This is a genomic window from Actinosynnema sp. NPDC037264 (genome assembly GCF_055603705.1).
On sequence record NZ_JBVJVK010000004.1, the window covers coordinates 113022 to 168704 of the forward strand.

Here is a 55683-nt window from a genome sequence, read left to right on the forward strand (position 1 = left end):
GCCACCACCGAGTCCACTGTGGCGCGGTGCTCGGAGGTCTCCACGAACACGGCCTTGGCCGAGGAGTCGGACAGGATCCACTCGACCTGCTCGGCCGAGGAGGTCTCGTAGATCGGGACCACGACACCGCCCGCGTGCCAGATGGCGAAGTCGAGGAGGGTCCACTCGTAGCGGGTCTTGGACATCAGGCCCACCCGCTCGCCTGGCTGCAAGCCCGCCGCGACCAACCCCTTGGCGACCGCGAGGACCTGGGCGGCGAAGTCGCGGGCGGTGACGTCCACCCACGTGCCGTCCACGCGGCGGCGGAAGCTGACGGCGTTGCCGAAGCGCTCCGCGTTCGCCCACACCATGTCGGTGAGGTTCTCCTCGGCAGCCACAGTGGCGGTGGCGGGGACGCTGAACTCGCGCACGTCGACCTCCGGACGTTGTTTGTTACCGGTGGGGAAACTTAGCCTGTGATTCCGGCGATACACCAGGCCGGCGGGTCGTTCCGTGACCGTGTCGTGGCACTCTTCCCACCCGTGCCCAGTGTCGACGTCGTTGACGAGACGTTCCTCGCAGTGCCTCCGCCGGTGGTCGCCGCCGCTTTCGCGCCGCCCGCCGCGTGGGCGGAGTTCTGGCCGGACCTGACGCTGGACGTGTACGCCGATCGGGGCACTCAGGGGTTGCGCTGGACGGTCGCGGGCGCGTTGGTCGGAACGATGGAGGTGTGGCTGGAGCCGGTCCTGGACGGCACCCTGCTGCACTACTTCCTGCGTGCCGACTTGCCGGGCGAGGCGTCCGACCAGCGGATACGCCGCGAGGTGCGGCGCCGCCAGTTGGCCGCCAAAGAGGTGTCACTCGGCCTCAAAATGATCTTGGAAGCCGGTCGGCCGCCTGGTGAGCCGCCCGTGCTGCCGTAGATTCGGGTCTTGTGCGGGTTCACGTCGTCTCGGATGTCCACGGCAACGCGGAGGCGCTCGCGCGCGCCGGCGAGGGGGCCGACGCGCTGGTCGTCCTCGGCGACCTGGTCGACTTCGTCGACTACTACGACCACGGCAAGGGCATCCTGGGCCGGGTGTTCGGCGCGGAGAAGGTCGAGGTGTTCGCCCGGCTGCGGCGCGGCCGGTTCGGCGCGGAGACGGTCCGCTACATGCGGTCGCTGTGGGAGAGCCTGGACAACGCGGCGGACGTCGTCCAAGAGGCGGTCATGGAGCAGTACGCCGCGCTGTTCGCGGTGATGAGCGCGCCCACCTACGCCACGCCGGGCAACGTCGACAGCCCCGAGCTGTGGCCGCTGTTCGCCCACGACGGCGTGCACGTGCTGGACGGGCAGGTGGCCGAGATCGGCGGGCTGCGGTTCGGCTTCGCGGGCGGCGCGCTGCTGCACCCCGGTTTCGTGCCGAGCAGGCGCGGTCCGTGGCGGCCCTACCTGCGCACCGAGGAGGAGTTCGGCGCGTGCCTCGCCGGGCTGGGCGAGGTCGACGTGCTGTGCACGCACGTGCCGCCCGCCGTGGCCGAGCTGACCTACGACGTGGTGGCCCGCCGGCCCGAGCTCGGCTCGACGTCGTTGCTGAAGGTGATCGAGCGCGACCGGCCGCGGTGGTCGGTGTTCGGGCACGTGCACCAGCCCTTGTCCCGCCGGGTCCGGGTCGGCTGGACCGAGTGCGTCAACGTCGGCCACTTCCAGCGCACCGGCACGCCCCACGTCCTGCGTTGGTGAGCCGAACCACCGGGTAGCCTCCCCGACATGGCCGACGAGTCCACCCAGTCCATCGTCATCGACGCGACGCCCGAGGAGATCGCGGCGGTCATCGCCGACTTCGACGCCTACCCGGAGTGGGCCAACGGGGTGAAGCGCGCCGAGGTGCTGGAGACCGGGGCGGACGGTCGCGCGGCGCAGGTCAAGTTCAACATCGACCAGGGCCCGATCAAGGACGAGTACGTGCTCGCCTACGACGAGTGGTCGCCGAGCCGCATCTCGTGGCACCTGGTCAAGGGCCAGATGCAGAAGTCGCAGGAGGGCAGCTACGCGCTGGCGCCCAAGGGCGGCTCGACCGAGGTCACCTACACCCTGTCGGTGCAGCTGGTCGTGCCCATGATCGGCCTGTTCCGGCGCAAGGCCGAGAAGATGATCATGGACACCGCGCTCAAGGAGCTCAAGCGCCGGGTGGAAAACCGGGTGGACGAGGCGGGATGAGCGCCCGCCTGCTGCTCTTCACCGGCAAGGGCGGGGTCGGCAAGACGACCTTGGCCGCCGCCACCGCCACCGCGCTCGCCGCCGGTGGCCGCAAGGCGCTGGTCGTGTCCACCGATCCGGCCCACTCGCTGGGCGACGCGTTCGGCGTGCCGCTGTCCGGGGACGTCGCCGAGGTCGACGGCGGCCGGTCCTTCGCGTCGCTGCACGCGGCCCAGCTCGACCCGCGCGCGTTGGTCGACGACGCGTGGCGCGACCTGCGCGGACACCTGCGGACCGTGCTCGCGGGCGCGGGCGTGGACGAGCTGGACGCCGAGGAGCTGACCGTCCTGCCCGGCGTCGAGGAGCTGCTCGCGCTCTCGGAGGTGCGGCGGCTGGCCGCGACCGGGCCGTGGGACGTGGTGGTCGTCGACTGCGGTCCGACCGCCGAGACGCTGCGCCTGCTGGCGCTGCCCGAGGCGTTCGCCTCCTACCTGGAACGGCTGTTCCCGACCCACCGCCGGGTGGTGCGCGGGCTGCTGGCCGGTGTCGCGGGCAGCGACGCGGTGGAGAAGTGGGACGCCACCGCCGACGCGCTCGGCAGGCTGGCGGAGAACCTGGAGCAGCTGCGCGGCCTGCTGACCTCGCCGACGACCAGCGTCCGGCTGGTGCTGACCCCCGAACGGGTGGTCGCGGCGGAGACCAGGCGCACCGTGACGGCGCTCGCGCTGCAGGGCATCCGGGTCGACGGCGTGGTGGCCAACCGGGTCGTGCCGGACCCCGGCGCCGAGGGCGGTCCGGCCGCCGAGTGGCTGCGCACCCGTCGCGCCGAGCAGGACGCCGTGCTCGCCGGGCTGGCCGACCTCGGGTCGGTGCGCACGGTGGAGCACCGGGCGGCCGAACCGGTCGGCACGGCCGCGTTGCTGGACGTCGCCGAAGGCCTCTACCAGGGGCGAGACCCGCTGGACGGCGCCGACGACGACCGGCAGTTGCTCACCGTGGAGCGGACCGGCGAGCTGGAGTACACGTTGCGCGTCGCGCTGCCGGTCGGCGACTCGTCGCTCGACCTGGCGCGGGTGGGCGACGACCTGGCCGTGACGGTGGACGGCAGGCGGCGGCTGGTCGCGCTGCCGTCGCTGCTCAAGCGCTGCCTGGTGACCGGCGCGGAGCTGGACGAGGCCGGGTTGGCGGTGCGGTTCGCACCCGACCCCGATCTGTGGATGCGGTGAGGCACGTGGACTCGAAGCTCGCCGAAGAGCTGCGCCTGCTGCTCGACGCCGCCGCCGAGCGGGCGCAGCCGTGGCTGCACCGGGTGGCCGCCGCCGAGGGCGAGCACGACACGAGAACGTGCGGCTGGTGCCCGCTGTGCAACGCGGTGGCGCTGGCCCGCGGCGACCGGTCCGAGCTGGCCGCCAAGGCGGCCGAGCACGTCGCCGGGCTGATCGCGGTGCTGCGGGCGGCGTTGGCCGAGCCGTCCCCGCCGGTGTCGGAGGACGAGCCGGTGCGGCCGGAGAAGCCGCGGGTCCAGCACATCCCCGTGGTGCGGCGTGACCGGGGGGCGCAGTGCTGACTGTCGGCGTCGACGTCGGCGGGACGAGCGTGCGCGCGGGGGTGGTCGACGGCGACGGCGCGGTGCTCGACACGGCGCGCGCGGCCACGCCGAGCGGCGAGGAGGCGTTGGAGGAGGCGATCGGGCAGGCCGTCGCCGAGCTGGCGGCCCGGCACCGGATCTCCGGCGTCGGCCTGGCCGTGGCCGGGTTCGTGGCCTCGGACCGGCGGACCGTGCGGTTCGCGCCGCACCTCGCGTGGCGGCAGGCCCCGGTGGCGGACCGGATCTCGCGGCGGATCGGCATGCCGGTGGTGCTGGAGCACGACGCGAACGCCGCGGCGCTGGCCGAGCACCGGTTCGGGGCGGCGCGCGGGGCGAAGATCGCCGCGCTGGTCGCGATCGGCACCGGGATCGGCGGCGCGCTGCTGATCGACGGGCAGGTGTTCCGCGGCGCGCACGGCGTGGCGCCCGAACTGGGCCACCTGCGGCTCGTGCCGGACGGCCGGCCCTGCCCGTGCGGCAAGCACGGCTGCTGGGAGCGGTACTGCAGCGGCACCGCGTTGAGCACGACGGCGGTCGAGCTGCTGGCCCGCTACCCCGGCCAGTCGACCGTGCTGGCGCGGGAGGCGTTGGGCGACTCGCGGGCCGTCACCGGGCGTCGGGTGGCGGGCGCGGCGCGTGACGGCGACCCGTTGGCGCAACGGGCGATGGCGGACCTGGCCCGGTGGCTGGGCGAGGGGTTGGCGCTGGTCGCGGACGTGTACGACCCCGAGGTCGTGGTGATCGGCGGCGGTGTGTCGGAGTCCGCGCCGCTGTTCCTGGACGACGCGCGCGAGCGGTACGCGGCCGTGGTGACCGGCGCCGGGCACCGGCCGCTGGCCCGCATCCGGACCGCGCAGCTCGGTGACGACGCCGGGATCGTCGGCGTGGCCACGCTGGCGCGTGACGTGGCGGCGAGCACGGCCCGCAACGGCAGGCACCGCTGAGCCCCGCGTTCCGCGTAGCATCGCGGAATGCGGACCGCCGTCATCAGGGGACCGCGCGACCACCACGTCCGCGAGTCCTCCGTCGACTTCGTGGTGCGCCGATGAGGTCCGGCGCGGCGAGCGGGCACGTCGGCTACTTCCACGAGACCGCGTTCTACGGCAGCGACGAGGACTACCGGTCGGTCGTCGTGCCGTTCGTCGACGAGGGCGTGGGTGCGTGCGAGCCGGTGCTGGTGGCGTGCCGCCCGGCCAACGAGCGGTTGATCCGGGAGGCGGTGGCCGACCCGTCCGGCGTCGTGTTCCTGCCCGGCGGCGACCAGTACGACCGGCCGACCGAGGCGATCATGGGCTACCGGAAGCTGTTCGCCGAGTACGCGGGCGCGGCGCAGATCCGGGTGGTGGGCGACGTGCCGCACCCCGGCGTCGGCGCGGCGTGGGACTGGTGGTCGCGCTACGAGGCGGCGGTGAACGAGGTCTTCGCGGAGTACCCGCTGTGGGGCCTGTGCCCGTACGACCTGCGGACCACCCCGGCGCGCGTGCTGGCGGACGTGGTGCGCACCCACCCGCACGTGGCCGGCACGGACGGCTCGCACCTGCCGAACCCTCGGTACCGGTCGTCGTGGACGTTGCCGCCGACCGGGCCGACGGCGTTCGAGGCGGGGCGGCCGCTGGTCGAGCTGACCGACCCGACGCCCGCGGAGGCCAGGCGTGCGGTGACCACGGCGTGCGTCGGCACCCGGCTGAGCCACGACGAGGTGGACGACATCGTGTACGCGGCGAGCGAGGCCGTGACCAACGCGCAGGCGCACGGCAGGCCGCCCGTGCGGCTGCGGGCGTGGGCGGGGCCGACGCACGTGCTGGTGGCCGTGACGGACCGGGGCGACGGGCCCGCGTCACCGCTGGCCGGCCTCGTGCCGACCGACCGGACCGCGACGGCGGGCGTTGGCCTGTGGCTGACGCACCGGACGTGCCGCGACGTGAGCATGAGCCGCGACGCCGAGGGCTTCACCATCCGCATCCTCTGCGGCACCTGACCCTCGCGCGCGTCCTACCTCCACGTCGGACACGCGCGGGGGTTCAGAGGACGGCGCCGTCGTCCCAGCCCGAGTCCGGGGGTTGGGTGTTGCGCATGCGCAGGATCAGCCAGCCGGCGCCCGAGCACATCACGATCAGCGCCAGCGGGGTGCCGATCACGCCGGTCAGGCCGAACAGGCCCGGGAAGAGCAGGACGACCACGCCCAGCGCGATCAGCAGCAGCGCCGCGATCGTGCCCGGCCGCAACGCGGGCAGCGGAGGCGGCTCCGGCGGCACGTAGTGGTCGTTCGGGTCGTCCGAGTCGGGGTCCGGGTACGCGTCGGGGTCGTCGTCCGCCGTGGCCACGGCGGGCTGGCCCTCGGGCCGCACCGACCGCGCCGGCTCGGCCTCGTCGTCCTCGTCCGGCTCGGCCTCGTCGGAGTAGGCCTGTCGGCCCACGCCCTCGCGTTCCAGACCCGCCACGATCTCGGCGAAGGTCGCGTCGACGTCCTCCGGGCCGTCGGTCGAGTCGCGTCGGGAGTTCATCGGCGTGCTCCAGCCCTCCGGGTCGTGAAGGCCAATCCTCTGCCAGGGTCCATCGTCCCACGAGCCCGTTGTGTCGCGGATTACGGCAGCCGGTGGCACTTGGGACCGTACCGCCTCCGCGCGGGTGTTCGTTGTGTGTTTCGGCGCCGGCTCCGTAGGCTGGCGCCGGGGATCAAGCACGTCGAGGAGGCGCTGGCAGCGGTGCTCTACTGGTTGATGAAACACATCTTTCTCGGGCCGCTCCTGAAGCTGTTCTTCCGACCCCGGATCATCGAGGGCGCGGAGAACATCCCCAAGGACGGCGGCGCCATCCTGGCGAGCAACCACCTCGCGGTCTCCGACTCGTTCTTCCTCCCGCTGAAGCTGTCACGCCGGGTCACGTTCCCGGCCAAGATCGAGTACTTCACCGGCAAGGGGCTCAAGGGCCGGTTCCAGCGCTGGTTCTTCTACGGCGTCGGTCAGGTGCCGATCGACCGCTCCAGCGCGTCGGCCGCCCAGGGCGCGCTCGACACCGGCGTGCGGATCGTGCGCGAGGGCAAGCTGCTCGGCATCTACCCCGAGGGCACGCGGTCGCCCGACGGCCGGCTGTACAAGGGCAAGGTCGGCGTGGCGTGGATCGCGCTGGAGTCCGGCGCGCCGGTCATCCCGGTCGCGATGTTCGGCACCGACAAGGCCAACCCCATCGGCTCGCGCATGTGGCGGCCGTACCCGATCCGGATCAAGATCGGCAAGCCGCTGGACTTCTCCCGCTACGAGGGACTGTCCGGCGACCGGTTCGTGCTGCGGTCCATCACCGACGAGATCATGTACGCCCTGATGGAGCTGTCCGGCCAGGAGTACGTCGACGTGTACGCGGCCAAGGCCAAGGAGGGGCAGGGCGACGAGAAGCCCGCGAAAGCGGTCGATCGGCTGCCCGAGGCGAAGGCGGGCTGATCGGCACCCCTAGGCTGGCGGGGTGCGGTTCTTCTACGACTGTGAGTTCATCGAGGACGGGGTCACCATCGACCTCGTCTCCATCGGAGTGGTCGACGAGGAAGGCCGCGAGTTCTACGCCGTGTCGACCGAGTTCGACCCGGCCAAGGCCGGACCGTGGGTGCGCGCCAACGTGCTCAACCAGCTGCCGTCGCCCGCCGACCGGGCGTGGCGCAGCCGGGAGCGGATCCGGGCGGACCTCCTCGACTTCCTCGGCGGGCCCAAGGCCAACCGGGACGACATCGAGCTGTGGGCGTGGTTCGCCGCCTACGACCACGTGGCGCTGGCGCAGCTCTGGGGCCCGATGCCGGCCTTGCCGCGCTGCCTGCCCCGGTTCACCCGCGACCTGCGCCAACGCTGGGAGGACGTGGGCAAACCGCACCTCCCGCCGGCGCCCGCGGACGCGCACGACGCCCTGGCCGACGCGCGGCACAACCTCGCGCGCTGGAAGGTGATCGAGTCCGAACGGCTGCGGAAGGGTTTCTCGGTCCGGTAGGTGGACCCTCGCTTGCTGCACCGATCCAGCACGTGTCAGGCTTGGGTGACCAACGCCACGAGAAGAGATTGGCTAAGCAAATGCGCATTGGTGTGCTCACCGGCGGTGGCGACTGCCCCGGCCTCAACGCGGTCATCCGCGGCGTGGTCCGCAAGGGCATCGAGGCCCACGGCTGGGACGTCCTGGGGTTCCGCAACGGGTGGCAGGGCCCCGTGGAGAACCTGACCAAGCCGATCGGGCTCGATGACGTCGAGGACATCCTCACCAGGGGCGGCACCATCCTCGGCTCGTCGCGCACCAACCCGTACAAGATCGACGGCGGGGTCGACCGCATCCGCGAGACCCTCGCGGCGAACAAGGTCGACGCGCTGATCGCCATCGGCGGCGAGGACACCCTCGGCGTCGCGAAGCGGCTCACCGACGACGGCATCGGCGTCGTGGGCGTGCCGAAGACCATCGACAACGACCTGGGCGCGACCGACTACACGTTCGGCTTCGACACCGCCGTGCACATCGCCACCGAGGCGATCGACCGGCTGCGCACGACGGCCGAGTCGCACCACCGGGCGCTCGTGGTCGAGGTCATGGGCCGCCACGCGGGCTGGATCGCGCTGCACTCGGGCCTGGCCGGCGGCGCGAACGTGATCCTGGTGCCGGAGAAGCAGTTCAGCGTCGACAAGGTGGTCGAGTGGGTGGAGCGGCGCTTCGAGCGCCAGTTCGCCCCGATCATCGTGGTCGCCGAGGGCGCGATGCCCGAGGGCGGCGCCGAGGTGCTGCACTCCGGTGAGAAGGACGCGTTCGGCCACGTCCGGCTGGGCGGCGTCGGCACCTGGCTGGCCGAGGAGATCGCCGAGCGGACCGGCAAGGAGTCCCGCGCGGTCGTGCTGGGCCACGTCCAGCGCGGCGGCATCCCCACCGCCTACGACCGCGTGCTCGCCACCCGGTTCGGCCTGCACGCGGTGGACGCGGTCGCCGAGGGCGACTTCGGCGTCATGGTCGCGCTGCGCGGCACGGAGATCGTCCGGGTGAAGCTGGCGGAGGCGACGGCGGAGCTGAAGACCGTTCCGGTGCACCGCTACGCCGAGGCCGAGGTCTTCTTCGGCTGAGCCGATCGACGACGACGAGCGCCCTCGGACTCCGCGTCCGAGGGCGCTCTCGGTTTCCCGCGCCCCTCACTTCTTCGCGTAGTCGCGCAGACCCGTGAAGTCGACCATCACGCACGGCTCGTCGCCGACGACCCACGCGTCGTGGCCGGGCTCGACCATGACCGCGTCGCCCGGCCCGGCCTCGCCTTCGGCGCCGTCGTCCATGACGACGTGGATCCGACCGGACAGGACGTACCCGGTGTGGGCGGCCTGGCACGAGGCGGTGCCCGCGATGGGGCTCACGTCCCGCGACCACTTCCAACCCGGCTCGAACTCGGCTCTGCCGACCGTCGTGTCACCGACGGTGACCAGGTCGACGTGACCGTGCGGGAACTCCCGCACCTCTTCCGGCTCCGTGAAGCTCTTCGACGCCAACACAGACATCTTCGTCACCTCTCGTCGTTTCTCAGCCCTGGACAACGGGGTAGATCTCGTCCGCCACCAAGCCGTGCGCCTCGCGGTGGACCCGGTGCGCCGTCTCCGCGTCCGGCGCGTCGACCAGGCAGAAGACCTTCCCGTCCTGCTCGTCGACCCAGTAGTTGAGGTACCGGACGCCGTACTGGTCCTGGGTGCGGAGGTCGGCGGCGTGCGCCTCGGCCACGTCCTGGGGACCGGCGCCTTCGGGCAGGTGGTTGTGCACGTCCATGAACAACATGGGGTCCTCCAGACTCGGAGTGGATCGGGACACGCTAGGCGTCGCGGCGTTCCCAAACCGTTCCCACGGCGGTCCCGCCGGGCCGGACGTAGGGTGCCGCCATGCCGTCCACCTGCCAGGTGCGCGTGCTGGGCAGGTTCGCCGTCACCGTCGACGGCAGGCCCGTCCCCGGTGACGTGTGGCGCAACCGGCGCGCGGCCGACGTGGTGAAGCTGCTGGCCGTGGCGCCCGACCACCGGCTGCACCGCGAGCAGGTGATGGACCGGCTGTGGCCCGACCTGCCGGCCGACGCGGCCGGGGCGAACCTGCGCAAGGCGGTGTACTACGCGCGGCGCGCGCTGGGACGTGCCGACGCCGTCCGCTGCGAGGGACGGCTGCTGACGTTGTGGCCCGGTGGTGTCGTGGACGTGGACCTCGACCGGTTCGAACGGGCCGCCGACGCCGCGCTGGCCTCGGGGGACGCCGGCCGGTGCGCGCTCGTCGCCGCCGAGTACCACGGCGGCCTGCTCGTCGACGACCGCTACGAGGGCTGGGTCGCGGAGCCGCACGAGAAGGTCGAGGGCCGGTACGTCGCGCTGCTGAGGGCCGCCGGCGCCTGGGAACGGCTGCTCGAGCTGGACGAGACCGACGAGCAGGCGCACCGCGCGGTGATGCGCCGCCACCTGGCCGCCGGTCGCCGCGGTGAGGCGTTGCGCCAGTTCGACCGGCTGCGCCGCACGCTGCGCGAGCGGATCGGGGTCGGGCCGGACGCGGAGACCGTCGCGCTGTACGAGTCGGCGCTCACCCTGGACGCCGCCGAGCCGCCGTCACCCGCGCAGCGCGCGGCGGTCGCGCTGGCCAACGGCCTGGTGGCGTTCGGGAGACGTCACCTCGCCGAAGCCGAACGGCTGGCCAGGCAGGCGCGGGTGCTGGCGCTGGACGCCGACCTCGGGCACGAGCTGGGCGAGGCCTCGACCCTGCTGGCCCTCGTCGCGCACGCCCGCGGCACGTGGCACCGGCTGTTCCGGGAGGAGTTCGCCGACGCGGTGCGGCAGCCGCCCCGTCCCGAGGTCTACGACGCGCACCTGTGCTTGCAGGAGTTCTACCTGTACGGGCCGGAGGGGCACGACGGCGCGGAGTCGTTCGGCCGCGACCTGCTCGCCATCGCGTCACGGGCGGGTTCCGCGGGAGGCAAGGCGCTGGCGCACCTGCTGCTGGGCGAGTTCGCGCTGCTGTCCGGGCGCCTCGACGACGCGGTGGCCGCGCTGGGCGAGTCCCTGGCCGAGGCCGAGCGCGCGGGCTGCGTGTCCGCCCAGTGCCTCGCGCTGGAACGGCGGGCCGAGGCCGAGGCCCGGCGCGGCGACCGCGCGGCGGCCCGCGCCGACCTCGACCGGGCACTGCCGCTGGCCCGCTCGTCACGCATACCGTCGCACCTGGTCATCCGGGTGCACGGGGTCCGCGTGCTCGCCGCGGGCACCCTCGGCGGCGCGCTCGGTGCGATCCGCGAGGCGGAGCGGTGGCTCGGCGAGGCGCCGCACGTGTGCGACCCGTGCTCGATCGGCTTCCGGATCGCGGCGGCCACGGCGTGCGCGAACGCGGGCAGCCCGAGCCGGGCCGGGCCGCACCTGGCCGAGGCGGAGCGGATCAGCGGCCTCTGGCAGGGCGGCCCGTGGACGGCGGCGCTGTGGGAGGTGCGCGCCGAGCTCCGGCGCGCCCAAGGGCACCGCACGCAGGCGTCGGCGTTGTTCCTGGAGGCGGCCGAGCGGTTCGCGGCGATGCGCCGACCGCTGGAAGAGCGCCGGTGCCGGGACGCCGCCGCGTCCCTCAGCGATTCGTGAACGCGCCGACGTCCAGGTAGGCGGCGAACGTGCCCAGCCAGTGCTCGGCGTAGTAGCCGTGCCCGAACACCAGCCGCAGGCCGGTCTCCCGGTGCGCCTCGGCCGCCGTGCGGGCCAGGTCGGCGTACCGGTGCTCCGGCGGCAGCGCGTCGGCGACGGCCCGCCACTGCCACGCCCGCGACAGCGCCAGCCCGACCAGGTGCGAGCCGTACGGGTCACCGGGGTCGTCCACGGGCACGGGCTCGCGCAGCACCTTCCAGCGCGAGTCCTCCAGGTGCGGCAGGAACGCCTCGAACCACGCGGTGAACCCGTCGGCCGGCAGCACCCGCCGCATCAGGTCCGCCTCGGTCAGCGCGGGCGAGAGGAAGTCGGCCGCGTCCGGCTCGAACCCGCCGTACCCGACGTCCTCGCGGTGCCACCGCAACGCCGCCTCCGCGCACGCCGAGGCCAACTCCTCGTCACCGACCGCGCGTGCCGCGTCCAGCACGAGCCCGGTCGCGAACGCCGTGTTGCCGTGCGTGCCGGTCCGCACGGGCAGCCGCGCGTTGGCCACTTTGGCGAGATACCGGTCACGCAGTACCTCGCTCAACGGCCGCAGCGCCGTCGCCAGCGGCGAGCCCCAGGTGCGGAGTTCGGCGTCGAGCACGAGCAGCCACGCCCACCCGTAGGGGCGCTCCCAGAACCCGCCGCTCGGCCCGTCGAAGAACGCCGCCTCGACCTCCGCGTGCTCCACCGTGATCAACGAGTCCAGCACCCGACGGGCCTGTGCCGCACCCTCGACCTCGGGCCGCAACCGCAGCAGGCGGACCGCCAACCAGGTCTGATGCACGCACGAGTGCCAGTCGAACGAACCGGCGAAGATCGGGTGCAGCACCCGCTGGGGCACCAGGTCGCCGTCGCCGCTCACCACGTGCGACCAGTGCGTCGGGTAGTCCCGCTGGAGGTTCTCCACCGCGGTCGCCAGCAGCCTCGCCGCCGTGTTGTCATCCGATCGGGTGTCCGACATGGTCCACATAATGCACAGGTCGGACCCGCGTCCGTCTCTCGATGTGGACAGCTATCTTTAACGTGTGAACTGGACCGTGGACGTGCCCGTGGACACGCTTCCCGAGCTTCCGCCCCTCCCGCCCGAGCTGCGCGACCGGCTCGACGACGCCCTGGGCCGCCCCGCCGCCCAGCAACCGGAGTGGCCGGACGCCGAGCAGGTGCGCCGGGTGCGCGCCGTGCTGGAGAGCGTGCCGCCGATCACCGTGCCGGCCGAGATCGACCGGCTGCGCGACAACCTGGCCGAGGTCGCCCGCGGCGAGGCGTTCCTGCTGCAGGGCGGCGACTGCGCGGAGACGTTCGCGGACAACACCGAGCCGCACATCCGCGCGAACGTCCGGACCCTGCTCCAGATGGCCGTCGTGCTCACCTACGGGGCGAGCCTGCCGGTGGTGAAGATCGGCCGCATCGCGGGCCAGTACGCCAAGCCGCGCTCGTCGGGCATCGACGCGCTCGGCCTGCCGTCCTACCGCGGTGACATCGTGAACTCGCTGGTCGCCACGCCCGAGGCGCGCGTGCCGGACCCGTCCCGGATGATCCGCGCCTACGCCAACGCGGGCGCGGCGATGAACCTGCTGCGCGCCATGACCACCGCGGGCATGGCCGACCTGCACCGGCTGCACGACTGGAACAAGGACTTCGTCCGCCAGTCGCCCGCCGGCGAGCGGTACGAGGCGCTGGCCGGCGAGATCGACCGCGGCCTGCGGTTCATGTCGGCGTGCGGCGTGAACGACTCCTCGCTGCACACCACCGAGATCTTCGCCTCGCACGAGGCGCTGCTGCTGGACTACGAGCGGGCGCTGCTGCGCCTGGACACCAACGGCGAGCAGCCCAGGCTGTACGACCTGTCGTCGCACTTCCTGTGGATCGGCGAGCGGACCAGGCAGCTGGACGGCGCGCACATCGCGTTCGCCGAGCTGCTGTCCAACCCGATCGGGTTGAAGATCGGCCCGACGACCACGCCGGAGATGGCCGTCGAGTACGTCGAGCGGCTTGACCCGCACAACCAGCCCGGCCGGCTGACCCTGATCAGCCGCATGGGCAACGGCAAGGTGCGCGACGTGCTCGGCCCGATCGTCGAGAAGGTCACCGCCTCCGGCCACCAGGTCATCTGGCAGTGCGACCCGATGCACGGCAACACGCACGAGGCGTCCACCGGCTACAAGACCCGGCACTTCGACCGGATCGTCGACGAGGTGCAGGGCTTCTTCGAGGTGCACCGGCGCCTGGGCACCCACCCCGGCGGCATCCACATCGAGCTGACCGGCGAGGACGTCACCGAGTGCCTCGGCGGCGCGCAGGAGATCTCCGACCTGGACCTGGCCGGCCGCTACGAGACCGCCTGCGACCCGCGGCTGAACACGCAGCAGTCGCTGGAGCTGGCCTTCCTGGTCGCCGAAATGCTGCGGAGTTGAATTGCCGCTGCTCCGCAGACGGCGGCTCGGTCGCCTGGAAGTCGACCGCTCGCGCCTCGTTTTCCGACGATCGAAAAGCGTGATCGCCGGAAAAGGAGGCGCGAACGATCGACGCGACCTCGCGTGGTGGTCGAGTCCGCCGACGGGACAGCGCAGACCATGAAACGCCCGGTGGCCCCCGACTCCACGAGTCGGGGGCCACCGGGCGTTCAGGGGTCGCGACGCCGGAGGCGGCGCAGCCTACACAGCGATGATCGTGACCTTCGTGTCCTTCGGGACGCGCTCACCGGCCCGCACCGACTGGTTGACCACGCGTGCCCGGTCCCGGTCGTTGAACTGGACGTCGACCTTCAGGCCCGCCTCTTCCAGGATCTTCTTCGCTTCCTTGACCGACTTGCCCTCGACCTGGGGCACGGTCACCGAGTCCGCGGACACCACCACGGTCACCCGCCGGTTGCCCGGTGGCAGGTTCGTGCCCGCCGGCGGGTCGGTGCGGATCACCTTGCCGCCGTCGACCTTGTCGGAGAACTCCGTCGGGCCTTCGACCGGCTCGAACCCGGCCGCGCTCAGCTCGGCGAACGCCTCGTCCTTGGTCTTGCCCGTGACGCTCGGCACCGGCTTGGGCTCCGAGCCCTTGCTCAGCACGATCGTCACCGTCGAGCCGATCGGCACCGGCGTGCCCGGCGCCGGCTTCAACGTCACGACCTTGCCCTTGGGCACGCGGTCGCTGAACTCGTCCTCGGCGGGGTTGAGCTGCGCTTTCAGTCCGACCGACGTGATCTCCCGCTCGGCCGCGGCGACCTCGACGCCCCCGTTGACCTGCGGCACCACCGGCTTGCCCGCGGACACCACGAGCCGCACCAGGTCGCCCTGGTTGGCCTTCGTCCCGGCGGGCGGGTCGGTGCTGATCACCTGCCCGCTCGGCACGGTGTCGCTGTTCTCCCGGCGCACCGTCTTCTTCAGCGACGCCTCGTCCAGCAGCGCGGTGGCGACGGTCTCGTCCTGGCCGACCAGGTCCGGCACGGTCGCGACCCGGCCGATGGCCAGCCACCAGATCGTGACGCCGATCAGGATCGCGGCCACCACGACGACGCTGAGCCACGTGATGAACTGCCGCTTGCCGCGCGCCCGCATCTCCTCGTAGAGCTGCTCGGGCGTCTTCTTCTTCGGCGGTCTCTTGGGCCGCGGGCGGGCCGGGGGAGTCGGGCCGGCCGGCTTGGGCTCGGGCGGCGCGAGCAGCTCGGCCCGGGAGATCGCCCTGGTGCCCTGCGGACCGCTCGCCGGCGGCACGAGCGGGTTCGGCCGGTGCACCGGCACGGTCGGCTCGGCGAACGGCGCGCCCACGCCCACCCGCACCGGTTCCACCCGCAACGTCTGCTCGGCCGTGCTCACCGGCGCCGGCACGTGCTCGGTGGCCTCGTCCGCGACCGCCGCCGCGACGGGCACCGGCACGTCCACGGCGGCGATGCCGAGCTTCGCCCGCGCGGTCTCCACCTCGGACAGGAACGACTCGGCGTCCGCGGGCCGCAGGAACGGCTCCTTGCGGGTCGCCCGTCGCACCAGCTCCGCCACCTCGGCGGGCACGTCCGGCACCGGCGGCACCTCGTCGTTCACGTGCCGGTAGGCCACCGAGATGGCGTTGTCGCCCACGTACGGCGGCGCCCCGGTCAGCATCTCGTACAGCAGCACGCCCGCCGAGTACACGTCGCTGCGCGCGTCCGTGGTGCCCGTGGTGACCTGTTCGGGTGACAGGTAGGCGACTGTGCCCAGGATCATGGTGTCGCTGGTCACGCCCGCCGTCGACACGGCGCGCACGAGGCCGAAATCGGCGACCTTCACCGTGCCGCCGGGCCCGATCAGCACGTTCTCCGGCTTCACGTCCCGGTGCACGAGGTCCGCGCGGTGGGCGGCGGCCAGCGGCGAGAGGATCTTCTCGATGACGGTGAGCGCCAGCGGCACGTCCAGCTTGCCGCGCGCGGTGAGCAGGTCGCGCAGCGTGCCGCCGTCGACCAGCTCCATGACCAGGTAGACCCGGTCCTCGTCCACGCCCTGGTCGTGCACCTGCACCACGCCGGGGTGGTGCAACTTCGCCGCGGACCGCGCCTCGCGCTCGAACCTCGCCACGAACTGCGGGTCGGCGGAGAACCGGGGATCCATGACCTTGATGGCCACGGTCCGCTCCAAGCGCGTGTCCACACCTCGGTAGACGGTGGACATGCCGCCCCGCGCGACCAGGGCGCCTACCCGGTAGCGCTGTTCGAGCAGCCCGCCGATCACGTTCGTCGCCGACCTTTCCACAGCCGTGGATCGTACGGTGGGTGGTGCCGACCGAGTGCTGTGCGCTGGAGCATCCCACGCGCGCTTGTGGGATCCGTGTCAAAGTCGGGTGAAACAGGGGGTAGCCGCAACCCGACCCGCGGGTGTACCGCCACCACCCGGTTGGCGCAGGGCGTCGTTCACGTCGTTGTGGCATCGTGACGCACGTGAGTGCGATTCCTGCCGCTGCGGATGTGCTGGCTCCCGACCTGGAGGTCCTGCCCCTCCCCGAGGTCGCCGAGCGTCTTGACCTGCCCATCAACCGAGTCCACCAGTTGCTGCGCGACGGTCAGCTGATCGCCGAGCGGCGCAACGGCGTCCTCGTCGTCCCCGCGCAGTTCCTCGCCGCCGGAGGCGTGGTGAAGGGCCTGCCCGGCACCATCACGGTGCTGCGGGACTCCGGCTTCTCCCCGGAGGAGATCCTCCGGTGGCTGTTCACCGAGGACGAGACCCTGCCCGGCACGCCCGTCGAGGCGTTGCGCGGCGACCGCGGCCGTGAGGTGAAGCGGCGGGCACAGGCCTTGGCCTTCTGACGAGCACCGCACCACCCCCAGACGACCGTCCGCGTCCGGGCGGCTGCCCAGCCGCCCGGACGCCGTGCCCCCCCGCCTAGCGCCCGGTGGCCCTGGCCACCAGCGCCCGCGCGAACCCGGGCACGGCCACCGCCAGCCGCCGCGGGGTCGGCACCACCACCCGCCGGTCCAGCACCTGGTAGTCGGCCGCCGCGATCTCGTCCAGGATCTCCCGGTACAGCGTGAGCGCGGTCCGCACGCACGGCCGCGACACGGGCCGCAGCATCGGCACACCCGCCTCGGCCTCCCGGTACTCGGCCAGCGTGCGCGCGACCAGGTGCCCCGTCACCCGCCGCACCCGCTGGTCGGCCTTCCCGGTCCGCCGGCACCACACCAGCAGCTCCCGGTCGACGCCGTACGCCGTCAGCACGTCCTGCGGCAGGTACAGCCGGCCCCGGTCGAGGTCCTCGCCGACGTCGCGCAGGAAGTTCGTCAGCTGGAACGCGCGGCCCAGCGCGGCGGCGGACGGCTCGGCCTCCGCGCGCGGCACGACCGTCCCGAACACCGGCAGCAGCTGCAGCCCGATCACCGCCGCCGAGCCGTGCACGTAGCGCTCCAGCGCCGGGAAGTCCGGGTAGGACGTGACGGTCAGGTCCATCCGCATGGACGTCAGGAACGCGGTGAACAGCGCGGGGTCGATCGAGTAGCGGCGCACGGTGTCCACCAGCGCGGCGAGCACCGGGTGGCCGGTCCGACGTCCCGCCAGCTCGTCGGCCAACTGGGCGTCCAGCAGCGCGAGGTCACCGGCCGGGTCGGCCGAGTCGCCGCTGTCCACGATCTCGTCGGCCCACCGGGCGAAGCCGTACAGGGCGTGCACGGCGGGCCGCTGCGCGGGCGTGAGCAGGCGGGTGGCGAGGAAGAACGTGCGGCCGTGCCGGGCGTTCAGCTCGCGGCAGCGGGCGTACGCCGCGGCCAGGTCGGTCACCGCCGGTCCGCCGCCCGGGTAGCCGACGACCGCACCGGCTCGACAAGTGCGGCGCTCGATCGGGGGAGGGACGTGGTCGCGGCCATCGCGGCGACATCGTCGCACAACGCCACACGTGGCGGCCTCGTCACCCGCGCGCTCAGCGCCGGGTCTGCGCCCGCCTCGCCGCCGCGGGGCGCCGCGACCTCGCCCCCGTCGTCCCCGTGATCCGCTGGGCGGCCAGCTTGCCGGAGATCAGCACCGGCGGCACGCCCACGCCCGGCGTGGTGCCGCAGCCGGCCAGCACCGCGTTGTCCAGGACCAGGTTGCGCGGCCGGAACGGCCCGGTCTGCGCGAACGTGTGCGCGGCCGAGAACGGGGTGCCCGCGGCCAGGCCCATGGCGGCCCAGTCCGCCGGCGTGACCAGGTGCTCGACCTCGATCGCGTCGCCGAACCCGGTGAGCCCGCGCGCCTCCAGCACGCCGACCAGCTCGTCGCGGTAGGCCGGGCCGACGCGGTCCCAGTCGACCGGGCCGACGCGCAGGTTCGGCGCGGGCGCCAGCACGAACATCCCCTGCCCGGGCGGCGCCGTGACCAGCAACGACGGGTCGCTCATCAACGTGCCGCGGCGGGTCAGCTCGTCGAACGTCCGGTCCCACTCGCGGCCGAAGAACAGCGTGTGGTGCGCCAGCTCCGGCCACGTCCGGTCCACGCCCGCGTGCAGCACGACCGCCGACGGCGACCACGTGATCGGCACGGGACGGCGCGGCCGGTGGCCGAGCAGGCGGTACGCCATGGGCAGGTCCGGCGTGAGCACGACCGCGTCGCACGGGATGCGCTCGCCGTGCGTGGTGCGCACCGCGGTGACCCGGCCGCCGATGCGCTCCAGCCACGCCACCGGCGTCTGGAACCGCAGGTCCGCGCCCGCGTCCCGGGCCGCCGCCGCCAACGCGTCCGGCAACGCCCGCATCCCGCCCTCGGGGTAGTGCACGCCCGCGATGGTGTCCATGTACGCGATGACGGCGTACGCGGCGAGGGCCTTGCGCGGCGGCACGCCCGCGTACAGCGACTGGAACGAGAACACCCGCTGCAACCGCTCGTCGTGCAGGAACCGCGCCACCGACGGCCCGAGCCTGCCGAACCCGCGCAGCGCGGCCAGCCTCGCCAACTGGGGCGTGAGCAGGGACAGCGGCGAGTCGAAGTTCGCGCCGATGAACTGCTCGCACTCCACCCGGTACAGCTCGGTCAGCCAGCGGCGCAGCGCCCGGTACCCCGCGGCCTCGCGGGGACCGGCGAACCGGCGCACCTCGGCCTCCATCGCCTCGCCGTCGGAGTGCACGTCCAGCGTGCTGCCGTCGGCGAAGCGGGCCCGGTAGGCGGGGTGCACGGGCCGCAGGTCCAGCCGGTCGGCGAGCGAGTCGCCGACCGCGTCGAGCGCCTCGTCCACCAGCTCCGGCATGGTCAGCACGGTCGGCCCGGTGTCGAACCGGTAGCCGCCCAGGTCCAGCCGACCGGCCCGACCGCCGGGCACGGCGTCGCGCTCGACCACGGTGACCCGGCGACCGGCGCCGAGCAGGTGCAGCGCGGCGGACAGCCCCGCCAGCCCCGCGCCGACCACGACGACGTGGTCCGTGCGGCCGGTGACCGTGCGCATCGTCAGGAGGTCCGCTTCGTGGCGCTGATCGCCAGCTCCGCCAGCCGCTCACCCGCCGGTTCGGCGATCGGCGCCCGGTCGAGCGCCCGCAGAGCCGACTCGGTCAGCTCGGCGATCCGCTCCTCGACCGCGTCCACCGCGCCGACCTCGCGCAGCCGCGCGCGCACCTCGTCCACCGTGGCCACGTCCAGGTCGGGCTTGCCCAGCGCCTCGTGCAGCACGTCCGCGCCGAACTCCATGCCCAGCGCGACCAGCAGCGTCCGCTTGCCCTCGCGCAGGTCGTCGCCCGCGGGCTTGCCGGTGACCGTCGGGTCGCCGAACACGCCGAGCAGGTCGTCGCGCAGCTGGAACGCCACGCCGATGTCCGTGCCGAACGAGCGCAGGCCGTCCACCAGCTCCGGTGACGCCCCGCCGATCGCCGCGCCCATGTGCAGCGGCCGTTCCACGGTGTAGGCGGCGGTCTTGAGCCGGTCGATGCGCAGCGCCGCGGCCGGCGAGCTGTCGCCGCGCGCCTGCGTGAGCACGTCGAGGTACTGGCCGGCCAGCATCTCGGTGCGCATGTCCCGCCACGGCAGGCTCAGCCGCTGCAACGCGTCGGTCGGCAGGCCGGCGGCGAACAGCATGTCGTCCGCCCAGGCCAGCGCCACGTCCCCGATCAGCACGGACGCGGCCAGCCCGAACCGCTCCGGCTCGCCGAGCCAGCCCTCGTCGCGGTGCCTGCGGGCGAACCGGACGTGCACGGTCGGCATGCCGCGGCGGGTCTCGGAGGCGTCCATCAGGTCGTCGTGCACCAGCGCGCAGGCCTGGATCAGCTCCAGCGAGCTGACCGCCGTGAGCACGGCGTCGGCCAGCTCGCCCTCCGGGTCGCCACCCGCGGCGCGCCAACCCCACCAGGCGAACGTGGGCCGGATCCGCTTGCCGCCGCCGAGGACGAAGTCGGCCAGCGCGTCGACCGCGCTCGTGAAGTTCTCCTCCATGCGCGCACCCAGTGCCCGGCGGTCGGCCAGGTAAGCGGCCAACGCTTCGTCGACGTGCTTGGGCAGTTCGAGGTCCAACGGGTGGGGCGGCACCCGTCTATGGTCACCTCTGCGACTTCGGGGTGCCCAACCGGGGGGCTCGTCCCATCCAGTGACAGCCTGCTTCCACGCCTCGGGCGAACCTCTAGGCTGTGCGGCATGACGTCGGTGGTCGAACGCCTGCACCGGGGATCCCCCGTGTTCTCCGTCGAGTTCTTCCCCCCGCGCGACGAGTCCGAGGAGACCATCCTCTGGCGGGCGATCCGCGAGCTGGAGGCGTTCGACCCGGCTTTCGTGTCCATCACCTACGGCGCGGGCGGCTCGCAGCGCGACCGGACGATCCGCACCACCAGCCGGGTGGCGCAGGAGACGACCCTGCTGCCGATGGCCCACCTCACGCTGGTCGACCACTCGGTGGCCGAGCTGCGCAACGTCATCGGCTGGTACGCGGCCGTCGGCGTGCGCAACATCCTCGCCGTGCGCGGCGACCCCCCTGGCGACCCGAACGGCGAGTGGGTGGCGCACCCGGAGGGCCTGACCTACGCCGAGGAGCTCGTCCGGCTGTGCCGTGAGCTGGGCGACTTCTGCGTCGGCGTGGCGGCGTCGCCGTACGGCCACCCCCGGTCGACGGACCTCGACTCCGACACCGAGTACCTGGTGCGCAAGCTGCGCGCCGGCGCCGACTTCGCCATCGCGCAGCTGTTCTTCGAGCCCGAGGACTTCCTGCGCCTGCGCGACCGCGTCGCCGCGCGCGGCTGCGACACCGTGCTGATCCCCGGCATCATGCCGCTGACGACGCCTCGGACCCTGGCCAAGACGGTGGAGCTGTCGGGCGCGTCCGTCCCGGACTCGGTGGCGCGCCGCCTCGACCCGTACGCCGACGACCCGGCGGGCTTCCGCGCGGCGGGCATCGACCTGGTGACCGAGGTGGGGGAGCGGCTGATCGCCGAGGGCGTGCCGTGCCTGCACTTCTACACCTTCAACCGGTCGAAGGCGACCAGGGAGATCGTCGGCCGCCTGGGCCTTGTCCCGGCCCGCGCTCTGTAGAATTGCGCCGCCTCCGGCGTCGCGGGCGAGGTCGCCGGGAAGTCGACCGTTCGCGCCCTGATTCTCCGACGATCGAAAAGCGTGATCGCCGGAGAATGAGGACGCGAACGATCGACGCGACCTCGCGGGGGTGTGAACGATGACGGCCCCAGGCGACGTCGGGGCGTAGCCGAAGACCGGATCCCGACCCCCGACCTTGGCCTCAGGCGACCTGACGGGCCCGGCGCGTCGGAACGGACGTGACCGGTCTCAGTCGATCTGGCGGGCAGGCGTCGGAACCGAATTGGTGTTTCAGGCGACTTGGTGGCGGCGGTGGGCGACGATCGCGAGGATCACCACGATGAGCGCGGCCCCGCCGGTCAGCCCGGCCACCAGCATGGTCCAGCCGAGGTACGACACCGAGTTGGCGCCCGCGTAGCGCACCGTGGCGCTCAACATCGACGCCTGGCCGGGCTTCGGGGACCACGCGATGGTCGCGTTGTCCTCCTCCTGCCCGTTCGTGTCGATGATTTCACCCGGAAAGCTGATCTTCACCTGGATGTCGGCGCGCTCCGGCGGCACCTGCGTCAAGTCGACCGACCCCGACAGCGTCACCAGGTCGCCGGAGCGCCGGAACGCCAGCTGGTAGCGGCTCGACGACGCGCTCGTCGCCACCGACAGCGCCCGCACCTCGTCGAACGACAGCCCGTTGAACGACAGCTGCGTGCCGACGTAGTCGTCCACCTTGTACGGCTTGGTGCTGACCCGGCTGGCCAGCTCGTTCGGCACCTTCAACTGCGGGCCGGGGTCGTTGTCCTTGGTCGGCGGGGTGGCGGCGGTGATCTCGCCGGACACGCGGTCGTCGGTGGACAACGCCATGGCGGCGTGCAGCCGGACGCACCCCGTCAGCGCGAACAGCGCGAGGAGGAGAACCGGCAGGAGGAGCGCGGAGGCCCTGGGCACCAGGCCATCCTGCCGGCCACGGTCAAAAGTTGACCGACTACACCCGATCGTGAGCGTGGCTAATTACCTGTTGGAGGGACACGGGCCGGAGGTAACGTGCGGCGCATGGCAACCTCCTCCGCCGGCGTGCACGGCATCAGCAACCAGTTCGTAGCCGATTACGCGGCCGCGGACCCGTTGACCGCGACGTTCATCGGCAAGCCCGGCCACGACGACCGGCTCACCGACTACTCGCCGGAGGGGCACGCCGCCCGCAAGGAGCTGTCGCAGAAGGCGCTCGCCGCGATCACCGCCGCCGAGCCCGCCGACAAGTCGGAGGCCGACGCGAAGGCCGTGTTCCTGGAGCGGGTCGGCCTCGACGTCGAGCTGCACGAGGCCGGCCAGATGGAGGGCCACCTCAACGTCATCGCGAGCCCGGTGCAGTCGCTGCGCGAGGTGTTCGACCAGATGCCCACCGAGACCGCCGACGACTGGGCCGTGATCGCCAAGCGGCTCACCGCCCTGCCGGACGCGGTGGCGAACCTGCGCGCGGGTCTCGCCTACGCCGCCGACAAGGGCCACGTCTCGGCGTTGCGGCAGGTCAGCAAGGTCGCCGAGCAGTGCGACACCTGGGCGGGTCGCGCCGGCGGCAAGTCGTTCTTCGCCAACCTGATCGCCGACGCCCCCGTGGACGGCGCGCTGCGCACCGAGCTCGAAGCGGGCGCCAGGGCCGCCGCGGAGTCCTACGGCGACCTGGCCGCGTTCCTGCGCGACGACCTCGCGCCCAAGGCGCCGAAGAAGGACGCCGTCGGCGAGGAGGTCTACCGGCTCCAGTCCCGCTACTTCACCGGGTCCCGCCTCGACCTGGCCGAGGCCTACGAGTGGGGCTGGGAGGAGTTCACCCGCCTCGAGACCGAGATGAAGCAGGTCGCGAACCGGATCAAGCCGGGCGCCACCCTCGCCGAGGCCGCCGCCGCGCTGGACGCCGACTCCCGCTACCTGGTGCACGGCAAGGACGGCCTGCGCTCGTGGATGCAGGAGCTGTCGGACAAGGCGTTGCAGGACGTGCGCGGCGTGCACTTCGACCTGCCGGACGAGCTGATGAAGCTGGAGTGCCGCATCGCGCCGCCCGGCGGTGGCGTCGGCGCGTACTACAGCGGCCCCACGCCGGACTTCTCCCGTCCCGGCCGCATGTGGTGGTCCGTGCCGGACGACAAGGAGACCTTCTCCACCTGGCGCGAGGTCACGACCGTCTACCACGAGGGCGTGCCCGGCCACCACCTCCAGGTCGCCACGGCCGTCTACCAGGCGGGCAAGCTGAACGAGTTCCAGAGCCTCATGTGCTGGGTGTCGGGCCACGGCGAGGGCTGGGCGCTGTACGCGGAGCGGCTGATGCGCGAGCTCGGCTACCTCGGGGACGACGGCGACCTGCTCGGCATGCTCGACGCGCACCTGTTCCGCGCGGCCCGCGTGATCATCGACATCGGCATGCACCTGGAGCTGGAGATCCCCAAGGGCACCGGCTTCCACGAGGGCGAGCGGTGGACCCCGGACCTCGGTCTGGAGTTCATGCTGACCCGCACCATCACCGACCCGGCGCACGTGCACGACGAGATCGACCGCTACCTGGGCTGGCCGGGCCAGGCCCCGTCCTACAAGCTGGGTGAGCGGCTGTGGCTGGCGGCCCGCGACGACGCCCGCGCCCGGCACGGTGACGCGTTCGACCTCAAGGCGTTCCACCGGCAGGCCTTGGAGATGGGGGCCATGGGGTTGGACACTCTTCGTGAACGGCTCACGGAACTCTGACCCGACCCGGTGACCTCGGTTTCACGCCGAGGTCACCGGATCAGGTGTTTGATGTTGTGGGCGAACGACCGTAGGGGGACCTGATGACCGGACGTGCGATGCGTGCCGCACTCGGCGTGGTACTGGCCGGCACGTTGCTGGTCGCCGGGTCACCAGCCCTCGGTCAAGCCCAACCGCTGGGCGACCAGGCCGAGTGGCGCGTCCGGCAGGACATCGTCGACAACGCCCTGCGCCAGGTCGGCCAACGCGAGGGCAACGGCAACTACTACCCGCCGCAGTACCAGGTGGCGGGCCAGGGCGTGCTGCGCCCGGCCGAGTGGTGCGGCGTCTTCGTGAACTGGGCCTGGACCACCGCCGGCGTGCCGGACCGGCCGTCGATGCGCCCCGCACCCGGCGCCTCCGTCCTGGACCAGGGCCACTGGGCGACCTACTGGCAGAAGTGGGGCAAGGCCACCGGCCGCTGGAAGGACATCTCCGAGCGCGACGTGGCACCCGGCGACGCCGTCGTCTACGGCAACTACCCGGACATGCACGCCCACGTGGGCGTCGTCGTAGAGGTCAAGTACGACCGGACGGGCCGCAAGGCCACCCACGTCCGCACCGTCGAGGGCAACTTCGGCGAACGGGTCGTCTACTCGAAGCTGCGCAAGATCGAAGGCCTGAACGCCGGCAAGTACCTCCAAGCCTCCGGCTTCGTCTCCCCCTTCTAACTCCCGCCCCAACCCCCGCCCTAAATCCCGCTCAACCCCCCCGCGCCCTACCCCCACCCTCACCTCGTGCACTGACACGCCCTTGCCCACACACCCTTCCCCAAAGGAAGGGCTTCGTGTCATCCCGCCGACCTGGCTCCGCCCTACCGCGCGTGTCAAGGGGGCCTGTTCACCGATACCTCGCGGCATTCACCTATACCTGCCCCCTTGATACGTGTGGTAGCCCGTAGGGAGGTCGGTGGGATGACACGAAACCCGCACCACAACGGACCCGGCGCAGAACCACCCAAAGAGCCGTCATCCTGCTGATCTGCCCGTCCGGCGAGGACTCTTTCAATCTTTTGATCTTCTAACCCACCACCCAGGGCTCCCCCCACCCTCACCCGAGCGGCAAAACCCTCCCCAACACCGCAAACGGCCTCGGATCGCCGGTGAACTGGTAGTGCCGCAGCACGTCCACGAACCCCACCCGCCGGTACAACCGCCACGCCTTGCTGGGCCCCTCCGGCGTGGACAACAGCACCCGCGAGCTGGGCACACCCTCCACCAGGTTCCGCAGCAACTGCTCGCCGACCCCGCGCCCCTGCGCCCGCGGCAGCACGTGCAGCTCGGTCAGCTCGAAGTAGTCGTGCATCCACTCCTCGACCGCCCTCGGCCCGGACACCATCGTCAACCCGTGCCGCACCTGCTCGTGCCACCACTGGCCGACCGAACCCCGGTACCCGTACCCGATCCCGATCAGCTCGTCCTGCTCGCCCAGCGCCACCACGCACCGCCACCCGTCGCGCAGCATGTGCGCCAACCACATGGGTGCGCGCTGCTCGGCCGTGCCGGGCGGGTACTCCATCGCGCTGACGTAGAGCGCGAGCGCCTCGTCCAGCCGGGAGCTCAACTCCCGCGCGGACAGCGCGACGACCCGCTGGGACGGCGCGGCGGTCACTGCGCGACCTCCGCGGATGTGCCGCCGGTCAGGTCGAGCAGGCCCGCGTACGTCGTGGGGTACACCGCGTGGGGGTGCCCGGCCGCTGCCCACACCACCTCGTACTGCTCCAACGCGACGTCCACGAACGTCGTGATCGGCGCCGGGTGCCCCACGGGGGAGACGCCGCCGATCACCTGCCCCGTGTGCTCGCGCACGAACGCGGGCGTGGCCCGTTCGATCGCGTCCGCGCCCGCCAACACGGCGAGCTTCGCGGTGTCCGCGCGGTGCGCGCCGGAGGTGAGCACGAGCAACGGCGTGGCGACCCCGTCGCGGACCGCGGCGAAGATCAGGCTGTTGGCGATCGCGCCGACCGGCACGCCCACCGCCTCGGCCGCCGCGGCGGCGGTGCGGACGGCGTCGGCCAACACGCGGATCCCGTTCGCCGCATCATGATGGCCCGCCTCGGACAGTGCGGCGGCCACCTTGCGGATGCCGGGGTGGTCGAGTGCGCTCACCTGTTCATAAGACCACGGGCGGTCGGCTTGAGGAGTTCCGGGCCGGCAGGATAGTCTGGTCCTGCTCGAACGTTTGTTCGAGCAATGCCTTGGTGGTGGGGGGGGGGAAGCGCCCCACCACCAAGTGCCGCCGTCTCCCCGCGGCGGTCGTCGCTGTCCCGACGCCGCGAGGAGGCCGCGAGATGACTCAGACCTTCCCCCGCCGCATTCCCCTCCCGCTACCACCGGCGTCGGCGGTGACCCTGCTCGGACAGGCCCGCGAGTGCCTGACCGAGGCCGAACGGGACCCGAACCCGCCCACCCGCTTCGCCACGGCCTACCTGGCCGCGATGCGGGCGGCGGCGGCCGTGCTGGCGGCCAGGGGCCGACCCCACCGGGGCCGGGCCAAGCCGACCAGCGTGTGGGTCCTGCTGCCCTCCCTCGCGCCGGAGCTGCGCGAGTGGGCCGCGTTCTTCGCCGAGTGCTCGGCGACGCGCGCGGCCGTGCTGGCGGGCATCACCAGGCAGGTCACCCAGCGCGCAGCCGACCACCTGGTGCGCCAAGCGGCGCAGTTCACCGAGTTGGTCGACGAGATCATGTACGAGGACGGACTGTGAGCAGGGGACTGGTCGCCTACGACCGCCTGATCGACGTAGTGGAGGCCGAAGCCGAGCGCCTGGCGGCGTCGGCCGAGGGACAGCGCCCGGAACGCCAGGTGCCCGCGTGCCCCGGGCTCAACCTCGGGGAGACCGCGCGACACGTGGGCAGCACGTACCGGATGGTGGCGACGTGGCTGAGGGAAGGCAGCCAACCCCTGGTGTGGCAACAGGACCCGGAGCCGGGGCAGCCGTTGCCGGAGTACGTGCGGGCGGGCGTGCGGCCGCTGGTGCGGGCGTTGCGGCCGCACGAGCCGGACGACCCGTGCGAGACGTGGTGGCCCGCCGAGCGCAACCACAACTTCTGGGCACGGCGGCTGGCGCACGAGTCGACCGTGCACCGGATGGACGTGCAGGCGGCGGCCGGGTTGCCGATCGACCCGGTGGACGACGACGTGGCCGAGGACGGCGTGGACGAGATCCTCACGCTCTGGCTGGGGCACCGGCTCGACATCCTCGGCGTGCGCGGCACGCGCGAGGGGACGGTGGCGATCCGCACGGGCGACAAGGTGTGGCTGGCCACCACCGGCCCCGACCCGGCGGTGGCCCGGCTCGTCACCGACGGGGAGGTCTCGTCGGCGAACGGCGAGGTGACCGGGACCCCCATGCAGGTGTACCGCTGGCTGTGGGGCCGGATCCCGGACCGCGACCTGCCCCCGACGACCGGCGACCACGACGCGATCGCGCAGCTGTGGGCCTTGTTGAGGCTGGCGACCAAGTAACCGGCTGGACGTGCGTCCGCCGCCGCAGAGAGCGGTACCGGCGGCGGACGCGCTCACCTCCGCACCTTCATCTCCTACCCCCGCACTTCTCCCTGCCTCACCTCAGCACTCCCTACCTCACCTCAGCACCAGGTTGTGGTAGTAGGCCGAGCTGATCTTCTGGATACCGCCCTCACGCACCTGGGTCGACACGTCCATCTGCCCTTGGCCGTTGTAGTTCCAGACGATGACCTTGCCGTCCTTGAGCACCGTGTTGTGGATCTGCCCGGCGGCGATCGCGGTGACCCCCGTCTTCGCGATCGTGGGCACCGAGGCCTGCTCGTACTCGTTCCAGCCCCAGGCGATCACCTCGCCGTCGTCCTTCAGCGCGAGGTTGTGCTGGGCGCCGGCGGCGATGGCGACGACACCGGACCGGGCGGCCTCCGGCACGTCGACCTGGCCGTACTTGTTCCAGCCCCAGGCGATGACCCCGCCGTTCTTGAGGGCCAGCGCGTGACCGAGTCCCGCGGCGATCGCCGTGACGCCCGACGTCGCTTCCTTCGGCACGTCGAACTGGCCGAAGTTGATGCCGGGGCCGCCCGACTCCCATCCCCAGACGAGGACTCCGCCGTCCTTGACCGCCAGGCTGAAGTGCTGGCCGGCGGCGATGGCGGTGACGCCGGACGTCGCCTCCGCGGGCACCTGCGTGAGCAGGGACCGGCCCCAGGCGATCACCTGCCCGTCCTTGATCGCCAAGCTGTGGTAGGTCCCGGCGGCGATCGCGTCGACCCCGTCCCACAGCGCCAGCGGCACCCGGAGGTGATCGCCTTCGAGCGACCCCGGATTGCTCCAGAGCAGGACCTTGCCGTCCTTGATCGCCAGGTTGTGCTTGAACCCGGCGGAGATGGCGGTGACCCCCGACCTGGCCTCCTCGGGGATCGGGACCTTCGCCACCGCGGCCGTGCCCCAGGTGAGGACCTCGCCGATGGGCACGGGAGCAGCGGACGCGCGGGCCACGCCGACCGACGTGGGAGCCACGCCGACCGACGCCCCCGACGCGGGCGCCACGCCGACCGACGCCACCGATGCGGCGACCACCGCCGCCACCAGGCCCGACGCGCGCAGGCCGCGAACGAACATTCTCAAGATGCTTCTCCAACAGGTGGGCTGTGATGGTTCACGCGCCCGGAGAAGCTACTGACGATCACCACACGCCGCGCACACAAACTCACAGCTCCAGGGCGGTGACCTCCGCCAACCCCGCACCCGTCGCCGTCTCCAACCGGAAGCGCGCCGCGCGCCCGTCGATCTCCAGCACGCCGACCGAGTTGCCGAAGTGCGGGCCGCTCAGCTTCTGCCACGCCACCGGGTCCGGCGAGATGCCGCGCCGGTCGGCCCACCACCGCAGCAGCCTCGCGATCGGCTTCGACCACGACAACCGGAACGCCGGCCGGAACACCCACGGCGGCTCGTTGTGCACCGGCGAGCACACGAGCTGGTACACCTTCGCCCGCACCGACGAGCCGAACGTCGCCCGTGCCGCGTAGCTGTGGTGCACGTCCCCCGACAGCACGCACACCGTGCCCGGCGCGTCCTCGGCCCCCGAGATCCGCTCCACCAGCCGTGCCATCCGCTCGAACGACGCCCGGAACGCGGGCCAGTGCTCCAGGTCCGCGACCTGCCGCACCTTCTCGCCCACCCGGCCGCGCCACCCCGGCAGACCGGCCATCCGCTCGTTCAACGACTGGAAGTGGCTCAACGCGTGCGGCATCAGCCACGGCAGCGACGAGCCCACCAGCAGGTGGTCGACGTCGCCGTGGGCGTTCTCCTCGATCCAGTCGAACTCCCGGTCGCCCACCATCAGCCGCCGCGGCCCGGCCAGGATGCGCCCGCTGCGCGTGTCGATCACCAGCAGCCGCACGCGGCCGAAGTCGCGCCGGTAGCTCCACCGCGTCGACTTGCCGCCGTCGACCTCCCGGTCCGCCTGCTCGGCGAAGTCCTCCAGCAACTCCCGCACGTCACCACCGGTGGACCGCACCTTGGCGTACAGCTCGTCGGTCGCCAGCTCGTCCGGGCTGAGGTTGCCCAGGTGCTGGTAGACCCAGTACGACGCGAGTCCCGCCCGGATGCGCTCCGGCCACCAGCGCTTGGTCGCCATCTGCTCGCGCCACGTCCGCGAGGTGTTCCAGTCGTCGCGCACGTCGTGGTCGTCGAAGATCATCGACGTCGGCACGACGGACATCAGCCAGCGGATCTCGGGGTCGGCCCACGACTCGTGGTACAGCTCGGCGTACTCGCGGAACGACACCACCTCGCCCGCCGGCTCCGGTCTGCGCTCGGCCAGCCACCGCTTGATCCGCGGCGTCGGCTCGTCGGCGTAGACCTGGTCGCCGAGCAGCACCAGCGCCTCCGGCCACCGCTCCTGCGGCTCGTCCTTCATCCGCAACGCGTACGCGTCCAGCGCGTCCGGCCCGAGCTTGTCCGGCGTGCCCTCGCCCTTGGCCGCGCGGCACGACCCGAACAGCAGCCGCCGCACCGGCGTGGTGCGGATGCTCGGGGCCGGGAACGGCGAGTCCGGCAGCGGCCAGACCACGTCACCGTCCAGCCGCACGTCGTAGGGCGTGGTCGTGCCCGGTTCCAGCCCTTCGACCACCACCAGCGCGAAGTGCTGCTCGCCGACCTGGAACGTCTCGGCGCGATGGCCGGCGACGGCGACCTCGCAGGCCGCGTCGGTCTCGACCCACACCGTGGCCGAGAGGGAGTCGACGTGCCGCAGCACCGGACCGAGAACGAGCTGAGCCATTGCGCAGACGTTACCTTCGGACCATGGCAACGAGGTGGTGCGATGTGGTGGTCGATTCGGCCGATCCGGCCGCGCTCGGCCGGTTCTGGTCGGCGCTGCTGGGTCGACCGGTCACCGGTGAGAGCGCCGACGAGGTCGACGTGGAGCTGAGCCCCGGGCAGGAGCTGGTGTTCGGGCTCGTGCCGGACGTGAGGCAGGTGAAGAACCGGGTGCACCTCGACCTGGCGTCGACGTCGCCGGAGGACCAGGCGGCGATCGTGGCGCGGGCCGTCGAGCTGGGCGCGAAGCCGGTCGACGTCGGGCAGGGCGACGTGCCGTGGGTGGTCCTGGCGGACCCGGAGGGCAACGAGTTCTGCGTGCTGGAGCAGCGCGACGAGTACGCGCACACCGGTCCGGTGGCGGCGGTCGTGGTGGACGCGTCCGACCCGCCGGCGCTGGCCGCGTTCTGGGCCGGTCCGACCGGGTTGCCCGTGACGCGCTCGGCGGCCGACTTCGCGTCGTTGGCGCAGGAGGCCGGGCCGTCCCTGGAGTTCGTGCGGGTGGCCGAGCCGAAGGTGGTGAAGAACCGGCTGCACCTCGACCTCGCGCCGTTCGCGGACGACGACCTGCCGACCGAGGTGGCCCGGCTGGAGGCGTGGGGCGCCGTGCGGGTGGACGTGGGGCAGGCCGACGTGCCGTGGGTCGTGCTGGCCGACCCCGAGGGCAACGAGTTCTGCGTGCTGACACCTCGCTGAAGAGGCCGTCATCTCCCACCTCCCCGACTCACTCGGCCTCCCTAGCTTCGCCTCACCCGACCTCACCGCCTCACCCGACCTCACCGGCCTCACCAGCCCTCACCGGGCCTCACCGCAGGGTGAGCGCGGTCTCGGCCCCGACCCGGGTCAGCTTCTCGGGGTTGCGGACGTAGTAGAGGCCGGTGATGCGGCCGTCTTCGACCTTGATCGCCATGACGCCGTCGACCTCGCCGTCGAAGCGCACGACGAGCGCCGGGTTCCCGTTGACCACGACGGGCTCGCCGGTGAACGTGCTCTCGAGCCGGCCAAGACCGCCGAGGACCATCCGGATCACCCTGTCGGCGCCGGTGACCGGCCGCGGCACGGCCCGCTTGACGCCGCCGCCGTCGCTGATCAGCACGACGTCGGGGGCGAGCACCGCGAGCAGTCCCGGTACGTCCTCGGCCTCCAGGGCGCGCCGCAACGACTCCAGCGCCTCCCGGGCCTCGCCCGGCGAGACCGCCTCACGCGGGCGGCGGGCGTCGACGTGCCGGCGGGCGCGGTGCGCGATCTGGCGGACGGCCGCGGGGGTCTTGCCGACGGCGGCGGCGATCTCGTCGTAGCCGACGTCGAAGGCCTCGCGCAGCACGAACACGGCGCGCTCGGTCGGCGACAGCGTCTCCAGGACGAGCATCAACGCCATCGACACGCTCTCGGCGAGCTCGACGTCCTGCGCCACGTCCGGCGCGGTGAGCATCGGCTCGGGCAGCCAGGAGCCGACGTACGCCTCCTTCCGGCGCCGCATCGTGCGCAGCCGGTTGAGCGCCTGCCTGGTCGTGATCCGGACCAGGTAGGCGCGCTGGTCGCGCACGTGCGCGAGGTCGACCTCCACCCACCGCAGCCAGACCTCCTGCAACACGTCCTCGGCGTCGGCGGCCGAGCCCAGCATCTCGTACGCGACGGTGAAGAGCAGGTTGCGGTGGGTGACGAACGCCGCCGTCGCCTGGTCGGTGGTGTGCTCGGCCATCGGCCGGTCCACGCCGGTCTCGAGCTGCGCCATGGTGTCTCCTTCGCTCCCGGGGCGGTCACAAGACGCCGCGTGGTCGAGAGTTGTGACAGGCGCGTGGCGCGGATCACTCGTCCCGCCGCGACGGCTAGGCTGAAGCGTGGTCAGGTTGCTGGACGACGAGTCGCTGGAACGGTCGTCGGTCGTGGCGAACTGCGCCATGAACCGCGAACGCGGGCTCACCGGTTCCAACGGCTACGGCCGCGAACTCGGCCTCGACGTCGTCGACCTGATCACCGACCGCCTGTCGCGGGGCGCCGAGGCGTTCCACTGGCTCGACCTGTGCTGCGGCACCGGCACGGCGCTGCTCGAATGCGCCCGCCTGGTGGACGACCCGCGGCTGCGGATCACCGGCGTCGACCTCGTCGACTTCTTCGCCGGACCGCCGCCCGCCGGGGTGGAGTTCGTCACGGGCCCGGTGGAGTCCTTCGCCCCGCGACGGTCCTTCGACCTGGTGACCTGCGTCCACGGCCTGCACTACGTCGGCGACAAGCTCGGCGTCCTCGCCCGCGCGGCGTCCTGGCTGACCGAGGACGGCGTCCTGGTGGCGAACCTCGACCTCGCCGCGGTCGTGTCGGCGGAGGGTCGTCCGTGGGGCCGGCGGCTGACCGGGTCGCTGCGGTCGGCGGGGTTCGACTACGACTCGCGACGGCGCCGCGTCAGGTGCGTCGGGCGCCGGCAGGTCGACCTCCCGTTCCGCTACCTCGGCGCGGACGACCAGGCCGGCCCCAACTACACCGGCCAACCCGCGGTGAACTCGCACTACTCGGATCGCCCCTGAACCTGGCGAAGGGGAGTGGGCGCAACCCGATGGACGCAACCCGCTCCTGCCGCCGGCCGATCTCCCCGGCTCGCACGGCTCCTGGTGCTCTGGTCGGTGACCGTCTACAGTGCGCCAGTATGCAATATATTAGTCGCGCCCTCTACCGCGACCAGGCGTTGATCGCGATCCGCGAGGCGATCCTGGGCGGCGACCTGGCGCCCGGCGTGCCGATCAAGGACGTGGAGCTGGCCGGACGGCTGGGCCTGTCCCGGACGCCGGTGCGCGAGGCGTTGGCGCGGCTGACCGACGAAGGCCTGGTCGAGAGCAAGCCGCACAGCTACACGCGGGTCACGCCGCTGGACACGGCGGCGGTGCGCGACGCGCACGTGGTCGTCCAGGCCATGCACGCGGTCGCCGCCCGGCTGGCCGCGCCACGCCTCGTCGAGGCGGACCTGGACGCGATGCGCGCGGCGAACACGGCGTTCGCCCGCGCCCTCGCCTCCGGCGACGTGCCCGCCGCGCTCGCCGCCGACGACGAGTTCCACGCGGTGGCCGTGCGGCGTGGCGGCAACTTCGCCGTCACGGCCACCATCGAGCGCTACACGCCCCTGGTGCGCAGGCTGGAACGGCTGCGGTTCGCCGCGCCGACCGGCCGCCACTCGGTGGCGATGCACGACGAGATCATCACCGCCTTCGCCGCGGCCGACGCCGACCTCGCGGCACGGCTGGTCGAGCGGAACTGGGCGACGTTGGCAGACCTGTTCCGGGTTGAGGAGAACTGACATGGCGCTGGGCGATTTCGAGCGTTTCCCGCTGACCTTCGGCCCGTCCCCGGTGCACCGGCTGGAGCGGCTCACCAGTCACCTCGGCGGCGCGCGGGTGTGGGCCAAGCGGGAGGACTGCAACTCCGGGCTTGCCTACGGCGGCAACAAGACCCGCAAGCTGGAGTACCTGGTGGCGGAGGCGTTGGCGACGGGCTGCGACACGCTGGTGTCGATCGGCGGCGTGCAGTCCAACCACACGCGCCAGGTCGCCGCGGCGGCGGCGCGGGCCGGGCTGAAGTGCGTGCTGGTGCAGGAGAGCTGGGTCGACTGGCCGGACGCGGTGTACGACCGGGTGGGCAACATCCTGCTCAGCCGGCTGATGGGCGCCGAGGTGCGGTTGGTCCAGGCGGGCTTCGGCATCGGCGTGAAACCCGCTTGGGAGCAGGCGATCGAGGACGTGCGCGCGGCCGGCGGCAAGCCGTACGCGATCCCGGCGGGCGCGTCGGACCACCCGCTCGGCGGGCTCGGGTTCGCCGGGTGGGCGGCCGAGGTCGAGCGGCAGGAGGCCGAGCTGGGCGTGCGGTTCGACACGATCGTCGTGTGCTCGGTGACCGGCAGCACGCAGGCGGGCATGGTCGCCGGGTTCGCGGGCAGCGGCCGGCGGGTGATCGGCATCGACGCCTCCGCCGAGCCGTGCGACACCAAGGCGCAGATCACGCGCATCGCCAAGAACACGGCGGACCTGCTGGGCGTGAAGGTGACCGACGAGGACGTCATCCTCGACGACCGCTTCCACGAAGGCATCTACGGCGTGCCGGGTGAGTCCACAGTGGACGCCATGAAGCTCGGCGCCCGGCTGGAGGGCATGATCACCGACCCGGTGTACGAGGGCAAGTCGTTGGCGGGCCTGGTGGAACTGGTCTCCAGCGGCGAGATCCCGCGCGACTCCGACGTCCTCTACGCGCACCTGGGCGGCCAGCCCGCGCTCAACGCCTACAGCGCGCTGTTCCGCTGACGGCTCAGCGGACCCAGAAGTCGTGCGGCGTCCGTCCCGGGCGGAAGCCGCACGACTCGACCACCGCCGCGGCTTCGGCGAACCCGTGCCCGACCAGCGCGGGCTCGTGGGCGTCACTGCCGAAGCTCACCGCCCGACCACCGACCTCGCGCCACCACCGCACCACCTCGGCGTGCAGCGGGACCTTGGTGTTGACCTCCAACACCCGCCCGCTGCCCGCCAACGCCCGCAGCACCGCCCGGAACTCCTCCTCGAACCGGCGCGGCTCGAACACGCCCGGCCAGTCGCGGATCGGGTAGTCGACGTGCGCCAGCACCTCGAACGGCGCGGACGAGCCGGCGAGCCGCCGCGCCTCGGCCAGGTAGCGCCGCACCACCTCGTCCGCCGGCAGCCGGCCGTACAGGGCGCTGATCTCCTGGTTGCCCCCGTCGTGCCGCACCGCGTGCACCGAGCCGAGCACGCGCTCGAACCCGGCGCCGCCGATGACCCCCGCCACCCGGTCCGGGTACCAGTGCGGCTCGCTCAACTCCACCCCCGACACCACCCGCAGCCCGGGGAACCGCTCCCGGCACCGCGCCAAGCAGGCCAGGTACCCCTCGACGTCGAGGTCCGGCGGTTCCAGGACGCCGTCCGGCCGGATGCGCGTGGTGAAGTGCCCGGGCAGCCTCGGCACGAACTCCTCCGGCACGGTCCACGACGTGAAGTCCGCGTGCTCGGTGAACGCGACCGAGGGCAACCCGAGCTCGACCGCCCGCGCGCACGACCTCTCCATCGACCCGAGCAGCGTGTCCCACGACCACTCGCTGTGCACGTGCCCGTCCGGTGGCAACCCCATGTGCGCGGGACGTGCCGCGCCGCGCGAGGGTTGTCCGGACAGGTCCTTCACGCCCGCAGCCGCAGCCCCTTGGGCGTGGCGCGGAAGCCCGCGTCCTGGAGGATGACCGCCAGCCGCGACCCCAGCGCCACCTCGCCGTCCGCGCGCTGCACGGCCAGCTGCCCCAGCCAGCCGTCGCGCACGGCTCGGCTCAGCGCTTGCGCCGCCGCGCGCAACGGGTCCTCCTCCTCGGTGAACGACAGCAGCGAACGGCCGCCCCGCTCCACGTAGAGCGTGGCCAGCCCGTCCACCAGCACGACCAGCGCGCCGGACTTGCGGCCCGGCCGGTGCTTGCCCTCGCCCGACGGCTCCGGCCACGCCAGCGCCGCGCCGTAGGGCTGCGCCGGGTCGGCCGCCGCCAGCACGACGGCGTCCGGCGTGCCCACGTGCTCCTGGCCCGGCGACCTCGACGACGCCCGCAGCCGGTCCACCGCGCCCCGGGCCGCGAACTGCGCCGCGCCGAGCCCTTCGACCACGTACCCGCGCACGACCTGCCCGGACTCCTCCATCGCGCGCAGCACCCGGTACACGCCGCTGAACCCGCCGGTCACCCGCTCGGTGTCCAGCGCGCCACGCGTCAGCACGCCGTGCCGCTCCAGGAACGCCTCGGCCCGCGCGTGCGCCCGCCGCGTCGCGTCCACCGCGGGCACCACGGCCAGCGACCACCGGCCCGCCACCGTCGGCGGCCCGGTGCGGCTGGGCAGGTCCGGTCTGCCGGCCCGCATCCGCGCGTAGCGGCCACGTGGCGCGGCCCGCCGGGGCTTGTGCGCCGTGCCGCCGCCCGCGACCAGCGCCCGCAGCGGCGCCAACGTGTCGTTCGTGACCACGCCCGCCCACACCAGGTCCCACAGCGCGCCGACGACCTCGCCGTCCGTCGTCGGGCCCTGCAACGACACCCGGTCGACCACCTGCCGGAAGAACAACGCGCCGCCGCCCAACGCCTCCACCACGGCGGTGTGCAGCGACGAGTCCGGCATCGCCTCCGGCACCAGGTCCGGCAGCAGCAGGTCGGCCACGTCCGTCGGCGCCAGCGCGATCCAGCCGTCGCCGCCGGCCAGCGAGCCGCACCCGGTCCACGTCACCTCGCCGGACGCGGTCAGCTCGTCCAGCAGCGCGGGGCTGTAGCCGGGCAGCCGCGAGGGCAGCACCAGCGACTCCACCGCGCTCGCGGGCAGCGGCGCGCCCGCGAGCTGCTCGACCACCGAGTACACGTCGTCCACGGTCGGCGCGGACCGCAGCCGCCGACCCACCCCGTGCCAGCCCGGCAGGAACCGGCCCAGCGCGGCCGGCTCCACCGGCTCCACCTCGGCCCGCAGCCGGGCCAGCGACGCACGCCGCAACCGCCGCAGCACCTCGGCGTCGCAGTACTCGGTGTGCGTGCCGCCGGGCCGGAGCTCGCCGCGCACCAGCCGCCCGGTGGCCGCCATCCGCTCCAGCACCCCGGTCACCACGGCCACGCCCAACCCGAACCGCTCCGCCGCCTCCACCGCCGGGAACGGCCCGTGCGTGCGCGCGTACCGCCCCAGCAGGTCGCCCAGCGGGTCGGCCACCGGCTCGGTGAACACCTCCGGCACGCCCACCGGCAGCGCCACGCCGAGCGCGTCGCGCACCCGGCCCGCGTCCTCGATGCCGATCACCCGGTCCTCGCCCGCGATGCGCACCCGGATCGCCCGCCGCTGCGCCACCAGGTCCGCCAGCCACTCCGGCCGCACGCCCCGTGCCAGCGCCTCCGCCTCGGACAGGTCGCCGAGGAACCGCAGCAGGTCCGCCGCGCCCTCCGCGTCGCGCGCGTGCCGGTCCGGCGCGAGGCGCTGGAGGTTGCGCTCGACCTCCTCCACGACCTCCGGGTCGAGCAGCTCCCGGATCGCCTCCGAGCCCAGCAGCTCCGCCAGCAGCGCCGAGTCCAGCGACAACGCCGCCGCCCGCCGCTCGGCCAGCGGCGCGTCCGCCTCGTACAGGAACATCCCGACGTACCCGAACAGCAGGCTGCGCGCGAACGGCGACGGCGACGGCGTCTCCACCTCGACCACGCGCACCCGCCGTGCCCGGATGTCGGTCATCAGCTCGCGCAGGCCGGGCACGTCGTACACGTCCTGCAGGACCTCGCGCATCGCCTCCAGCACGACCGGGAAGCTCTCGTACTTCGCCGCCACCGACAGCAGCTGCGCCGCCCGCTGCCGCTGCTGCCACAACGGCGAGCGCTTGCGCGGGTCGCGCCGGGGCAGCAGCAGCGACCGCGCCGCGCACTCCCGGAACCGGGCCGCGAACAGCGCCGAGCCGCCCACCTCGGCCACCACGACCTGCTCGACCTCCTCCGGGTCGAGCAGCACGTCGTCCGCGCCCGCCACGACCTGCGCGCCGTCCAGGTCGACCGCGTCGGGCAGCCGGATCACGATCCCGTCGTCGGAGTGCGCCGCCTGCACCTCGATGCCGCGCCGCTCCCGCAGCCGGGCCGCGATCGCCAGCGCCCACGGCGCGTTGACCTGCGCCCCGAACGGCGAGTGCACCACCAGCCGCCAGTCGCCCAGCTCGTCGCGGAACCGCTCCACCAGCACGACCCGGTCGTTGGGCACGTGCCTGGTCGCCTCGCGCTGCTCGCCCAGGTAGGCCAGCAGGTTCGACGTCGCCCACGCGTCCAGCCCGGCCGACGCGGTCCGCTCCGCCGCCGACGCGTCCTCCATCGTGGACACCTCGCGCAGGAACTTCCCCAGCGCCCGCCCCAGCTCCAGCGGGCGGCCCGGCGCGTCGCCCTTCCAGAACGGCATCCGCGCGGGCTGGCCCGGCGCGGGCACCACGATCACCCGGTCGTGCGTGATGTCCTCGACCCGCCACGACGACGTGCCCAGCAGGAACGTGTCGCCCACCCGCGACTCGTAGACCATCTCCTCGTCCAGCTCGCCGACCCGCGAGCCGGGACCGCGCTCGGACGGCGGCGTCATCACCGCGAACAGGCCCCGGTCCGGGATCGTGCCGCCCGAGGTCACCGCCAGCCGCTGCGAACCCGGCCTGCCGCGCAGCTCGCCCGTGATCCGGTCCCACGTGATCCGGGGCCGCAGCTCGCCGAACTCCTCGCTCGGATAACGGCCCGCGAGCATGTCCAGCACCGCCTGCAACGCCGACTCCGGCAGCGCGGCGAACGGCGCGGCCCGCCGCACCAGCCCGGACAGCGCCTCGACCGTCCACGTCTCCATCGCCACCATGGCCACGACGTGCTGGGCCAGCACGTCCAGCGGGTTGCGCGGGTACCGCACCGCCTCGATCGCGCCGTCCCGCATCCGCTCCGCCACCACCGCGCACGACACCAGGTCGCCGCGGAACTTCGGGAACATCACCCCGCGTGACACCGCGCCCACCTGGTGCCCGGCCCGGCCGACGCGCTGCAACCCGGACGCCACCGTGGGCGGCGCCTCCACCTGAACCACCAGGTCGACCGCGCCCATGTCGATGCCGAGCTCCAGCGACGAGGTGGCCACCACGCACGGCAGCCGCCCCGACTTCAGCTCCTCCTCGACCACCACCCGCTGCTCGCGCGACATGGAGCCGTGGTGTGCGCGGGCGATCGCGGCCGAGCGCTGGGTCGTGACGCCGGACTGGGCGGGCGCCTCGGCGGGGAACCGCTCCAGCTCGAAGGCCTCCTCGGCGAGCTCGTTGAGCCGCGCGGTGAGCCGTTCGGCCAACCGCCGCGAGTTGGCGAACACGATGGTCGACCGATGCTCTCGCACCAGCTCCAGGACCCGCTGCTCCACCGACGGCCAGATCGACGCCCGCTGCTCCGCGCCCGCCGCCGAGCCCGACACCTCGCCGGTCGGCTCGCCGAGCACCGACATGTCCTCGACCGGCACCTCGACCCGGACCTCGATCGTCTTGGCCGTCCTCGGCTGCACGACCCGCACCGGCCGCCCGCCCGCGAGGAACGCGCCCACCTCCTCGACCGGTCGGACCGTCGCGGACAGCCCGATCCGCTGCGCGGGCCGCTCCAGCAGCGCGTCCAGCCGTTCGAGGGACAGGGCGAGGTGCGCGCCGCGCTTGGTGCCGGCCACCGCGTGCACCTCGTCGACGATCACCGTCTCGACGCCGCGCAACGACTCCCGCGCGGCCGACGTGAGCACCAGGAACAACGACTCCGGCGTGGTGACCAGCACGTCCGGCGGTGTCCGGGCGAACGCGCGCCGCGCGTCCGCCGGTGTGTCGCCGGTGCGCATGCCGACCGTGACGTCCGGTTCGGGCAGCGACAGCCGGTGCGAGGCCTGCCGGATGCCCGCCAGCGGCGCCCTGAGGTTGCGCTCCACGTCCACCGCCAGCGCCTTCAGCGGCGAGACGTACAACACCCGGCACCGCCGCTTCGGCTCGGCGGGCTTCGGCGTGGACGCCAGCCGGTCGAGCGCCCAGAGGAACGCGGCCAACGTCTTGCCGGACCCGGTCGGCGCGATGACCAGCGCGTGCTCACCGGCCGCCGCCGCCTCCCACGCGCCCGCCTGCGCCGGCGTGGGCGCGGCGAAGGCCCCGGCGAACCACTGCCGGGTCGCGGGGGAGAACGCGGCCAGAACATCCACCCCCACATCGTGAACCAGGGGTCCGACATTTTTCGTTTGTGGCACGATCACCCCGTTCGAACCGAAGGGGTCACCGTGCGCGTCCTGTCCGTCGACCTGGGCACTTCCAACACCGTCGCGGTGCTCGCGGCGCACGGACGGCCGCCCAGGGTCGTGGAGGTGGACGGCTCGGCCACCATGCCGTCGGCCGTCTACTGCGAGGAGGACGGCACGCTGGTCGTCGGCCGTGACGCCGAGCGCCGCGCCCGCCTCGACCCCGCCCGCTTCGAGCCCAACCCCAAGCGCCGGGTGGACGACGGCGTGCTGCTGCTGGGCGACAACGTGGTGCCGGTGACCGACGCGCTGGCCGCCGTGCTGCGCCGCGTGCTCGACGAGACCACCCGCCAGCTGGGCGGCGAGCCGCTGGACGAGGTCCGCCTCACCCACCCCGCGCAATGGGGCCCGACGCGCCGCAACGTGCTGCTGTCCGCGGCCCGCCTCGCGGGCGTGACCGGCGAGATCGTGCTGGTGCCCGAGCCGGTCGCCGCCGCCTCCCACTACGCCTCGCTGGCCGTCGGCCAGGCGCTCGCGGTCTACGACCTCGGCGCGGGCACGTTCGACGTGGCCATCGTCGGCGCCACCCAGAGCGGCTTCACCGTGCTCGCCGAGGACGGCCTGCCGGACCTCGGCGGCCTCGACGTCGACCAGGCGCTGCTCGAGCACGTCGGCAGGCAGGTCTCGCACCGCGACCCGGCGGCCTGGCAGCGGCTGCTGCGCCCGGAGTCGACGGCCGACCGCCGGGCCCGCCGCACGTTGCAGGAGGACGTGCGCGCGGCCAAGGAGTCGCTGTCGCGGCACGCGCACACCGAGGTGCCGATGCCGGAGCCGTTCGAGGACGTGCTGGTCAACCGGTCCGACCTGGAGGCGCTGGTCCGGCCGAGCATGATGCGCAGCGTGGAGCTGCTGGAGTCCACGATCCGCTCCACCGGCATGGCGCCCAACCAGCTCGCGGGCATCTACCTGGTCGGCGGCGCCAGCCGGATCCCGCTGGTGGCGACCATGATCGCCGAGCAGGTGCGGATCGTGCCGACGAGCCTGGACCAGCCCGAGACGTCGGTCGCCCTCGGCGCGCACCACGTGCCCAAGAACGGCGTCACGCCGCGGTCCCAGGAGCCGGCCAGGCCGACGGAGCCCGACACGGTCGTCACCAAGCCGGTGACCCCGCCGTCCGGCGCGTTCCAGCAGCCGAACCCGGCGGTCAGCGGCGCGCACCAGGTGAACCCGAGCGCCAGCGGCGCCTACCAGGTGAACCCCAGCGCGAGCGGCGCGTACCAGGTCAACCCCAGTGCCAGCGGCGCCTACCAGGTGAACCCGAACGCCAGCGGCGCGTACCAGGTCTACCCGCAGACCGGGCCGCAGCAGTTCAACTTCCCGACCGTCGCACCCCGCGCGCAGGCCAAGCCGGAGCGGAAGAAGCCCAACCGGACCGTGCTCATCTCGGCGGGCGCGGCCGTGGTGCTCGTGCTGGCCGTGGTCGGCGGGATCTTCGCGCTCAACGGGGTGAGCGTGCCCAGCGCGCAGGAGTGCAAGAACGACACCCAGCAGGACGACAAGGGCTTCACCGAGTGCCTGCGCCTGCTCGCGGGCACGATCCCGGACACCAGCACGTGCAAGGCGGGCGGCACGCCCGGCGTCGGCGGCGTCGACGGCATCAAGGGCAGCGTGGTCAGCTGCGCGGTGAAGGACGACTACTCGGTCCAGTACGTGCTCACCGAGACGGTCGTCGGCGCGCAGCACGGCGCGGAGGCCGTCGTGCGGTCGCTCAAGACCGACATGGTCGAGGCGCAGTGGGCGGGCAACGGCCTCACCGGCAAGTACCGGGCCGCCGCGGACGGCGGGCTGGGGCTGCTCGTGTTCACCGCGGACGACCTGCCGCTGCTCGGCATCGTGACCAAGAGCGGCGGCGAGGAGCTGACCGCCGACCAGGTCGCGGACTTCTTCGAGGCAACGGTCCAACCCGGCACCTGAGACCCGGACGGTGGCTGGTAGGGCTCGTTCCGCCCTGGCACCCTCAAGATCGTGACCGTGGTCGACGCCGTGCAGCGCAGGGTCCTGCGGGTGCTGGCGGTGACCCAGGTCCTCGGTGCGGCCGGCGTCGCCATCGGCATGGCGGTCGGCACGCTCGTCGCGGCCGTGCTCGCCGACTCCGACGCGGTCGGCGGGATGGCGCAGACGGCCGCGGTGCTCGGCGCGGCGGTGTTCGCGCTGCCCGCGGCCCGGTTGGCGGCCCGCAGCGGACGTCGTCCGGCGCTGGCCCTCGGCTACGGCGCGGGCGCGGTGGGCGCGGCGGTGGCGGCGTGCGCGGTCGTGCTCGGCTCGTGGCAGGTGCTGCTGGTCGCGCTCGTGCTGTTCGGCGCGGCGGCCGGCGCGAACCTCGCCGCCCGGTACGCGGGCGCGGACCTGGCCCACCCGCACCGCCGGGCGCGCTCGGTGGCGTTGGTGGTGTGGGCGGCGACGGTGGGCGCGGTGGTCGGGCCGAACCTGGCCGACCCGGCGGGGCGGGTGGCCGTGCGGCTGGGGTTGCCGGTGGGCGCCGGGCCGTACCTGCTGTCGGCGGTGCTGTTCGGCCTGGCCGCGCTCGTCGTCCTGCGGTTCCTGCGGCCCGATCCGCTCACGGTGGCGAGGGCGGCCGTCACGCCCCGCGCCCGGCGGTCGGTGGTGGTGTGGCGGTCGCTGCCCCCGGCCGGGAAGCTCGCGCTGGGCGGCCTGGCGCTGTGCCACACCGCGATGGTGGGCATGATGTCGATGACCCCGGTGCACATGGAGCACGGCGGCTCGTCGTTGCGCGTCGTGGGCGTGGTGGTCAGCCTGCACGTCGCCGCCATGTACGTGGCGAGCCCGCTGTTCGGGTGGATGGCCGACCGGCTCGGCCGGGTGCCGGTGCTGGCGATCGGCGCGGCGCTCGTGGTCGCCGCGTCCGGCATCGCGGGCATGGCGCCGTCGCACGGCGCGCCGCAGCTCGCCGCGGGGATGGCGCTGCTGGCGTTCGGCTGGTCGGCGGGCGTGGTGGCGGGATCGGCGCTGCTCACCGAGTCGGTCGAGGTGGCGGACCGGCCGGCCGCGCAGGGCCTGTCGGACCTGTGCATGAACGTCGGCGGCGCGCTCGGCGGCGTCGTGGCGGGCGTCGTGGTGACCGCGTGGTCCTACGCCGCGCTCGGCCTGGTGGTCGGGTTCACCGCGCTGCCGCTGCTGGTGACGTGCCTGTTCGCGTCCGTGCAGCGGGTGCGGTGATCAGCGCTTGCGGTTGTACCAGAGCGCGCGCAGGCCGACCACGATCGCCGCGACCAGGCCGGCGATCACCGCGACCGTGGCGATCGGCGACGACATGCCCGTGGGGTCTTCCTGCAACAACAGCACACGTCGAGGTTAGCGCGCCGCCGCCGCGAACTCGCGCACGCGGACCGTTTCGCCCGCCGTGCGCCAGACCATGCCCCAGGCCAGGCGCGGTGCGCCCACCAGCGGCAGGAACGCGATCTTCGGGCGCGCGAAGTAGCCGGCCGCGTGCGCACCCAGCGGGCAGACGCCCTCGCCGTCGGCGATCGCGGTGAGCAGTTCCTGGAACGTCGTGACGTCCCGACCTCGCTTGATCGGCGCGCCGGCGGGCGTCGTGTCGCGCCAGTAGGCGGCGCGGAAGACCGTGTCGCGGGCCAGGTCCTCCAGCGTCACGGCCTCCTGCCGCGTGAACGGGTGGGTGTCGGACACGGCGAGCACCAAGGGCTCTTCGTGCACCACCGGCCCGCACGTCAGGTCCGGCTCGCGGACCGGGAACAACGTCACCAGCACGTCCACCTCGTCGGCCCTGAGCAGCGCGAACGGATCGGTGAACGGCGCCTCCCGCACGCGCACCTCGCTGTCGGGGTGGCGGGCGCGGAAGGTGTTCAGGACGTCGGCGACGAGATCGGCGAGGGCCGGCGCCTCGAAGCCGACGCGCAGCAGGGACGTGCCGCGTGCGGCCTCCACAGCGCGCGCTATGCCGTCCACGATCTGCTGATAGGCCGGCGCCAGGTCGTCACGCAGGCGGCGGCCGATGGGCGTGAGCGCGACCCGTCGGCTGGTCCGCTCGAACAGCGGCGCGCCGATGCGGCGTTCCAGCTGCTTGACGGACTGGCTGACCCGCGCCTGGGAGACGTGCAGCCGCTCGGCGGTGCGGCTGAAGTGCAGCTCCTCCGCCAGCGCCAGGAAGACCTCCAGGTCACGTCGTTCCATAACCGCCAGGTTATCGTTCCATTCGATCGTGGTCGTTGTTCGGGGCCCTGCCGGCGACGAGGCTCGACCACATGGAAAACACCCTGCTCGTCCGCGCCGACCAGGCCGAGAAGCTCGCCGCCGACCCCGCCGCCGTCGTCACCCTCCTCGCCGACCTCGACGGCCTGACCAGCAACCGGTCCACCTTCCGCGACGGCGCCGACGGCGCGCCGCCGCACTTCCACACCCGCGCCTCGGAGCTGTTCTTCGTGCTCGACGGCACGCTCCAGGTGCTGCTGGACCAGGACGTGGTGACCCTGGAGCGCGGCGACTTCCTCGTCGTGCCGCCACGCGTGCCGCACGCGTTCGGTGCGCTCAAGGGCGCCGACGCGGACGTCCTGTACGTCTTCACGCCGGGCGTGGGCCGGTTCGACTACTACCGCCTGCTCGACCGCGTGCAGCGCGGCGAGGCGAGCCCTCAGGAGATCCGCGACTCGCAGGACCGGTTCGACAACCACTACGTCGACAGCCCGGCCTGGACGGCGGCGCGCTGACCGGGCTCGTTGTTACCGTGGCACATGACCAGCGAATCCCTTGCGGTCCGACCGCGTCGGCGCGAGCAGCTCCGCGACTTCCTGCGGACCTGCCGCGCCCGGCTCACGCCCGCCGACGTCGGCCTCGTGGCGGTGGGCAGGCGCCGGACGCCGGGACTGCGGCGCGAGGAGGTCGCCGCGCTGGCCGGGGTCGGGGTGTCCTGGTACACGTGGCTGGAGCAGGGCCGCGACATCACGGTCTCGTCGGAGGTGCTCGACGCGATCAGCCGGGCGTTGCGCCTGACCGACCTCGAACGCGCCCACCTGTACCTGCTGGCCGGTCTCAACCCGCCGCGGGTCGGCGGCGCACGAGGTGACGAGGTCAGCCCGGAGCTGCGCCGCCTGCTCGACGCGTGGATGCCGCGGCCCGCGATCCTCCGGGACCGGTACTGGAACCTGCTCGCGATCAACGACGCGACCCGGACCGTGTTCGGCTACGACGACACCGACCACAACTGCCTGGTCACGTTCTTCACCAACGCCCGCTACCGCGACATGCACGTCCACTGGGCGTCGGTCGCACCGGTCGTCGTCGCCGCCTTCCGCGCCGATGCGGCGCACGCGCCCGGCGACCCGGGGTTCGACCGGGTGGTCGACGCGCTCGGCGCGGTGAGCACCGAGTTCGCCGAGCTGTGGGCGCGCCACGAGGTGGGCGCCCAGGTGCAGGCGGTGAAGGCGGTCCGCCACCCGGAGGCGGGCGACCTGGTCTTCGACGTGACGACCCTGGCCGTGGCCGACGGCTCGGACCGGTACCTGGAGCTGTGCAACCCGCGGCCCGGCACGGCGACCGCGGAGCAGCTCGAACGCTTGGCGCGCGGGGCGGCCGTCTCGGCCTGACCGGCGCGCGAGGGTGGTGGTGGCACTCCCGGGTTGAGCGCGCACTGCCTGCCCGCGGCGCCGGTCGGCACGCTGGATCCCATGACGCACAGCACTTCCCGGTTCAAGGACAAGGTCGCGCTCATCACCGGCGGCACGAGCGGCATGGGGCTGGCCGCCGCGCGGAGGCTGCTCGCCGAGGGCGCGCGGGTGGTCGTCACCGGGCGCGACCAGGCCCGGCTGGACGCCGTGGTCGACGAGTTGGCAGGCGACGTCCTCGCGGTGCGCGGCGACGTGGCGAGCCTCACCGACCTCGACGCGCTGACGGCCGCGATCAGGGACCGGCACGGCCGGCTGGACGTGGTCTTCGCGAACGCGGGCGTCGCCTCGTTCCAGCCGAGCGGCGACGTCACCGAGGCCGAGTTCGACCGCCTCGTGGGCATCAACTTCAAAGGCGTGTTCTTCACCATCCAGAAGACCCTCCCGCTGCTGGCCGACCACGCCGCGATCGTGATCAACGCGTCGTGGACGCTGCACCGCGGCCTGCCCGGCGCGTCCCTCTACGCGGCGACCAAAGCGGCCGTGCACAACCTGGCGCACACCCTCGCGGCCGAACTGGCGCCCAGGGGAGTGCGGGTGAACTCGGTCAGCCCCGGCTACATCGAGACCCCGATGTTCCACGACAACGTCTCCGCCGAGGCGGGAGCCGCCGTCGTCGCCGCGGTGGCCGCCGGTCGGCTCGGCACCGCCGAGGACGTCGCCGCCGCGGTCGCGTTCCTCGCCTCCGGTGAGGCGTCCTACGTCAACGGGCAGGACCTGGTCGTCGACGGTGGCCTGGTCGCCGCGGCCCTGGGCTGACCGGGCGCGTTCGCCGACGTCGGCGGTCCGGTCCGGACGGCCGCGCGTTAGGCTGGACCCGATGCGCATCACGATGTTCCGCAAGCTGATGGCCAGGGAGTTCGGCCAGGTCAGGGCGGAGATGGTGGCCCGGGACCACGTGCTGTCCGCCCTCGGCGGTCGGACTCCCGACCAGGCGTTGGAGGCGGGTCTCGAGGCCAAGGAGATCTGGCTGGCCGTCTGCGACGCCTTCGACGTGCCGGAACAGCGGCGGTGACCCGGCGTGTCGACCCGGTGGTCGAACACCTGTTCGGCTACACTCCCCGACACGACCGGGTGACACCACCCCGCGGGTGACCTGGTCCCCACCGGAAAATGTCGGACCCCACCCGTAACGTCGGCCCCGACATCGCACCGCGAACCCAAGACACTCCGAGGTGGACTTCCAGATGGCACCCCAGGCACCCGACCGGGACAAGGCCCTCGAACTGGCCCTGGCCCAGATCGACAAGCAGTACGGCAAGGGCTCGGTCATGCGGCTCGGCGACGAGGTCCGCGCCCCGCTCCAGGTGATCCCCACCGGTGCGATCGCGCTCGACGTCGCGCTCGGCATCGGCGGCCTGCCCCGCGGCCGCGTGATCGAGATCTACGGCCCCGAGTCCTCGGGTAAGACGACGGTGGCGCTGCACGCCGTGGCCAACGCCCAGCGCGCCGGCGGCATCGCGGCGTTCATCGACGCCGAGCACGCGCTCGACCCGGACTACGCGAAGAAGCTGGGCGTCGACACCGACGCGCTGCTGGTCTCCCAGCCCGACACGGGCGAGCAGGCGCTGGAGATCGCGGACATGCTCGTCCGCTCCGGCGCGCTCGACATCCTGGTCATCGACTCGGTGGCGGCCCTGGTGCCCCGCGCCGAGATCGAGGGCGAGATGGGCGACAACCACGTGGGTCTGCAGGCCCGGCTGATGAGCCAGGCGCTGCGCAAGATCACCGGCGCGCTCAGCAACTCCAACACCACCGCGATCTTCATCAACCAGCTGCGCGAGAAGATCGGCGTGATGTTCGGCTCGCCCGAGACCACGACCGGTGGCAAGGCGCTGAAGTTCTACGCGTCGGTGCGGCTGGACGTGCGGCGCATCGAGACCCTGAAGGACGGCGGCGAGCCGGTCGGCAACCGCACCAGGGTCAAGATCGTGAAGAACAAGGTGGCCCCGCCGTTCAAGCAGGCCGAGTTCGACATCCTCTACGGCCAGGGCATCAGCCGTGAGGGCTCGCTCATCGACATGGGCGTCGACCAGGGCATCCTGCGCAAGTCGGGCGCCTGGTACACCTACGAGGGCGACCAGCTGGGCCAGGGCAAGGAGAACGCGCGGAAGTTCCTGCGCGACAACCCGGACGTGGCCAACGAGATCGAGAAGCGGATCAAGGACAAGCTGGGCATCGGCGCCACCCTCGACGCCGAGGAGCCCGCCGCGGCGCCGGTCGAGTTCTAAGCCGGCGTGGCGGGACGAGGTGGCCGTGGTCGCGGGCTGTCCCGCGACCCTTCGGCCGAGGACACCGAGCCGCGCCCGGTCGACCCGGCGAAGGAGCAGCGCAAGGCGACGGACATCTGCTACGCGCTGCTCACCGCCCGGGCCCGCACCCGCGTCGAGCTGAAGGACGCCCTGCTGCGCAAGGGCATCAGCGAGCAGACGGCCGAGCTGGTGCTGGCCAAGTTCGACCGGGCGGGCCTGATCGACGACGCCGCGTTCGCCGAGGTCTGGGTCCGCTCGCGGCACGCGCACCAGGGCCTGGCCCGCCGTGCCCTGGCCGTGGAACTGCGGCGCAAGGGCGTGGCGGACGAGGTGGCGGCCGAGGCCGTCGCCGCGGTGGACGACGAGGCCGAGGAAGACCGGGCGCGCGACCTGGTGCGCAAGAAGCTGCGCACCATGGCAGGCCTGGACGACACCACCAAGATCCGCCGCCTGGTCGCCGCCCTGGCCCGCAAGGGCTACGCGGAAGGCCTGGCCTACCGCGTGGTCCGCGAGGAACTGCGCCGGGCCGGCGAGGACACCACGACGTTGGACGACCTGGCTCAGGACTGAAGGGCGGACCGCCGCCGGGAGCGGATGCGGCGACCGGTCACCGCGGGCCGAGGCCCGGCTTGAGGGCGAACAGGTCGTCGGGCGGGTCGACCACCGCGTCGAAGCCGGCGCCCACCCGGTGGTCCGGCCGGTTAGGTCGCGTCGAACGGCGGCACGTCGTCACCGCTGATGCGCAGGCCCAGCACCGAGGTGTCGGGCCCTTCCTCTTGGTGGACCACCTCCAGCCCGACTACCACGCCGACCAGCGCCCACCACGGCCAGTCGAGGTCTTCGAGGTACCACACCGCGAGTGGGATCAGAGCGCACAGCCGGCACAGCACCGCGCTGCCCCCTGAGCCACAACCGCCCACCCGCGCCGTCGGTCTCCGCCTGCCTGGCGTTCCCGCCCCCGCCGGTGATCACTCCGTGAGCGTATGCGCACTCACGGCAGCGTTCGGGTGAGACGCCAGTACTGGCGCTTCTTCTCCTCGCGCACGACGACGCCGAGCCGGCTCAACTCCTCCCGCAACTCGGCGGCGTCCTCCTTGTCCTCCTTGCGCAACGCCTCGGCCCGCACCTTCAGCAGCGCGTTCGCCCCGGGCGGCAGGTCCGGCGTGCCGTCGACCCACCGCCGGTAGTCCTCCCGGTACGGGTCGCCGTCCAACCACTGGTAGCCGTGGGTCTGGAAGGCCTCGGCCAGCACCTCCGGCTTCAGGTCGTGGCTCTCCCGGGCCAACTCGCCGGTGTCCACGCCGAGCAGCACGAGCTTCTTGCCGTCCAGGAACACCCCGGACACCAGCGTCCGGTCGAAGCTGCGGTGCCGGCCGCCCCTGAGCAGTTCGACGCCCTCGTTGAACACCTCGACCACCAGCCGCTCGTGCGCCGCGATCCCGGCCACCACCAGCCCGAGCAACGCGCCGACGGCCACCGAGCCGATCGTCGCCCACGGCTCCGGCACGGACGCCACCAACCGGAACGGTCCCTGCATCGGGGCCCACGACAGGTCGGCCACCCACCCGGCGATCGACTTCAAGCCCCACACCACGAGCGCGCCCAGCACCGGGAACCCGACCGACACCAGCGCCACCTGCCCGCGCGGCTCGGCGACCACCGTGGTTCGTCGCGCGTCCATCCCCCACTACCTCCCCAGAAGTGAGCACTCAACCTATCGTCGTAACCTGTTCGAGTGAGGATCAGGGCCGACCACGTCGTCTGGGACTGGAACGGCACCTTGTTCGCCGACAACGACGCCGTGCTCGCCGCCGTCAACCGGGTCTGCGCGGACTTCGGCCACGCCGCCATCACGCTGGAGCACTGGCGCGAGGTGTTCAGCCGCCCGATCAAGGACTGCTACGAGCGGATGTTCGGCCGTGCGCTGACGGCGGCGGACTGGGCTCGCATCGACACCGTCTACCACGCCGAGTACCGCGCGTTGATGGACCGCTGCGGGCTGGCCACCGGCGTGCCCGACCACCTGAGGGCGCTGCGGCACAGCCAGTCGCTGCTGTCCATGTGGTTCCACGACGAGCTGGTGCCGCTGGTCGCCCGCTTCGGGCTCGGCGAGCTGTTCAGCCGGGTCGACGGACTCAAGGCCGCGGGTGACGGCGGCTCGAAGGCCGAGCACCTCGCCGAGCACCTGGCGGCCCTGCGGCTGCGCCCGCGCGATGTCGTGCTCATCGGCGACGTGGCCGACGACGCCGAAGCCGCCAGGCACGTCGGCGCGCAGGTCGTCCTGGTCGCCACCGGCACCAGCTCGCGCGCGGTGCTCGAACGCACCGGCGCACCGGTCGCCGACTCGATCCCCGAAGCCCTCGCCCACCTGGCCTGACGACGAGGGCGCCTCCCCGTCACGGGAAGACGCCCTCCGTCGAGATCAGACCACCGGAACGCCCGGGTTCAGCGCACCCGGAACGCCTGGGTTCAGACCACCGGAACGCTCGGATTCAGCGCACCGGAACGTCCCGGGTCAGAGCGCCGACGCGGCCCGCGCCAGCTCTTCGATCCGCGCCCAGTCGCCGGCCACCAGCGCGTCCTTGGGCGCGAGCCACGACCCGCCGACGCACCCGACGTTCGGCAGCGCCAGGTAGTTCGGCGCGGTCGCGGGCGTGATGCCGCCGGTCGGGCAGAACCGCAGGCCGGGCAGCGGACCGCCGATGGACTTCAGGTAGTCCACCCCGCCCGCGGCCTCGGCCGGGAAGAACTTCAGCGACGTCAGCCCGCGCTCGGCCAGCCGCATCGCCTCCGACACGGTCGCCGCGCCCGGCAGGAAGGGCAGCCCGGTGTCCTCGGCCGCGTCCAGCACCCGGTCGGTCGACCCCGGCGTGACGAGGAACGCCGCACCGGCCTTGGCCGCCTGCTCGGCGTGCTCCGGCGCGGTCACGGTGCCGGCGCCGATCACGATGCCCGGCACCTCCGCCGCCACCCGCTCGATCGCGGCCAGCGCCGCCGGCGTGCGCAGCGTCAGCTCGATCACGCGCACACCGCCGCGCAGCAACGCCTCCGCCAGCGGCACGGCGTGCTCGGCGTCGTCCACGACGACGACCGGGATGACGGGGGACAGCGCCAGCAGATCCGCCGCCGTCGCGTGAGCCGGGGCGTTGGTCACCGGGACACCTCCTGGTTGAGCTGGCCTTCGAAGTGCGAGGCCGCGATCGGTCCGAACACGCTCGCGCCCCGGTCGGCGGGCCCGATCGCCCGGCGCAGCGCGGCGAACAGCTCCCGGCCCGTGCCGGTCCACGCCTGCGCGTCCGGCGGGAAGTCCACCAGATCGCGCGCGGCCAGCTCCGCCGGGTCGACGAACGCCTCCAGCGTGCCGGTCTCGGCGTCCAGCCGCAGCACGTCGCCGTCACGCACGCGCGCCAGCGGACCGCCCACGGCCGCCTCCGGGGTGACCTGGATGGCCGCCGGGATCTTGCCCGACGCGCCGGACATCCGCCCGTCGGTGACCAGCGCGACCTTGAAGCCCCGGTCCATCAGCACGCCCAGCGCGGGCGTCAGCTTGTGCAGCTCGGGCATCCCGTTGGCCTGCGGACCCTGCTGCCGCACCACCACGACCACGTCCCGCTCCAGCTCACCGGCCTGGAACGCGGCGCTGAACGCCTCCTGCGAGGTGAACACCCTGGCGGGCGCCTCCACGACCCGGTCCTCCGGCTTGACCGCCGACACCTTGATCACCGCACGGCCGAGGTTGCCCGACAGCATGCGCAGGCCGCCGTCGGCCGCGAAGGGCTCCGACGCGGGCCGCAGCACGTCGGTGTCGAGCGAGCGCGGCGGGCCCGGTCGCCACATCAGCACGCCCTCGACCAGCACCGGCTCCTGCCGGTAGCGGTCGAGCCCGGCGCCGGCCACGGTCTTCACGTCGGCGTGCAGCAGGCCCGCGTCCAACAGGGTGGAGACGAGGAACGGCACGCCGCCCGCGGCCTGGAAGTGGTTGATGTCCGCCGACCCGTTCGGGTAGACGCGGGCCAGCAGCGGCACCACCGAGGACAGCTCGGAGAAGTCGTCCCAGCTCAGCTCGATGCCCGCGGCCGACGCGATCGCGACCAGGTGCATGGTGTGGTTGGTCGACCCACCGGTGGCCAGCAGCGCGATCACGCCGTTGACCACGGACTTCACGTCCACCACGTGCCCGATCGGGGTGTAGTCCTCGCCCCGGCTGATCTCCACCGCGCGCCGCGCGGCCTCCTCGGTCAGCGCCTTGCGCAGCTTGGTGCCCGGCGGCACGAAGCTCGCGCCGGGCAGGTGCAGGCCCATGACCTCGACCACGAGCTGGTTGGAGTTCGCCGTGCCGTAGAACGTGCAGGTCCCGGGGCTGTGGTAGGACTGCGCCTCGGCTTCGAGCAGGTCCTCGCGGGACGCCTTGTTCTCCGCGTACAGCTGCCGCACGCGGGCCTTCTCCGAGTTCGGCAGGCCGGAGCTCATCGGGCCCGCGGGCACCAGGATCGCGGGCAGGTGCCCGAACGACAGCACGCCGATCAGCAGGCCGGGCGTGATCTTGTCGCACACGCCGAGCAGCAGCGCCGAGTCGAACATCTCGTGCGACAGGGCGATGCCGGTGGCCATCGCGATGACCTCGCGGCTGAACAGCGAGAGCTCCATGCCCGCGCGGCCCTGGGTGATGCCGTCGCACATGGCGGGCACGCCGCCCGCGAACTGCGCCACGCCGCCGACGGCCCGGGCCGCGTCCTTGATCCACGCGGGGTACTCGTGCATCGGCTGGTGGGCGGACAGCATGTCGTTGTACGCGGACACGATCGCCACGTTCGGGCGACGCAGCGCCCGGAGGAGGTCTTTGTCACCGCCCGTGATCCCGGCGAAGCCATGGGCCAGGTTGCTGCACGCCATGTCGCGGCGGGCGGGGCCGTCTTGCTGGGCTTGGGCGAGTCGTTCCAGGTAGGCGGACCGGCCGGCGGCGCTGCGGGCGGCGATTCGAGCCGTCACTTCGGCGACGACGGGATGCACGCTCATGGTTCGCTGTCTCCGGTGGTGATCACGGGCCGTGGTGGGCCCGGTGGGACGACAGCGCTGGCGTCGCACGGACGGACGTGACAGCAGGCACAGTATGTCACGACACATGATCGTGACAAAAACGATTCAGATCCTGGGACGCGACTCGGGACACACTGTGGTTCTTGTCACAAGGGCTTCCGCTTGGCAGAGTCGGCACACGGATCGACCCGAGGGAGGTGCTGACCATGACGTCCTCCGAGATCGTGGAGCTGCGTCGGGCGCTTGGCCAACTGCGCCACTGCGTCGGCGGCCTGCGCGCGCGGTACGGCGACGTGGCCGCGGTGCAGAGGCTGGCCAACGACGTCGAGCGCATGGACATCGACGCGACCGAGCTGGCGGAACTGGACAGCACGCCACGGCCGCGTGAAGCGCCTCGGGTCGAGAGGGAGGTCGTCGTCGTCCCGGACACGCCGTACGACCCGAAGCTGTGGCACGACGCCGACGACGAAGGACTCGGCGGCTACCGCAGTCACCGAACCTGAGCTGAGGAGAGGACCGGGCCCCGCGTGCGAACGCGGGGGCCGCTCCCGTTTCAGGGCCGGTGATGTGTCCCAAACCACAATGTGTCCCGCACCACAACGACGTGGAACGAGGTGAGGTATGAGGGCGCAGATCGCCCAGCGCACGTTGCGCACAGACCGGTGGTGGCTACCGCCGCTGGCGACGTTCGCGGGCCTGCTCCTGATTTCGATCTACGCGGCCGTGCGGACCTTCATGGGCGACTACTACTGGGTGGACGAGTACCGCTACCTGACGCCCATGTACTCGCCGTGCCTGACCGAGGAGTGCCTGCCGAACGCGGCGCACTTCGGCCGCCTGCTGCCCGAGCTGCCGGGGTTCCTCACCCCGCCGGTGATCATCATCCCGTTCCTGCTCGGCTTCCGGGTGACCTGCTACTACTACCGCAAGGCGTACTACCGGGCGGCGTGGATGTCCCCGCCCGCGTGCGCGGTGGCCGAGCCGCACGCGAAGTACACCGGTGAGACCCGCTTCCCGCTCATCGCGCAGAACCTGCACCGGTACTTCTTCTACGCGGCGTCGCTCCTGCTGCTGATCAACATCTACGACGCGGTCTTCGCGTTCAGCACCGGCATCGGCCTGGGCAACATCGTGCTGCTGGTCAACGTCGGCCTGCTCGGCGCGTACACGCTGTCGTGCCACTCGTGCCGCCACATCGCGGGCGGGCGGCTGAAGCACTTCTCCAAGCACCCGGTCCGGTACTGGGCGTGGACGCAGATCTCCAAGCTCAACGCCAGGCACATGCAGCTGGCGTGGGCCTCGCTCATCTTCGTCTGCGTCACGGACCTCTACGTCGCGCTGGTCGCCTCCGGGACGATCGCCGACCTCCGATTCGTCAACTGAGGAGTGGTTTTGCCCGAGCTGGAACGGCATTCGTTCGACGTGCTCGTGATCGGTGCCGGCGGTGCGGGGTTGCGCGCCGCGATCGAGGCCCGTGAACACGGGATGCGCACGGCGGTGCTGTGCAAGTCGTTGTTCGGCAAGGCCCACACGGTGATGGCCGAGGGCGGCATCGCCGCGGCCATGGGCAACGTGAACTCGAACGACAACTGGCAGGTGCACTTCCGCGACACCATGCGCGGCGGGAAGTTCCTGAACAACTGGCGGATGGCCGAGCTGCACGCCAAGGAGGCGCCCGACCGGGTCTGGGAGCTGGAGACCTACGGCGCGCTGTTCGACCGCACCAAGGACGGTCGGATCAGCCAGCGCAACTTCGGCGGCCACGAGTACCCGCGCCTCGCGCACGTCGGCGACCGCACCGGGCTGGAGCTCATCCGCAGCCTCCAGCAGAAGGTCGTGTCGCTGCAGCAGGACGACCACGCCGAGACCGGCGACTACGAGTCGCGGCTGAAGGTGTTCCAGGAGTTCACCGTCACGGACCTGGTGCTCGACGACGGCAAGGTGGCCGGCGCGTTCGGCTACTGGCGCGAGTCGGGCCGGTTCGTGCTGTTCGAGGCGCCCGCCGTGGTGCTCGCGACCGGCGGCATCGGCAAGTCGTTCAAGGTCACGTCGAACTCGTGGGAGTACACCGGCGACGGCCACGCGCTGGCCCTGCGCGCGGGCGCGTCCCTGATCAACATGGAGTTCGTGCAGTTCCACCCGACCGGCATGGTCTGGCCGCCGTCGGTGAAGGGGATCCTGGTCACCGAGTCGGTCCGCGGTGACGGCGGCGTGCTGCGCAACTCCGACGGCAAGCGGTTCATGTTCGACTACATCCCCGAGGTGTTCAAGGACAAGTACGCCGACAACGAGGCCGAGGCCGACCGCTGGTACGCCGACCCCGGCAAGAACCGGCGGCCACCGGAGCTGCTGCCGCGCGACGAGGTGGCGCGTGCCATCAACTCCGAGGTCAAGGCCGGTCGCGGGTCCGAGCACGGCGGCGTGTTCCTGGACGTGTCCACGCGCCTGCCCGCCGAGGAGATCATGCGGCGGCTGCCGTCGATGCACCACCAGTTCAAGGAGCTGGCGGACGTCGACATCACCGCGCAGCCGATGGAGGTCGGGCCGACCTGCCACTACGTGATGGGCGGCGTGCAGGTCGACCCGGACACGGGCGCG

Annotated in this window: 57 protein-coding genes (2 of these 57 running past the window's edge); 34 read left to right on the plus strand and 23 right to left on the minus strand. The window is 72.8% G+C overall.

Translation table 11 applies throughout. The features are described 5' to 3' along the window. Window positions 1–410: the beginning of an AMP-dependent synthetase/ligase gene (locus ACZ7GX_RS06800; protein ID WP_498773661.1), read on the minus strand. It extends 1399 nt beyond the left edge of the window; only the first 410 of its 1809 coding nucleotides appear in the window; its start codon is at window positions 408–410; the stop codon falls past the left edge of the window. Window positions 411–521: 111 nt separating this feature from the next. Here ACZ7GX_RS06800 and ACZ7GX_RS06805 point away from each other — a divergent pair, with 111 nt between their 5' ends. The 7 genes from ACZ7GX_RS06805 to ACZ7GX_RS06835 all read left to right on the plus strand — a co-directional run bounded on the left by ACZ7GX_RS06805 (window position 522) and on the right by ACZ7GX_RS06835 (window position 5724). Next, on the plus strand, window positions 522–902 hold the full coding sequence (locus tag ACZ7GX_RS06805) for a polyketide cyclase / dehydrase and lipid transport (protein ID WP_498773663.1): 381 nt from the start codon (window positions 522–524) through the stop codon (window positions 900–902). An 11-nt stretch (window positions 903–913) separates the two neighbouring features. Further along, entirely contained in the window at window positions 914–1702 is a 789-nt protein-coding gene (locus tag ACZ7GX_RS06810) for a metallophosphoesterase family protein (protein WP_498773665.1), read from the plus strand. Window positions 1703–1729: 27 nt separating this feature from the next. Then, a complete protein-coding gene (locus ACZ7GX_RS06815) occupies window positions 1730–2179 on the plus strand; it encodes an SRPBCC family protein (RefSeq protein WP_498773667.1) in 450 nt (149 codons plus the stop codon). Beyond that, entirely contained in the window at window positions 2176–3384 is a 1209-nt protein-coding gene (locus tag ACZ7GX_RS06820; RefSeq protein WP_498773669.1) for an ArsA family ATPase, read from the plus strand. Before ACZ7GX_RS06815 ends, ACZ7GX_RS06820 begins: the two co-directional genes overlap by 4 nt. A 5-nt stretch (window positions 3385–3389) precedes the next feature. Continuing rightward, on the plus strand, window positions 3390–3725 hold the full coding sequence (locus ACZ7GX_RS06825; RefSeq protein WP_498773671.1) for a hypothetical protein: 336 nt from the start codon (window positions 3390–3392) through the stop codon (window positions 3723–3725). After that, complete coding sequence (locus tag ACZ7GX_RS06830) at window positions 3719–4690, plus strand: ROK family protein (RefSeq protein WP_498773673.1); 972 nt, start codon at window positions 3719–3721, stop codon at window positions 4688–4690. Before ACZ7GX_RS06825 ends, ACZ7GX_RS06830 begins: the two co-directional genes overlap by 7 nt. A gap of 101 nt (window positions 4691–4791) precedes the next feature. Continuing rightward, window positions 4792–5724: an anti-sigma factor RsbA family regulatory protein gene (locus ACZ7GX_RS06835; protein WP_498773675.1), complete on the plus strand. Its 933-nt coding sequence runs from the start codon at window positions 4792–4794 to the stop codon at window positions 5722–5724. 43 nt (window positions 5725–5767) lie between these two features. On the opposite strand, the gene ACZ7GX_RS06840 is transcribed toward ACZ7GX_RS06835, so the two are convergent. After that, complete coding sequence (locus ACZ7GX_RS06840) at window positions 5768–6250, minus strand: hypothetical protein (RefSeq protein ID WP_498773677.1); 483 nt, start codon at window positions 6248–6250, stop codon at window positions 5768–5770. A gap of 201 nt (window positions 6251–6451) precedes the next feature. On the opposite strand from ACZ7GX_RS06840, the gene ACZ7GX_RS06845 reads away from it, so the two are divergent. From ACZ7GX_RS06845 to ACZ7GX_RS06855, 3 genes are all read left to right on the plus strand, one after another. Then, complete coding sequence (locus tag ACZ7GX_RS06845) at window positions 6452–7183, plus strand: lysophospholipid acyltransferase family protein (protein WP_498773679.1); 732 nt, start codon at window positions 6452–6454, stop codon at window positions 7181–7183. Between the two features lie 22 nt (window positions 7184–7205). Then, window positions 7206–7718: a polyadenylate-specific 3'-exoribonuclease AS gene (locus ACZ7GX_RS06850; protein WP_498773681.1), complete on the plus strand. Its 513-nt coding sequence runs from the start codon at window positions 7206–7208 to the stop codon at window positions 7716–7718. A gap of 80 nt (window positions 7719–7798) precedes the next feature. Then, on the plus strand, window positions 7799–8824 hold the full coding sequence (locus ACZ7GX_RS06855) for a 6-phosphofructokinase (protein WP_498773683.1): 1026 nt from the start codon (window positions 7799–7801) through the stop codon (window positions 8822–8824). Between the two features lie 66 nt (window positions 8825–8890). Here the strand turns inward: ACZ7GX_RS06855 and ACZ7GX_RS06860 are convergent, their stop codons facing one another. Both ACZ7GX_RS06860 and ACZ7GX_RS06865 read right to left on the minus strand, forming a co-directional pair. Further along, complete coding sequence (locus tag ACZ7GX_RS06860) at window positions 8891–9247, minus strand: cupin domain-containing protein (protein ID WP_498773685.1); 357 nt, start codon at window positions 9245–9247, stop codon at window positions 8891–8893. Window positions 9248–9269: 22 nt separating this feature from the next. After that, window positions 9270–9518, minus strand: a complete 249-nt coding sequence (locus tag ACZ7GX_RS06865; protein ID WP_498773687.1) for a DUF4242 domain-containing protein — start codon at window positions 9516–9518, stop codon at window positions 9270–9272. Between the two features lie 101 nt (window positions 9519–9619). Here ACZ7GX_RS06865 and ACZ7GX_RS06870 point away from each other — a divergent pair, with 101 nt between their 5' ends. Then, on the plus strand, window positions 9620–11335 hold the full coding sequence (locus tag ACZ7GX_RS06870) for an AfsR/SARP family transcriptional regulator (RefSeq protein WP_498773689.1): 1716 nt from the start codon (window positions 9620–9622) through the stop codon (window positions 11333–11335). Here the strand turns inward: ACZ7GX_RS06870 and ACZ7GX_RS06875 are convergent. Continuing rightward, window positions 11322–12341: a DUF2891 domain-containing protein gene (locus ACZ7GX_RS06875; RefSeq protein ID WP_498773691.1), complete on the minus strand. Its 1020-nt coding sequence runs from the start codon at window positions 12339–12341 to the stop codon at window positions 11322–11324. The two genes, ACZ7GX_RS06870 and ACZ7GX_RS06875, sit on opposite strands and share 14 nt — an antisense overlap. Before the next feature lie 64 nt (window positions 12342–12405). Between ACZ7GX_RS06875 and ACZ7GX_RS06880 the strand changes: the two genes are divergently transcribed. Further along, window positions 12406–13794 (plus strand): class II 3-deoxy-7-phosphoheptulonate synthase, encoded by a 1389-nt coding sequence (locus ACZ7GX_RS06880; RefSeq protein ID WP_498773693.1) that lies wholly within the window; start codon window positions 12406–12408, stop codon window positions 13792–13794. A gap of 240 nt (window positions 13795–14034) precedes the next feature. Here the strand turns inward: ACZ7GX_RS06880 and ACZ7GX_RS06885 are convergent, their stop codons facing one another. Next, window positions 14035–16092, minus strand: coding sequence for a Stk1 family PASTA domain-containing Ser/Thr kinase (locus tag ACZ7GX_RS06885; protein ID WP_498773695.1), 2058 nt, complete (start codon window positions 16090–16092; stop codon window positions 14035–14037). A gap of 185 nt (window positions 16093–16277) precedes the next feature. Between ACZ7GX_RS06885 and ACZ7GX_RS06890 the strand changes: the two genes are divergently transcribed. Then, window positions 16278–16643 carry an Rv2175c family DNA-binding protein gene (locus ACZ7GX_RS06890; protein ID WP_498773697.1) on the plus strand — a complete coding sequence of 122 codons (366 nt, stop codon included), beginning with the start codon at window positions 16278–16280 and terminating at the stop codon, window positions 16641–16643. A gap of 76 nt (window positions 16644–16719) precedes the next feature. On the opposite strand, the gene ACZ7GX_RS06895 is transcribed toward ACZ7GX_RS06890, so the two are convergent. From ACZ7GX_RS06895 to ACZ7GX_RS06905, 3 genes are all read right to left on the minus strand, one after another. After that, window positions 16720–17607: a phytoene/squalene synthase family protein gene (locus tag ACZ7GX_RS06895; protein ID WP_498773699.1), complete on the minus strand. Its 888-nt coding sequence runs from the start codon at window positions 17605–17607 to the stop codon at window positions 16720–16722. Window positions 17608–17746: 139 nt separating this feature from the next. Continuing rightward, on the minus strand, window positions 17747–19240 hold the full coding sequence (crtI, locus tag ACZ7GX_RS06900; protein WP_498773701.1) for a phytoene desaturase family protein: 1494 nt from the start codon (window positions 19238–19240) through the stop codon (window positions 17747–17749). A gap of 2 nt (window positions 19241–19242) precedes the next feature. Further along, complete coding sequence (locus ACZ7GX_RS06905; RefSeq protein ID WP_498773703.1) at window positions 19243–20310, minus strand: polyprenyl synthetase family protein; 1068 nt, start codon at window positions 20308–20310, stop codon at window positions 19243–19245. Window positions 20311–20415: 105 nt separating this feature from the next. On the opposite strand from ACZ7GX_RS06905, the gene ACZ7GX_RS06910 reads away from it, so the two are divergent. Further along, a complete protein-coding gene (locus ACZ7GX_RS06910) occupies window positions 20416–21303 on the plus strand; it encodes a methylenetetrahydrofolate reductase (protein WP_498773705.1) in 888 nt (295 codons plus the stop codon). Between the two features lie 291 nt (window positions 21304–21594). Here ACZ7GX_RS06910 and ACZ7GX_RS06915 read toward each other — a convergent pair whose 3' ends face one another. Next, the gene (locus ACZ7GX_RS06915) at window positions 21595–22245 is read right to left on the minus strand and encodes a DUF3153 domain-containing protein (protein ID WP_498773707.1); all 651 of its coding nucleotides are present in this window, start codon (window positions 22243–22245) and stop codon (window positions 21595–21597) included. Between the two features lie 105 nt (window positions 22246–22350). Here ACZ7GX_RS06915 and ACZ7GX_RS06920 point away from each other — a divergent pair, with 105 nt between their 5' ends. Together ACZ7GX_RS06920 and ACZ7GX_RS06925 are read left to right on the plus strand one after the other, a co-directional pair. Next, window positions 22351–24030 (plus strand): DUF885 domain-containing protein, encoded by a 1680-nt coding sequence (locus ACZ7GX_RS06920; RefSeq protein WP_498773709.1) that lies wholly within the window; start codon window positions 22351–22353, stop codon window positions 24028–24030. Between the two features lie 83 nt (window positions 24031–24113). Further along, window positions 24114–24740, plus strand: coding sequence for a CHAP domain-containing protein (locus ACZ7GX_RS06925; RefSeq protein ID WP_498773711.1), 627 nt, complete (start codon window positions 24114–24116; stop codon window positions 24738–24740). A gap of 379 nt (window positions 24741–25119) precedes the next feature. Here the strand turns inward: ACZ7GX_RS06925 and ACZ7GX_RS06930 are convergent, their stop codons facing one another. Beyond that, on the minus strand, window positions 25120–25680 hold the full coding sequence (locus ACZ7GX_RS06930; RefSeq protein WP_498773713.1) for a GNAT family N-acetyltransferase: 561 nt from the start codon (window positions 25678–25680) through the stop codon (window positions 25120–25122). Continuing rightward, a complete protein-coding gene (locus ACZ7GX_RS06935) occupies window positions 25677–26177 on the minus strand; it encodes a YbaK/EbsC family protein (RefSeq protein WP_498773715.1) in 501 nt (166 codons plus the stop codon). The genes ACZ7GX_RS06930 and ACZ7GX_RS06935 overlap by 4 nt, the downstream gene beginning before the upstream one ends. Window positions 26178–26359: 182 nt before the next feature. On the opposite strand from ACZ7GX_RS06935, the gene ACZ7GX_RS06940 reads away from it, so the two are divergent. Both ACZ7GX_RS06940 and ACZ7GX_RS06945 read left to right on the plus strand, forming a co-directional pair. Then, the gene (locus ACZ7GX_RS06940) at window positions 26360–26773 is read left to right on the plus strand and encodes an SAV_6107 family HEPN domain-containing protein (RefSeq protein ID WP_498773717.1); all 414 of its coding nucleotides are present in this window, start codon (window positions 26360–26362) and stop codon (window positions 26771–26773) included. After that, on the plus strand, window positions 26770–27534 hold the full coding sequence (locus tag ACZ7GX_RS06945) for a maleylpyruvate isomerase family mycothiol-dependent enzyme (RefSeq protein ID WP_498773719.1): 765 nt from the start codon (window positions 26770–26772) through the stop codon (window positions 27532–27534). Before ACZ7GX_RS06940 ends, ACZ7GX_RS06945 begins: the two co-directional genes overlap by 4 nt. Before the next feature lie 117 nt (window positions 27535–27651). Here ACZ7GX_RS06945 and ACZ7GX_RS06950 read toward each other — a convergent pair whose 3' ends face one another. After that, window positions 27652–28653 carry an RCC1 domain-containing protein gene (locus ACZ7GX_RS06950; RefSeq protein ID WP_498773721.1) on the minus strand — a complete coding sequence of 334 codons (1002 nt, stop codon included), beginning with the start codon at window positions 28651–28653 and terminating at the stop codon, window positions 27652–27654. 88 nt (window positions 28654–28741) lie between these two features. After that, window positions 28742–30316, minus strand: a complete 1575-nt coding sequence (locus ACZ7GX_RS06955; RefSeq protein ID WP_498773723.1) for an alkaline phosphatase D family protein — start codon at window positions 30314–30316, stop codon at window positions 28742–28744. Between the two features lie 23 nt (window positions 30317–30339). On the opposite strand from ACZ7GX_RS06955, the gene ACZ7GX_RS06960 reads away from it, so the two are divergent. Then, a complete protein-coding gene (locus ACZ7GX_RS06960; RefSeq protein ID WP_498773725.1) occupies window positions 30340–31050 on the plus strand; it encodes a VOC family protein in 711 nt (236 codons plus the stop codon). Between the two features lie 109 nt (window positions 31051–31159). Here the strand turns inward: ACZ7GX_RS06960 and ACZ7GX_RS06965 are convergent, their stop codons facing one another. Then, a complete protein-coding gene (locus ACZ7GX_RS06965; RefSeq protein ID WP_498774085.1) occupies window positions 31160–32056 on the minus strand; it encodes an RNA polymerase sigma-70 factor in 897 nt (298 codons plus the stop codon). 139 nt (window positions 32057–32195) lie between these two features. On the opposite strand from ACZ7GX_RS06965, the gene ACZ7GX_RS06970 reads away from it, so the two are divergent. From ACZ7GX_RS06970 to ACZ7GX_RS06980, 3 genes are all read left to right on the plus strand, one after another. Next, window positions 32196–32876: a class I SAM-dependent methyltransferase gene (locus tag ACZ7GX_RS06970; RefSeq protein ID WP_498773727.1), complete on the plus strand. Its 681-nt coding sequence runs from the start codon at window positions 32196–32198 to the stop codon at window positions 32874–32876. A gap of 119 nt (window positions 32877–32995) precedes the next feature. Further along, window positions 32996–33640, plus strand: a complete 645-nt coding sequence (locus ACZ7GX_RS06975; RefSeq protein WP_498773730.1) for a GntR family transcriptional regulator — start codon at window positions 32996–32998, stop codon at window positions 33638–33640. A 1-nt stretch (window position 33641) separates the two neighbouring features. Continuing rightward, window positions 33642–34637: a 1-aminocyclopropane-1-carboxylate deaminase gene (locus ACZ7GX_RS06980; protein ID WP_498773732.1), complete on the plus strand. Its 996-nt coding sequence runs from the start codon at window positions 33642–33644 to the stop codon at window positions 34635–34637. Window positions 34638–34641: 4 nt separating this feature from the next. Here the strand turns inward: ACZ7GX_RS06980 and ACZ7GX_RS06985 are convergent, their stop codons facing one another. Beyond that, window positions 34642–35523 carry a PHP domain-containing protein gene (locus ACZ7GX_RS06985; RefSeq protein WP_498773734.1) on the minus strand — a complete coding sequence of 294 codons (882 nt, stop codon included), beginning with the start codon at window positions 35521–35523 and terminating at the stop codon, window positions 34642–34644. After that, window positions 35520–40064 (minus strand): ATP-dependent helicase, encoded by a 4545-nt coding sequence (locus tag ACZ7GX_RS06990; protein WP_498773736.1) that lies wholly within the window; start codon window positions 40062–40064, stop codon window positions 35520–35522. Before ACZ7GX_RS06990 ends, ACZ7GX_RS06985 begins: the two co-directional genes overlap by 4 nt. Window positions 40065–40139: 75 nt before the next feature. Here ACZ7GX_RS06990 and ACZ7GX_RS06995 point away from each other — a divergent pair, with 75 nt between their 5' ends. Continuing rightward, entirely contained in the window at window positions 40140–42071 is a 1932-nt protein-coding gene (locus tag ACZ7GX_RS06995; protein WP_498773738.1) for an Hsp70 family protein, read from the plus strand. A 51-nt stretch (window positions 42072–42122) separates the two neighbouring features. Continuing rightward, entirely contained in the window at window positions 42123–43334 is a 1212-nt protein-coding gene (locus ACZ7GX_RS07000; protein ID WP_498773740.1) for an MFS transporter, read from the plus strand. On the opposite strand, the gene ACZ7GX_RS07005 is transcribed toward ACZ7GX_RS07000, so the two are convergent. Further along, entirely contained in the window at window positions 43335–43460 is a 126-nt protein-coding gene (locus tag ACZ7GX_RS07005) for a hypothetical protein (RefSeq protein WP_498773742.1), read from the minus strand. Window positions 43461–43469: 9 nt separating this feature from the next. Next, window positions 43470–44309: a LysR family transcriptional regulator gene (locus tag ACZ7GX_RS07010; protein ID WP_498773744.1), complete on the minus strand. Its 840-nt coding sequence runs from the start codon at window positions 44307–44309 to the stop codon at window positions 43470–43472. A 71-nt stretch (window positions 44310–44380) separates the two neighbouring features. Here ACZ7GX_RS07010 and ACZ7GX_RS07015 point away from each other — a divergent pair, with 71 nt between their 5' ends. From ACZ7GX_RS07015 to ACZ7GX_RS07040, 6 genes are all read left to right on the plus strand, one after another. Next, window positions 44381–44842, plus strand: coding sequence for a cupin domain-containing protein (locus tag ACZ7GX_RS07015; RefSeq protein ID WP_498773746.1), 462 nt, complete (start codon window positions 44381–44383; stop codon window positions 44840–44842). A 24-nt stretch (window positions 44843–44866) separates the two neighbouring features. Further along, window positions 44867–45718, plus strand: coding sequence for a helix-turn-helix transcriptional regulator (locus ACZ7GX_RS07020; RefSeq protein WP_498773748.1), 852 nt, complete (start codon window positions 44867–44869; stop codon window positions 45716–45718). Window positions 45719–45799: 81 nt separating this feature from the next. Next, window positions 45800–46555 (plus strand): glucose 1-dehydrogenase, encoded by a 756-nt coding sequence (locus ACZ7GX_RS07025; RefSeq protein WP_498773750.1) that lies wholly within the window; start codon window positions 45800–45802, stop codon window positions 46553–46555. 61 nt (window positions 46556–46616) lie between these two features. Next, window positions 46617–46811, plus strand: coding sequence for a DUF3046 domain-containing protein (locus tag ACZ7GX_RS07030; protein ID WP_498773752.1), 195 nt, complete (start codon window positions 46617–46619; stop codon window positions 46809–46811). Between the two features lie 172 nt (window positions 46812–46983). Beyond that, complete coding sequence (gene recA / locus ACZ7GX_RS07035) at window positions 46984–48027, plus strand: recombinase RecA (RefSeq protein WP_498773754.1); 1044 nt, start codon at window positions 46984–46986, stop codon at window positions 48025–48027. A gap of 36 nt (window positions 48028–48063) precedes the next feature. Continuing rightward, complete coding sequence (locus ACZ7GX_RS07040; protein WP_498774087.1) at window positions 48064–48618, plus strand: regulatory protein RecX; 555 nt, start codon at window positions 48064–48066, stop codon at window positions 48616–48618. A gap of 131 nt (window positions 48619–48749) precedes the next feature. Here the strand turns inward: ACZ7GX_RS07040 and ACZ7GX_RS07045 are convergent, their stop codons facing one another. Further along, window positions 48750–48902 carry a hypothetical protein gene (locus tag ACZ7GX_RS07045; protein WP_498773756.1) on the minus strand — a complete coding sequence of 51 codons (153 nt, stop codon included), beginning with the start codon at window positions 48900–48902 and terminating at the stop codon, window positions 48750–48752. Between the two features lie 137 nt (window positions 48903–49039). Further along, window positions 49040–49729 carry a YqeB family protein gene (locus tag ACZ7GX_RS07050; protein ID WP_498773758.1) on the minus strand — a complete coding sequence of 230 codons (690 nt, stop codon included), beginning with the start codon at window positions 49727–49729 and terminating at the stop codon, window positions 49040–49042. Between the two features lie 54 nt (window positions 49730–49783). Here ACZ7GX_RS07050 and ACZ7GX_RS07055 point away from each other — a divergent pair, with 54 nt between their 5' ends. Continuing rightward, window positions 49784–50425: an HAD family hydrolase gene (locus ACZ7GX_RS07055; protein ID WP_498773760.1), complete on the plus strand. Its 642-nt coding sequence runs from the start codon at window positions 49784–49786 to the stop codon at window positions 50423–50425. A gap of 138 nt (window positions 50426–50563) precedes the next feature. Here the strand turns inward: ACZ7GX_RS07055 and eda are convergent, their stop codons facing one another. Next, on the minus strand, window positions 50564–51202 hold the full coding sequence (gene eda / locus ACZ7GX_RS07060; protein ID WP_498773762.1) for a bifunctional 4-hydroxy-2-oxoglutarate aldolase/2-dehydro-3-deoxy-phosphogluconate aldolase: 639 nt from the start codon (window positions 51200–51202) through the stop codon (window positions 50564–50566). Further along, window positions 51199–53064: a phosphogluconate dehydratase gene (gene edd, locus ACZ7GX_RS07065; protein ID WP_498773764.1), complete on the minus strand. Its 1866-nt coding sequence runs from the start codon at window positions 53062–53064 to the stop codon at window positions 51199–51201. Before edd ends, eda begins: the two co-directional genes overlap by 4 nt. Window positions 53065–53291: 227 nt before the next feature. Here edd and ACZ7GX_RS07070 point away from each other — a divergent pair, with 227 nt between their 5' ends. The 3 genes from ACZ7GX_RS07070 to ACZ7GX_RS07080 form a co-directional block, all read left to right on the plus strand. Beyond that, a complete protein-coding gene (locus ACZ7GX_RS07070; RefSeq protein ID WP_498773766.1) occupies window positions 53292–53588 on the plus strand; it encodes an Rv0250c family protein in 297 nt (98 codons plus the stop codon). Window positions 53589–53706: 118 nt separating this feature from the next. Beyond that, window positions 53707–54468: a succinate dehydrogenase subunit SdhC gene (gene sdhC, locus ACZ7GX_RS07075; protein WP_387488424.1), complete on the plus strand. Its 762-nt coding sequence runs from the start codon at window positions 53707–53709 to the stop codon at window positions 54466–54468. 9 nt (window positions 54469–54477) lie between these two features. Then, a protein-coding gene (locus tag ACZ7GX_RS07080) for a fumarate reductase/succinate dehydrogenase flavoprotein subunit (protein ID WP_498773769.1) crosses the window boundary here: on the plus strand, window positions 54478–55683 show its 5' portion. It continues 672 nt past the right edge of the window; only the first 1206 of its 1878 coding nucleotides appear in the window; it begins with the start codon at window positions 54478–54480; its stop codon lies beyond the right edge, outside the window.

Bases quoted from the DNA above. Each gene is read 5' to 3' on its own strand.
- ACZ7GX_RS06815 (WP_498773667.1), top strand. From the start codon at position 1,730: ATGGCCGACGAGTCCACCCAGTCCATCGTCATCGACGCGACGCCCGAG.
- ACZ7GX_RS06820 (WP_498773669.1), top strand. From the start codon at position 2,176: ATGAGCGCCCGCCTGCTGCTCTTCACCGGCAAGGGCGGGGTCGGCAAG.
- ACZ7GX_RS06835 (WP_498773675.1), top strand. From the start codon at position 4,792: ATGAGGTCCGGCGCGGCGAGCGGGCACGTCGGCTACTTCCACGAGACC.
- ACZ7GX_RS06840 (WP_498773677.1), bottom strand. From the start codon at position 6,250: ATGAACTCCCGACGCGACTCGACCGACGGCCCGGAGGACGTCGACGCG.
- ACZ7GX_RS06855 (WP_498773683.1), top strand. From the start codon at position 7,799: ATGCGCATTGGTGTGCTCACCGGCGGTGGCGACTGCCCCGGCCTCAAC.
- ACZ7GX_RS06860 (WP_498773685.1), bottom strand. From the start codon at position 9,247: ATGTCTGTGTTGGCGTCGAAGAGCTTCACGGAGCCGGAAGAGGTGCGG.
- ACZ7GX_RS06865 (WP_498773687.1), bottom strand. From the start codon at position 9,518: ATGTTGTTCATGGACGTGCACAACCACCTGCCCGAAGGCGCCGGTCCC.
- ACZ7GX_RS06870 (WP_498773689.1), top strand. From the start codon at position 9,620: ATGCCGTCCACCTGCCAGGTGCGCGTGCTGGGCAGGTTCGCCGTCACC.
- ACZ7GX_RS06875 (WP_498773691.1), bottom strand. From the start codon at position 12,341: ATGTCGGACACCCGATCGGATGACAACACGGCGGCGAGGCTGCTGGCG.
- crtI (WP_498773701.1), bottom strand. From the start codon at position 19,240: ATGCGCACGGTCACCGGCCGCACGGACCACGTCGTCGTGGTCGGCGCG.
- ACZ7GX_RS06910 (WP_498773705.1), top strand. From the start codon at position 20,416: ATGACGTCGGTGGTCGAACGCCTGCACCGGGGATCCCCCGTGTTCTCC.
- ACZ7GX_RS06920 (WP_498773709.1), top strand. From the start codon at position 22,351: ATGGCAACCTCCTCCGCCGGCGTGCACGGCATCAGCAACCAGTTCGTA.
- ACZ7GX_RS06925 (WP_498773711.1), top strand. From the start codon at position 24,114: ATGACCGGACGTGCGATGCGTGCCGCACTCGGCGTGGTACTGGCCGGC.
- ACZ7GX_RS06940 (WP_498773717.1), top strand. From the start codon at position 26,360: ATGACTCAGACCTTCCCCCGCCGCATTCCCCTCCCGCTACCACCGGCG.
- ACZ7GX_RS06950 (WP_498773721.1), bottom strand. From the start codon at position 28,653: ATGTTCGTTCGCGGCCTGCGCGCGTCGGGCCTGGTGGCGGCGGTGGTC.
- ACZ7GX_RS06955 (WP_498773723.1), bottom strand. From the start codon at position 30,316: ATGGCTCAGCTCGTTCTCGGTCCGGTGCTGCGGCACGTCGACTCCCTC.
- ACZ7GX_RS06960 (WP_498773725.1), top strand. From the start codon at position 30,340: ATGGCAACGAGGTGGTGCGATGTGGTGGTCGATTCGGCCGATCCGGCC.
- ACZ7GX_RS06965 (WP_498774085.1), bottom strand. From the start codon at position 32,056: ATGGCCGAGCACACCACCGACCAGGCGACGGCGGCGTTCGTCACCCAC.
- ACZ7GX_RS06975 (WP_498773730.1), top strand. From the start codon at position 32,996: ATGCAATATATTAGTCGCGCCCTCTACCGCGACCAGGCGTTGATCGCG.
- ACZ7GX_RS06980 (WP_498773732.1), top strand. From the start codon at position 33,642: ATGGCGCTGGGCGATTTCGAGCGTTTCCCGCTGACCTTCGGCCCGTCC.
- ACZ7GX_RS07010 (WP_498773744.1), bottom strand. From the start codon at position 44,309: ATGGAACGACGTGACCTGGAGGTCTTCCTGGCGCTGGCGGAGGAGCTG.
- ACZ7GX_RS07015 (WP_498773746.1), top strand. From the start codon at position 44,381: ATGGAAAACACCCTGCTCGTCCGCGCCGACCAGGCCGAGAAGCTCGCC.
- ACZ7GX_RS07020 (WP_498773748.1), top strand. From the start codon at position 44,867: ATGACCAGCGAATCCCTTGCGGTCCGACCGCGTCGGCGCGAGCAGCTC.
- ACZ7GX_RS07025 (WP_498773750.1), top strand. From the start codon at position 45,800: ATGACGCACAGCACTTCCCGGTTCAAGGACAAGGTCGCGCTCATCACC.
- ACZ7GX_RS07030 (WP_498773752.1), top strand. From the start codon at position 46,617: ATGCGCATCACGATGTTCCGCAAGCTGATGGCCAGGGAGTTCGGCCAG.
- recA (WP_498773754.1), top strand. From the start codon at position 46,984: ATGGCACCCCAGGCACCCGACCGGGACAAGGCCCTCGAACTGGCCCTG.
- ACZ7GX_RS07050 (WP_498773758.1), bottom strand. From the start codon at position 49,729: ATGGACGCGCGACGAACCACGGTGGTCGCCGAGCCGCGCGGGCAGGTG.
- edd (WP_498773764.1), bottom strand. From the start codon at position 53,064: ATGAGCGTGCATCCCGTCGTCGCCGAAGTGACGGCTCGAATCGCCGCC.
- ACZ7GX_RS07070 (WP_498773766.1), top strand. From the start codon at position 53,292: ATGACGTCCTCCGAGATCGTGGAGCTGCGTCGGGCGCTTGGCCAACTG.
- sdhC (WP_387488424.1), top strand. From the start codon at position 53,707: ATGAGGGCGCAGATCGCCCAGCGCACGTTGCGCACAGACCGGTGGTGG.